The 57,461-nt window shown below is 45.7% G+C and carries 57 protein-coding genes and 2 pseudogenes (1 of these 59 cut by a window edge); 23 read left to right on the top strand and 36 right to left on the bottom strand.

Annotated elements, in window-relative coordinates:
- Positions 1–126: 126 nt before the first annotated feature.
- A complete protein-coding gene (gene typA / locus ACRRSW_RS01275; protein ID WP_432455006.1) occupies positions 127–1,950 on the bottom strand; it encodes a translational GTPase TypA in 1,824 nt (607 codons plus the stop codon).
- Positions 1,951–2,290: 340 nt separating this feature from the next.
- Here typA and glnA point away from each other — a divergent pair, with 340 nt between their 5' ends.
- The 4 genes from glnA to glnG all read left to right on the top strand — a co-directional run bounded on the left by glnA (position 2,291) and on the right by glnG (position 6,898).
- Positions 2,291–3,697, top strand: a complete 1,407-nt coding sequence (gene glnA, locus ACRRSW_RS01270) for a glutamate--ammonia ligase (protein ID WP_432455007.1) — start codon at positions 2,291–2,293, stop codon at positions 3,695–3,697.
- Between the two features lie 104 nt (positions 3,698–3,801).
- Positions 3,802–4,344 carry a DUF4124 domain-containing protein gene (locus tag ACRRSW_RS01265; protein WP_432455008.1) on the top strand — a complete coding sequence of 181 codons (543 nt, stop codon included), beginning with the start codon at positions 3,802–3,804 and terminating at the stop codon, positions 4,342–4,344.
- Positions 4,345–4,420: 76 nt separating this feature from the next.
- On the top strand, positions 4,421–5,476 hold the full coding sequence (gene glnL, locus ACRRSW_RS01260; RefSeq protein WP_432455009.1) for a nitrogen regulation protein NR(II): 1,056 nt from the start codon (positions 4,421–4,423) through the stop codon (positions 5,474–5,476).
- 12 nt (positions 5,477–5,488) lie between these two features.
- Positions 5,489–6,898: a nitrogen regulation protein NR(I) gene (glnG, locus tag ACRRSW_RS01255; protein ID WP_432455010.1), complete on the top strand. Its 1,410-nt coding sequence runs from the start codon at positions 5,489–5,491 to the stop codon at positions 6,896–6,898.
- A 248-nt stretch (positions 6,899–7,146) separates the two neighbouring features.
- Here glnG and ACRRSW_RS01250 read toward each other — a convergent pair whose 3' ends face one another.
- The 4 genes from ACRRSW_RS01250 to ACRRSW_RS01235 all read right to left on the bottom strand — a co-directional run bounded on the left by ACRRSW_RS01250 (position 7,147) and on the right by ACRRSW_RS01235 (position 10,522).
- A complete protein-coding gene (locus ACRRSW_RS01250) occupies positions 7,147–7,725 on the bottom strand; it encodes a DNA topoisomerase family protein (RefSeq protein WP_432455011.1) in 579 nt (192 codons plus the stop codon).
- Positions 7,726–7,868: 143 nt separating this feature from the next.
- Positions 7,869–8,342, bottom strand: a complete 474-nt coding sequence (locus tag ACRRSW_RS01245; protein WP_432455012.1) for a DUF494 family protein — start codon at positions 8,340–8,342, stop codon at positions 7,869–7,871.
- Positions 8,343–8,344: 2 nt separating this feature from the next.
- Positions 8,345–9,448 carry a DNA-processing protein DprA gene (dprA, locus tag ACRRSW_RS01240; protein WP_432455013.1) on the bottom strand — a complete coding sequence of 368 codons (1,104 nt, stop codon included), beginning with the start codon at positions 9,446–9,448 and terminating at the stop codon, positions 8,345–8,347.
- Positions 9,449–10,522, bottom strand: coding sequence for a LysM peptidoglycan-binding domain-containing protein (locus ACRRSW_RS01235; protein ID WP_432455014.1), 1,074 nt, complete (start codon positions 10,520–10,522; stop codon positions 9,449–9,451).
- Between the two features lie 102 nt (positions 10,523–10,624).
- Between ACRRSW_RS01235 and def the strand changes: the two genes are divergently transcribed.
- From def to ACRRSW_RS01210, 5 genes and pseudogenes are all read left to right on the top strand, one after another.
- The gene (gene def, locus ACRRSW_RS01230; protein WP_432455015.1) at positions 10,625–11,122 is read left to right on the top strand and encodes a peptide deformylase; all 498 of its coding nucleotides are present in this window, start codon (positions 10,625–10,627) and stop codon (positions 11,120–11,122) included.
- Positions 11,123–11,150: 28 nt separating this feature from the next.
- The gene (fmt, locus tag ACRRSW_RS01225) at positions 11,151–12,107 is read left to right on the top strand and encodes a methionyl-tRNA formyltransferase (RefSeq protein WP_432455016.1); all 957 of its coding nucleotides are present in this window, start codon (positions 11,151–11,153) and stop codon (positions 12,105–12,107) included.
- Positions 12,100–13,421: pseudogene (gene rsmB / locus ACRRSW_RS01220) on the top strand (16S rRNA (cytosine(967)-C(5))-methyltransferase RsmB). The gene fmt and the pseudogene rsmB overlap by 8 nt, the downstream one beginning before the upstream one ends.
- Before the next feature lie 69 nt (positions 13,422–13,490).
- A complete protein-coding gene (trkA, locus tag ACRRSW_RS01215) occupies positions 13,491–14,873 on the top strand; it encodes a Trk system potassium transporter TrkA (protein ID WP_432455018.1) in 1,383 nt (460 codons plus the stop codon).
- Positions 14,874–14,895: 22 nt separating this feature from the next.
- A complete protein-coding gene (locus tag ACRRSW_RS01210; RefSeq protein WP_432456114.1) occupies positions 14,896–16,344 on the top strand; it encodes a TrkH family potassium uptake protein in 1,449 nt (482 codons plus the stop codon).
- A 231-nt stretch (positions 16,345–16,575) separates the two neighbouring features.
- On the opposite strand, the gene ACRRSW_RS01205 is transcribed toward ACRRSW_RS01210, so the two are convergent.
- Positions 16,576–16,806, bottom strand: a complete 231-nt coding sequence (locus ACRRSW_RS01205; RefSeq protein ID WP_432455019.1) for a hypothetical protein — start codon at positions 16,804–16,806, stop codon at positions 16,576–16,578.
- A gap of 4 nt (positions 16,807–16,810) precedes the next feature.
- Positions 16,811–17,200, bottom strand: coding sequence for a SirB2 family protein (locus ACRRSW_RS01200; protein ID WP_432455020.1), 390 nt, complete (start codon positions 17,198–17,200; stop codon positions 16,811–16,813).
- Positions 17,201–17,512: 312 nt separating this feature from the next.
- Here ACRRSW_RS01200 and ACRRSW_RS01195 point away from each other — a divergent pair, with 312 nt between their 5' ends.
- The 3 genes from ACRRSW_RS01195 to ACRRSW_RS01185 all read left to right on the top strand — a co-directional run bounded on the left by ACRRSW_RS01195 (position 17,513) and on the right by ACRRSW_RS01185 (position 18,532).
- Entirely contained in the window at positions 17,513–17,659 is a 147-nt protein-coding gene (locus ACRRSW_RS01195; RefSeq protein WP_432455021.1) for a hypothetical protein, read from the top strand.
- A gap of 244 nt (positions 17,660–17,903) precedes the next feature.
- Positions 17,904–18,215 carry a DUF1820 family protein gene (locus tag ACRRSW_RS01190; protein ID WP_432455022.1) on the top strand — a complete coding sequence of 104 codons (312 nt, stop codon included), beginning with the start codon at positions 17,904–17,906 and terminating at the stop codon, positions 18,213–18,215.
- Positions 18,212–18,532, top strand: coding sequence for a hypothetical protein (locus ACRRSW_RS01185; RefSeq protein WP_432460669.1), 321 nt, complete (start codon positions 18,212–18,214; stop codon positions 18,530–18,532). Before ACRRSW_RS01190 ends, ACRRSW_RS01185 begins: the two co-directional genes overlap by 4 nt.
- A 13-nt stretch (positions 18,533–18,545) precedes the next feature.
- Here ACRRSW_RS01185 and ACRRSW_RS01180 read toward each other — a convergent pair whose 3' ends face one another.
- The 3 genes from ACRRSW_RS01180 to ACRRSW_RS01170 are packed head-to-tail and all read right to left on the bottom strand — an operon-like array spanning position 18,546 to position 20,767.
- The gene (locus ACRRSW_RS01180) at positions 18,546–18,872 is read right to left on the bottom strand and encodes a YdbL family protein (protein ID WP_432455024.1); all 327 of its coding nucleotides are present in this window, start codon (positions 18,870–18,872) and stop codon (positions 18,546–18,548) included.
- Positions 18,873–18,878: 6 nt separating this feature from the next.
- Positions 18,879–19,019 carry a YnbE family lipoprotein gene (locus tag ACRRSW_RS01175; protein WP_432456115.1) on the bottom strand — a complete coding sequence of 47 codons (141 nt, stop codon included), beginning with the start codon at positions 19,017–19,019 and terminating at the stop codon, positions 18,879–18,881.
- A 17-nt stretch (positions 19,020–19,036) separates the two neighbouring features.
- Complete coding sequence (locus ACRRSW_RS01170; RefSeq protein WP_432460668.1) at positions 19,037–20,767, bottom strand: intermembrane phospholipid transport protein YdbH family protein; 1,731 nt, start codon at positions 20,765–20,767, stop codon at positions 19,037–19,039.
- Between the two features lie 310 nt (positions 20,768–21,077).
- Here ACRRSW_RS01170 and ACRRSW_RS01165 point away from each other — a divergent pair, with 310 nt between their 5' ends.
- On the top strand, positions 21,078–21,437 hold the full coding sequence (locus tag ACRRSW_RS01165; RefSeq protein ID WP_432455026.1) for a DUF2500 family protein: 360 nt from the start codon (positions 21,078–21,080) through the stop codon (positions 21,435–21,437).
- A gap of 5 nt (positions 21,438–21,442) precedes the next feature.
- Here the strand turns inward: ACRRSW_RS01165 and ACRRSW_RS01160 are convergent, their stop codons facing one another.
- Complete coding sequence (locus ACRRSW_RS01160) at positions 21,443–22,375, bottom strand: patatin-like phospholipase family protein (protein ID WP_432455027.1); 933 nt, start codon at positions 22,373–22,375, stop codon at positions 21,443–21,445.
- Between the two features lie 119 nt (positions 22,376–22,494).
- Entirely contained in the window at positions 22,495–23,445 is a 951-nt protein-coding gene (locus ACRRSW_RS01155; RefSeq protein WP_432455028.1) for a DMT family transporter, read from the bottom strand.
- A 134-nt stretch (positions 23,446–23,579) separates the two neighbouring features.
- On the opposite strand from ACRRSW_RS01155, the gene ACRRSW_RS01150 reads away from it, so the two are divergent.
- The 5 genes from ACRRSW_RS01150 (at position 23,580) to ACRRSW_RS01130 (ending at position 28,835) form a co-directional block, all read left to right on the top strand.
- Entirely contained in the window at positions 23,580–24,035 is a 456-nt protein-coding gene (locus ACRRSW_RS01150) for a DUF2214 family protein (protein WP_432455029.1), read from the top strand.
- Between the two features lie 129 nt (positions 24,036–24,164).
- Entirely contained in the window at positions 24,165–25,178 is a 1,014-nt protein-coding gene (locus ACRRSW_RS01145) for an alpha/beta fold hydrolase (RefSeq protein ID WP_432455030.1), read from the top strand.
- Between the two features lie 66 nt (positions 25,179–25,244).
- Entirely contained in the window at positions 25,245–26,039 is a 795-nt protein-coding gene (locus tag ACRRSW_RS01140; protein ID WP_432455031.1) for an HAD family hydrolase, read from the top strand.
- A gap of 16 nt (positions 26,040–26,055) precedes the next feature.
- Positions 26,056–27,579, top strand: a complete 1,524-nt coding sequence (locus ACRRSW_RS01135) for a copper resistance protein NlpE N-terminal domain-containing protein (RefSeq protein ID WP_432455032.1) — start codon at positions 26,056–26,058, stop codon at positions 27,577–27,579.
- Positions 27,580–27,647: 68 nt separating this feature from the next.
- On the top strand, positions 27,648–28,835 hold the full coding sequence (locus ACRRSW_RS01130) for an NAD(P)/FAD-dependent oxidoreductase (protein WP_432460667.1): 1,188 nt from the start codon (positions 27,648–27,650) through the stop codon (positions 28,833–28,835).
- A 348-nt stretch (positions 28,836–29,183) separates the two neighbouring features.
- Here the strand turns inward: ACRRSW_RS01130 and ACRRSW_RS01125 are convergent, their stop codons facing one another.
- The 5 genes from ACRRSW_RS01125 to ACRRSW_RS01105 form a co-directional block, all read right to left on the bottom strand.
- The gene (locus ACRRSW_RS01125; protein WP_432455034.1) at positions 29,184–30,239 is read right to left on the bottom strand and encodes a DUF6765 family protein; all 1,056 of its coding nucleotides are present in this window, start codon (positions 30,237–30,239) and stop codon (positions 29,184–29,186) included.
- Positions 30,240–30,247: 8 nt separating this feature from the next.
- Positions 30,248–30,517 (bottom strand): hypothetical protein, encoded by a 270-nt coding sequence (locus tag ACRRSW_RS01120; protein ID WP_432455035.1) that lies wholly within the window; start codon positions 30,515–30,517, stop codon positions 30,248–30,250.
- Complete coding sequence (locus ACRRSW_RS01115; RefSeq protein WP_432455036.1) at positions 30,514–31,179, bottom strand: hypothetical protein; 666 nt, start codon at positions 31,177–31,179, stop codon at positions 30,514–30,516. Before ACRRSW_RS01115 ends, ACRRSW_RS01120 begins: the two co-directional genes overlap by 4 nt.
- Positions 31,176–31,937, bottom strand: a complete 762-nt coding sequence (locus ACRRSW_RS01110) for a hypothetical protein (protein WP_432455037.1) — start codon at positions 31,935–31,937, stop codon at positions 31,176–31,178. Before ACRRSW_RS01110 ends, ACRRSW_RS01115 begins: the two co-directional genes overlap by 4 nt.
- A gap of 371 nt (positions 31,938–32,308) precedes the next feature.
- The gene (locus ACRRSW_RS01105; RefSeq protein WP_432455038.1) at positions 32,309–32,479 is read right to left on the bottom strand and encodes a hypothetical protein; all 171 of its coding nucleotides are present in this window, start codon (positions 32,477–32,479) and stop codon (positions 32,309–32,311) included.
- Positions 32,480–32,719: 240 nt separating this feature from the next.
- On the opposite strand from ACRRSW_RS01105, the gene ACRRSW_RS01100 reads away from it, so the two are divergent.
- The gene (locus tag ACRRSW_RS01100) at positions 32,720–33,643 is read left to right on the top strand and encodes a hypothetical protein (RefSeq protein WP_432460666.1); all 924 of its coding nucleotides are present in this window, start codon (positions 32,720–32,722) and stop codon (positions 33,641–33,643) included.
- A 298-nt stretch (positions 33,644–33,941) separates the two neighbouring features.
- On the opposite strand, the gene ACRRSW_RS01095 is transcribed toward ACRRSW_RS01100, so the two are convergent.
- Together ACRRSW_RS01095 and ACRRSW_RS01090 are read right to left on the bottom strand one after the other, a co-directional pair.
- A complete protein-coding gene (locus ACRRSW_RS01095) occupies positions 33,942–34,499 on the bottom strand; it encodes a zf-TFIIB domain-containing protein (protein WP_432455040.1) in 558 nt (185 codons plus the stop codon).
- 290 nt (positions 34,500–34,789) lie between these two features.
- On the bottom strand, positions 34,790–35,779 hold the full coding sequence (locus ACRRSW_RS01090; protein WP_432455041.1) for a transposase: 990 nt from the start codon (positions 35,777–35,779) through the stop codon (positions 34,790–34,792).
- Positions 35,780–36,122: 343 nt separating this feature from the next.
- Between ACRRSW_RS01090 and ACRRSW_RS01085 the strand changes: the two are divergent.
- Together ACRRSW_RS01085 and ACRRSW_RS01080 are read left to right on the top strand one after the other, a co-directional pair.
- A pseudogene (locus ACRRSW_RS01085) lies at positions 36,123–36,278 on the top strand (DUF2061 domain-containing protein); the annotation flags it as partial.
- Between the two features lie 90 nt (positions 36,279–36,368).
- Complete coding sequence (locus ACRRSW_RS01080; protein WP_432461087.1) at positions 36,369–36,584, top strand: DUF2061 domain-containing protein; 216 nt, start codon at positions 36,369–36,371, stop codon at positions 36,582–36,584.
- A 254-nt stretch (positions 36,585–36,838) separates the two neighbouring features.
- Here ACRRSW_RS01080 and ACRRSW_RS01075 read toward each other — a convergent pair whose 3' ends face one another.
- From ACRRSW_RS01075 to ACRRSW_RS01035, 9 genes are all read right to left on the bottom strand, one after another.
- Positions 36,839–37,783, bottom strand: a complete 945-nt coding sequence (locus tag ACRRSW_RS01075) for a sugar-binding transcriptional regulator (protein WP_432455042.1) — start codon at positions 37,781–37,783, stop codon at positions 36,839–36,841.
- Between the two features lie 168 nt (positions 37,784–37,951).
- Positions 37,952–39,370, bottom strand: a complete 1,419-nt coding sequence (locus ACRRSW_RS01070; RefSeq protein ID WP_432455043.1) for an L-fucose/L-arabinose isomerase family protein — start codon at positions 39,368–39,370, stop codon at positions 37,952–37,954.
- 1 nt (position 39,371) lies between these two features.
- On the bottom strand, positions 39,372–40,865 hold the full coding sequence (locus ACRRSW_RS01065; RefSeq protein ID WP_432460665.1) for an FGGY family carbohydrate kinase: 1,494 nt from the start codon (positions 40,863–40,865) through the stop codon (positions 39,372–39,374).
- Between the two features lies 1 nt (position 40,866).
- Positions 40,867–41,811, bottom strand: a complete 945-nt coding sequence (locus ACRRSW_RS01060) for a transketolase family protein (RefSeq protein ID WP_432460664.1) — start codon at positions 41,809–41,811, stop codon at positions 40,867–40,869.
- Positions 41,804–42,634 carry a transketolase gene (locus ACRRSW_RS01055; RefSeq protein ID WP_432455046.1) on the bottom strand — a complete coding sequence of 277 codons (831 nt, stop codon included), beginning with the start codon at positions 42,632–42,634 and terminating at the stop codon, positions 41,804–41,806. Before ACRRSW_RS01055 ends, ACRRSW_RS01060 begins: the two co-directional genes overlap by 8 nt.
- 111 nt (positions 42,635–42,745) lie before the next feature.
- Positions 42,746–43,822 carry an ABC transporter permease gene (locus ACRRSW_RS01050; RefSeq protein WP_432455047.1) on the bottom strand — a complete coding sequence of 359 codons (1,077 nt, stop codon included), beginning with the start codon at positions 43,820–43,822 and terminating at the stop codon, positions 42,746–42,748.
- Between the two features lie 2 nt (positions 43,823–43,824).
- Positions 43,825–45,342 (bottom strand): sugar ABC transporter ATP-binding protein, encoded by a 1,518-nt coding sequence (locus ACRRSW_RS01045; protein WP_432455048.1) that lies wholly within the window; start codon positions 45,340–45,342, stop codon positions 43,825–43,827.
- 5 nt (positions 45,343–45,347) lie between these two features.
- Positions 45,348–45,932: a DUF2291 family protein gene (locus ACRRSW_RS01040; protein ID WP_432455049.1), complete on the bottom strand. Its 585-nt coding sequence runs from the start codon at positions 45,930–45,932 to the stop codon at positions 45,348–45,350.
- A gap of 79 nt (positions 45,933–46,011) precedes the next feature.
- The gene (locus ACRRSW_RS01035) at positions 46,012–46,947 is read right to left on the bottom strand and encodes a D-ribose ABC transporter substrate-binding protein (RefSeq protein ID WP_432455050.1); all 936 of its coding nucleotides are present in this window, start codon (positions 46,945–46,947) and stop codon (positions 46,012–46,014) included.
- A gap of 383 nt (positions 46,948–47,330) precedes the next feature.
- On the opposite strand from ACRRSW_RS01035, the gene ribB reads away from it, so the two are divergent.
- Entirely contained in the window at positions 47,331–48,434 is a 1,104-nt protein-coding gene (gene ribB / locus ACRRSW_RS01030; protein ID WP_432460663.1) for a 3,4-dihydroxy-2-butanone-4-phosphate synthase, read from the top strand.
- Positions 48,435–49,015: 581 nt separating this feature from the next.
- Here the strand turns inward: ribB and ACRRSW_RS01025 are convergent.
- Positions 49,016–49,654: a glutathione S-transferase family protein gene (locus ACRRSW_RS01025; RefSeq protein ID WP_432460662.1), complete on the bottom strand. Its 639-nt coding sequence runs from the start codon at positions 49,652–49,654 to the stop codon at positions 49,016–49,018.
- A 499-nt stretch (positions 49,655–50,153) separates the two neighbouring features.
- Here ACRRSW_RS01025 and ACRRSW_RS01020 point away from each other — a divergent pair, with 499 nt between their 5' ends.
- A complete protein-coding gene (locus tag ACRRSW_RS01020; RefSeq protein ID WP_432460661.1) occupies positions 50,154–51,545 on the top strand; it encodes an NAD-dependent succinate-semialdehyde dehydrogenase in 1,392 nt (463 codons plus the stop codon).
- Between the two features lie 117 nt (positions 51,546–51,662).
- Here the strand turns inward: ACRRSW_RS01020 and ACRRSW_RS01015 are convergent, their stop codons facing one another.
- From ACRRSW_RS01015 to ACRRSW_RS00985, 7 genes are all read right to left on the bottom strand, one after another.
- The gene (locus ACRRSW_RS01015; RefSeq protein ID WP_432455054.1) at positions 51,663–52,169 is read right to left on the bottom strand and encodes a GNAT family N-acetyltransferase; all 507 of its coding nucleotides are present in this window, start codon (positions 52,167–52,169) and stop codon (positions 51,663–51,665) included.
- 94 nt (positions 52,170–52,263) lie between these two features.
- On the bottom strand, positions 52,264–52,737 hold the full coding sequence (locus ACRRSW_RS01010; protein ID WP_432460660.1) for a cupin domain-containing protein: 474 nt from the start codon (positions 52,735–52,737) through the stop codon (positions 52,264–52,266).
- Between the two features lie 283 nt (positions 52,738–53,020).
- Positions 53,021–53,428: a GtrA family protein gene (locus ACRRSW_RS01005; protein WP_432455056.1), complete on the bottom strand. Its 408-nt coding sequence runs from the start codon at positions 53,426–53,428 to the stop codon at positions 53,021–53,023.
- Positions 53,425–54,159: an SDR family oxidoreductase gene (locus ACRRSW_RS01000; protein ID WP_432460659.1), complete on the bottom strand. Its 735-nt coding sequence runs from the start codon at positions 54,157–54,159 to the stop codon at positions 53,425–53,427. The genes ACRRSW_RS01005 and ACRRSW_RS01000 overlap by 4 nt, the downstream gene beginning before the upstream one ends.
- A complete protein-coding gene (locus ACRRSW_RS00995) occupies positions 54,156–55,460 on the bottom strand; it encodes an FAD-binding protein (RefSeq protein ID WP_432460658.1) in 1,305 nt (434 codons plus the stop codon). Before ACRRSW_RS00995 ends, ACRRSW_RS01000 begins: the two co-directional genes overlap by 4 nt.
- 3 nt (positions 55,461–55,463) lie before the next feature.
- On the bottom strand, positions 55,464–56,882 hold the full coding sequence (locus ACRRSW_RS00990; RefSeq protein WP_432460657.1) for a UbiA family prenyltransferase: 1,419 nt from the start codon (positions 56,880–56,882) through the stop codon (positions 55,464–55,466).
- A 111-nt stretch (positions 56,883–56,993) separates the two neighbouring features.
- Positions 56,994–57,461: the end of an alpha-amylase family glycosyl hydrolase gene (locus ACRRSW_RS00985; RefSeq protein ID WP_432460656.1), read on the bottom strand. 3,132 nt of this gene lie beyond the right edge of the window; only the last 468 of its 3,600 coding nucleotides appear in the window; the start codon falls outside the window, past its right edge; it ends in the stop codon at positions 56,994–56,996.

The following is a 57,461-nucleotide window of genomic DNA, read 5'->3' as shown; positions in this document are numbered from 1 at the left end:
AGCCCAGTAAGAGTGAACAGATAATGAGTTAGATTGGTATACAACAGGTATTTGCATTTAATCGGCTCCAGAAACAACAAAGGCAGCTTGCGCTGCCTTTGTTAATTTTTAAGTCATAAGCACAGCTTATGGCGCTTTTGGTGGCCGAGCTGCACGCTTACGATCGTTTTCAGTAAGATGGCGCTTACGAATACGAATACTCTCTGGCGTTACTTCAACCAGTTCATCATCATCAATAAATTCTAAAGCTTGCTCTAGAGTTAACACGATCGGCGGCGTAAGGGTTTGAGCTTCATCGGTACCAGAAGAACGAACGTTGGTGAGCTGCTTACCTTTCAAACAGTTTACCGTTAGGTCGTTTTCACGGGTATGGATCCCAACAATCTGACCTTCGTATACTTCGTCAGCATGTTTAGCAAACAAACGACCTCGGTCTTGTAAGTTAAACAACGAGTAAGTCAGTGCTTTACCGGTAGCATTGGAGATTAATACGCCATTTTGACGTTGACCAATGGTGCCGCCTTTGTGTGGACCGTAACACTCGAAAGTATGATAAATCAAACCAGAACCCGAAGTGAGTGTCATGAATTCAGTTTGGAAACCCATCAAACCACGGCTTGGCATTAGGAAGTCCATGCGAACACGGCCTTTGCCGTCTGGTGCCATATCTGTAAGGTCACCCTTACGAATGCCCATTTGCTCCATAACACTGCCTTGATGCGCTTCTTCAACATCAATGGTCACTGTTTCATAGGGTTCTTCTAGTTGACCGTCAACGGTACGTAGAATTACTTCTGGACGTGATACTGCAAGTTCAAAGCCTTCACGACGCATGTTTTCAATCAAGATCCCCAGATGAAGCTCACCACGGCCTGATACGCGGAACTTATCTGGGTCATCCATTTCTTCAACACGTAATGCAACGTTATGCACCATTTCCTTTTGTAAACGCTCTAAAATATTTCGAGAGGTCACAAACTTACCTTCTTTACCAGCAAACGGAGAGTTGTTCACTTGGAAGGTCATATTCACCGTTGGTTCATCTACGCTTAAAGGAGTTAAAGCTTCTACATTATTGGTATCACAAATGGTGTCAGAGATTTTTAACTCGCCTAAACCAGTAATAGCAATAATGTTACCCGCTTCCGCGAGAGAAGTTTCTTTACGCTCAAGACCGAGGTAATTTAGCACGAGGCCTATTTTACCGTTACGTTTCTTACCATCAGCACCAATAATGGTCACTTGCTGGTTTGGCACAACACTGCCGCGGGTAATACGGCCAACACCAATCACACCGACATAAGAGTTGTAATCCAACTGAGAGATTTGCATTTGGAAATCGCCGTTTGGATCAGCGGCTGGAGGTGCAACGTTATCTACAATCGCTTGGAACAGTGGTTCCATATTGTCTGATGGATTATCTAAATCCATTGTCGCCCAACCATTGATAGCTGATGCGTAAACAACTTTAAAGTCTAATTGGTCATCAGTGGCACCGAGGTTATCGAATAAATCAAATACTTGATCCATCACCCAATCAGGACGAGCGCCAGGCTTATCGATTTTATTGATCACCAAAATTGGCTTCAGGCCTTGAGCAAAAGCTTTTTGAGTCACAAAGCGGGTTTGCGGCATTGGGCCTTCTTGTGCGTCAACCAACAGCAAGACCGAATCAGCCATTGACATCACACGTTCTACTTCGCCGCCAAAGTCGGCGTGTCCAGGAGTATCTACGATATTGATATGGTAATCATGCCATTCGATAGCAGTATTCTTTGCAAGAATCGTAATACCACGCTCTTTTTCAATATCGTTAGAGTCCATGACTCGCTCTTCAGCATCGCCACGGGTAGTTAGAGTTCCTGATTGCTGCAATAGCTTGTCTACCAGGGTAGTTTTCCCATGGTCGACGTGAGCAATAATGGCGATGTTTCTTAACTTATCTAGCACGGCGTTTAGCCCTTTATATAATGAGGTAAAATCAAAAAGTGGGCTATTGTACATATAAACGACAAATTCTCATAGTTTTAAGTTGATCACGGTTTTTCTAACTAGCAATTAGGGTATGATTGATCTGCTCAAAAGCTCATGCACCAATATGGACAAAGATAGCACCAATAAGGTGCGTTAGTTTGCACTAATTTGATGCCTAGTCGTAGTACCACCATATATATCAAGGCCTTATGTGTTGGCACAATTTTAGCTTGAAGCAACACAACAACGTTAATTCGTCATAAATACTACTAAATCGTTTGAACCATCAATTTTGATGACACCGGAGGTTAAAAACATGTCTGCAGAAGTTTTAGCTTTGCTTAAAGAGCAAGAAGTTAAATTCGTTGACTTACGCTTTACTGATACTAAAGGTAAAGAGCAACACGTATCTATCCCATCTCACCAGGTTGACGAAGATTTCTTCACCGACGGTAAAATGTTTGATGGTTCTTCTATTTCTGGCTGGAAAGGCATTAACGAATCTGACATGGTTTTGATGCCAGATGCATCTACTGCCGTATTAGACCCTTTCACTGAAGAAAACACTCTGAACCTTCGTTGTGATATTCTTGAACCCGCAACGATGCAAGGTTACGACCGTGACCCACGTTCAGTTGCTAAGCGCGCTGAAGCTTACATGCGCTCTACTGGCGTTGCAGATGCAGCTTATTTTGGTCCAGAACCAGAGTTCTTCCTGTTTGATGATGTTAAATACAAAACTGACATGTCAGGTTCTATGTACAAAATTGATGCTGATGAAGCATCTTGGAACTCAGACAAGCACTTCGAAGATGGTAACACTGGTCACCGTCCTGGAGTGAAAGGTGGTTACTTCCCAGTTGCCCCTGTCGATTCTTCACAAGACCTACGTTCTGCAATGTGTTTAGTACTTGAAGAAATGGGCCAAACGGTTGAAGCGCATCACCACGAAGTAGCAACCGCTGGTCAAAACGAAATCGCAACTTTATTCAACTCAATTGTTGAAAAAGCCGATGAAACTCAAGTTCTTAAATATGTTGTCCACAACGTTGCTCACGCTTACGGTAAAACAGCAACCTTTATGCCTAAGCCTGTTGTTGGTGATAACGGTAGCGGTATGCACGTTCACCAATCTATTTGGAAAGACGGCGAAAACTTGTTTGCTGGTGACCTATACGGTGGCCTATCTGAAACTGCATTGTTCTACATTGGCGGTATCATCAAACACGCGAAAGCAATCAATGCTTTTGCGAACGCTTCGACTAACTCGTACAAACGTTTGGTCCCTGGTTTTGAAGCCCCGGTAATGCTAGCTTACTCAGCACGTAACCGTTCTGCGTCAATTCGTATCCCAGTGGTTCCATCTCCAAAAGCACGTCGTATCGAAGTTCGCTTCCCTGACCCATCAGCCAACCCATACTTAGCATTCTCTGCCATGTTGATGGCTGGCCTTGACGGGATCAAGAACAAGATCCACCCTGGCGATGCTATGGATAAAGATTTGTACGACCTACCAGCAGAAGAAGCTGCAGCCATTCCACAAGTTGCAACTTCGTTAGAAGACGCACTGAAGAATCTAGATGCTGACCGCGAATTCTTAACTGCCGGTGGCGTATTCAGTGATGATTACATCGATTCTTACATCGCATTGAAAGCTGCAGACGTTGAACGCATTAACATGACAACTCACCCAGTTGAGTTCGAATTGTACTACAGCGTATAAACAAAACGTTAAATCGCTTCAAAAACCCGCTTTTAAGCGGGTTTTTTTATTGCTTTTCATGTAAATCTTGCCCACCTTAATTAATTAGCTCAGAGGAAATAAAGATGGGTAAATATTTAACGATCTTTTTAGCGATGCACTGCATATTGTTCAGCGCCCAAGCAAACAACACCGTCTACCAATGGGTGGATGCACAAGGTGTCACTCACTTCTCCGATCAGCCGCAAGCGGGTGCCACTCAATTAGAGGTCAACCCCGTCCCTCCAGCAACTCAAGGGCCACTGGTAAGCCCTCGGGCAGCAGTCAAGAAAGCTGAAAAAACCATCAAATATCAATTAAATATCAGCCAGCCACTGAATGAACAAACAATCAGGGATAATCAAGGTAAAATAACCATCAAAGCCGCTACCTCCCCCGCACCAAATAACAGCATGAGCTACAAATTAGTGCTCGATCAGCTGCCTCAAGGCCAGTTATCTAAACAAGCTCATTTTCAACTCACCAACATTGATCGAGGCGCCCACACAATTCAAGTGCAGCTAGTCGATAGTTCGGGCAAGCTTATTGCATCATCCGAAACAATAACCATATTTTTGCACCGTGCTAAAACATCAGGCAGCGTAAGCACTACAGCAGGGGGAAGCTAAGTTCTCATTCTCTGCTTTTTAGCGTTAAAATTAGTGCAGAGGCACCAAAGTGGTGCTACCCATTCAGGAGAGAGTTGTGTTGAAGATTTCTGGGCTAGAGCGCTTGGTACTTGAAAATCAGGTAACAGCGATTGTGTTGCTCGATGCTGAACTCAATATCCAATATGTGAATGCTTCGGCCGAGCAATTACTCGGGCAAAGTGCGAAACGGCTGATCAACGAACCACTGACTTTACAAATTAAACACAGCTCACTAGACCTAAGTAAGTTAGGCAGCATCTGCGGGGTTGGTCAAAGCTTTACCGACAACGAAGTCACCTTGGTGTTTGATAACCATCATGCCTTGGTCGAGCTCTCGGCGACCCGATTACAAGAGCAACATTCCTATCGCTTAATGTTAGAAATGCGTGCCATTGGCCAACAAAAGAAAATCTCACAGGAACTTTATCAACACGCTCAGCAACAAGCGGCCAAGGAATTGGTGCGCGGTTTAGCTCACGAGATAAAAAATCCACTAGGTGGATTACGGGGCGCAGCACAGCTATTGGAAAAAGAACTGGTAAATCCAGAACTGAAAGAGTTCACTGGCATTATCATCGAGCAAGCGGATCGATTACGAAAACTGGTTGATCGTTTACTCGGGCCACAGCGTCCCGGTCAACACGAATTACACAATGTGCATTCGGTATTAGAAAAAGTACGCCAATTAGTTGGCTTCGAACTCCCCGAGGGGATCACCATCGATCGTGATTACGACCCAAGTATTCCCGATTTTGAAATGGACCACGAACAATTACTGCAGGCTTTTCTCAATATTGTACAGAATGCAATTCAAGCGCTTGGCTCTGCAGGCGGAACCATCAATATCATCACCAGAACCGCGCACCAAGCCACCATTGCGGGCCGGCGCTTCAGATTAGCAGCAGAAATTAAAATCATCGATAACGGCCCAGGCATACCAACCGAACTTCTCGACACCCTATTTTACCCTATGGTCACGGGACGAGAAGGCGGTACTGGTTTGGGCTTATCAATCGCACAAAATTTAATCAATCAACATAAAGGCAAGATTGAATGCGCAAGTTGGCCGGGTCACACCGAGTTTACCATTCATCTTCCCCTAAGACGTTAAGGATGTACTAAGATGGCAGCAACAGTATGGGTAGTTGATGACGACAGCTCTATCAGATGGGTGTTGGAAAAAGCATTAAAAACTGCGGGCTACGACTGCTTAAGCTTTGCCGATGGAGAATTGATGCTACAGCAGCTCGATTACGAGCAGCCCGATGTGGTTATTTCTGATATTAGAATGCCAGGCATGGATGGTTTAAGTTTACTCGAAAAAACCCAGACCCATTTTCCAGAAATGCCGGTGATTATTATGACCGCCCACTCCGATCTCGATAGTGCGGTAAATGCCTATCAACGGGGCGCATTCGAATACTTACCCAAACCCTTCGACATTGATGAAGCAGTCGCCTTAACCGAACGGGCCGTTGCCGTTTCCCGCGAGCAAAAAGGTAATAAAGTCAGTAGCAAACCCAGTTCTCCCGCACCAGAAATTATTGGTGAAGCACCTGCGATGCAAGAAGTGTTTCGGGCGATTGGACGCCTATCCCGCTCTAGCATTTCAGTTTTGATTAACGGTCAATCGGGGACCGGTAAAGAGCTGGTTGCCCATGCACTGCACAAACACAGCCCCCGCGCAAATGGCAGCTTTATTGCCTTAAACATGGCCGCGATCCCTAAAGATTTAATCGAATCTGAACTATTTGGCCACGAAAAAGGGGCATTTACGGGTGCTAACAATATTCGTCATGGACGCTTCGAACAAGCCAACGGCGGTACCCTATTTCTAGATGAAATTGGTGACATGCCTCTCGATATTCAGACTCGTTTATTACGGGTATTAGCGGATGGACAGTTTTATCGGGTCGGAGGCCATTCACCTGTTCAAGTGGATGTACGGATCATTGCGGCAACCCACCAGAACCTAGAGAAGAAAGTGACCGAAGGCGACTTCCGTGAAGATTTATTCCATCGCCTCAACGTGATTCGAATTCACTTACCATCTCTGGGTGAACGTCGTGAAGACATTCCATCACTCGCCAAACACTTCTTAAGCCAGGCCGCCAAAGAACTAAATGTAGAGAGTAAATCCTTACACAAAGATACCCAAAGGTTCATGATGCAACTCGCTTGGCCAGGTAATGTAAGACAACTCGAGAATGTTTGCCGCTGGCTTACGGTGATGGCCAGTGGTCAAGAAGTATTACCGGCGGATCTTCCGACTGAGTTAAGCAAACCGGTCGTCACCGAACACGAGGAGAATAGTGAAGGAAACTGGAGAACCCTGCTAAAAATTTGGGTGTCGCAACAGTTAGTCTCGGGACAAATTGATATTTTGGGTGAAGCCATGCCCGACTTTGAACGGATCATGCTCACCACCGCCTTAGAACATACCCATGGGCATAAACAAGAAGCCGCTCGCTTATTAGGCTGGGGGAGAAACACGCTCACCCGTAAACTCAAAGAGCTGAACGTCGAAGACTAATATCAATCTGATTCATTATATGATCAACTTATTGCGCAGCATAAATCTGCCGATAACCCAGCGTGAAGTTCAGTAACTAGTGGCCTAATGACAAGATACATCACGCCGTTAGCAGTGATTTAGGCCAGCAGGATTGAACCGATCATGAGTTAGATTGGTATAACTGTTTATCTCACATGCAGTGCGATATAAAGCCAGCAAAAAGGGAAGCGAGCTTCCCTTTCTATTTCCTTAATGTTTGCGCCAGTTTAATTCTGCTCGATTGGTGCACTCTTATACTGACAGTTTTTTTGCGGACAAACTTCGCGTATTCCTGCTGCGGTTTTTTTCAGTACTAATAGTTTCCAGCCACAATCAGGGCAAGCTTTCGCGACTGGCTTATCATTGACCGCATACGAACATTTCGGGTAACAATCACAAGCATAGAACGTTTTACCATAACGAGATTGACGTTTCGCCAGTTGCCCTTTACCGCAGGCAGGGCACTGGATATCGGGCGAGTCTTCGGCTTGCGGCTGAGCCGATTCGATGTGTTGACATTGGGGGAAAGCACTGCAACCGATAAACATGCCATAGCGGCCTTGTCGCAACATCAAGGGCTCCCCACAATCGGGACAAATAGTACCGGGTAAAACTTTCTCCAAGGAGTGGTCTTGCTGGTGTAGGGCGCGGCTATAATCACAGCTGGGATATTGGCTGCATCCCAAGAAAGCTCCCGATTTACTACTGCGATGCTGCAGCTCACCACCACACTTGGGACAAACCTCGTATTCTTTCTCTAAGGCATGTTCATGCGCAGAAAACAATTTAGGATCAATTTTGGACATGGCTACACCTCATTCAACTTGGCTAAGCATAACAAAATTGCAGGTTGAGGCGTATTAATTCGACAGCGGCGTGTCTGATTGAGCAATAAGCAGCCTGAAACACCGCCAGTTAGCGGTGTATCATCGCTTCAAACCTAAGCACTTTAATGCAGAGGCCCGTCACCAAGATCAAATAACAATTCTTCCATTTGCTGATAGGCCGACTCACTACCGGGAACATTGAATAGCACCATCAAAATGATCCATTTCAAATCTTCCAGCTCAAGTTCTGGTCCGTCAAGCTCCATCACCCGGTCAATTACCATTTCACGTGTTTCAGCATTCAAGACTTTCATCTGTTCTAAGAACAGTAGGAAACCTCGACAAGCAACATCTAACTTGGCAATTTCTGGCGCAGTATAAATGCGTAATGATGGTATATCTGAAGGATTCAAATAAGGTTGTTTGTCACTATCTTGCAAGGCTGCAAGTTGTTCCAACCAATCTAAGGCCTTATAGATCTCTTCTTTATGAAATCCCGCACGGCTAAGCTCTTCTGTAAGCTCATCGTGATCCATCAGCAGCTCTACATCACTATGAATGTAAGTTTCGAATAGATACATGAGGATATCAAACATAACTAGTTCCTCCTCAGCTTCACATAACCACCTGGCACGACGGCCACAACACCCAATATCTCAAGCTCAGTTAACTGAGCCAGTACAGCATCAACAGGTTGTTGAGTGCTTAAGACCAAATCATCAATTGAAGTGCTCTCATATGCTAAGTTATCCAACAATTGCCGATAAGGCAAATCTTGTTCTTGCATATTTTGCTCCAGCGACGCTAAATGCTGTTCTGGCTGAGCAACAAAACCAACTAACTCTTCTGTTATATCGGCCGCAGAGGTGACTAATTTAGCGCCTTGCTGAATTAAGTGATGGCAACCTACATGCAAAGGGTCATCAATAGCTCCAGGGACAGCGAATACATCACGGCCCTGTTCAGCGGCATAATTTGCGGTGAGTAAAGAGCCACTAGGCAGCCCGGCTTCGACCACCAAGACCGCTAAACTTAAACCACTGATAATACGATTTCGCCGAGGAAAGTGATTAGCCTTCGCAGCGGTACCGGGCCAAAACTCACTTACCATCGCGCCTTGTTCCGCAATCTCATGCGCCAAAGCCTGATGCCGTTTTGGATAAACGCGATCAAGCCCCGTCGCCACGACTGCAATCGTGCCGTCGCCCCTTGCCTGCAAAGCACCCTTATGGGCTGCAGCGTCAACGCCTAAAGCCAAGCCACTGGTAATAGTTAGTCCTTGTTGTGTTAACTGACGAGCAAAGTCTTGAGCTTGCTGTAGGCCCCGCCAACTCGCATGACGACTGCCCACAACTGCAAGTTGCTGGCTGCTGAGTAAGGTTGGATGGCCTCGCACAAATAACAGCAAAGGGGGCCGCTGTATTTGTCTTAAACATTCGGGATAAAGCGGGTCGAAGCAACCCAATAAATGACATCGCTCCTGCTCTAACCAACGCAGGGCAAGCGACATACGCACTTGTTCTGGGTGCAACAGCGCCTTAATTTGCGCCTCACTAAACTGCCAGGCAGCAAGTTGCTTGGCATCTGCAGCAAATAATTGTTCTACACTACAACGAGTTAAGACCGCCAACAGGCGGCTGGGAGAAAAGCGGGGCACTCCGGCCAGCCGCAGGTACTGTTCAAGCGTTAAGCTCGGCAGCAACTATAAACTCTCGACCAAATAATTAGCCCGCACCATCACTCTACTGTCGGTAATAATGGCATAGCTGACCTTATCATAAGATTTAAATACCATTAATTCGCCCACTTTTTCATTCGGCAAGGTCACCCGCTGATCTTCCTTATTAAACAATCTATCGTAATGATTAGCCGTCTCTTCGTAGGACTTGCGTTGTACCTTATCAATCATCACCTGGCCGGGTTGAGTAATCGCAAACATATCCCCCGGCGCAACATGGTCACGAATACCTTTATTAATCACCACTACATCGTTACGACTCATTACAGAGGTATCTGTGGCAGCAGAAAGAATCACCCCGGGCGAAGCAAGTTGCTTATTATTTGGCACAAAATAGGCGGGTAAGCGGTCTTGGTCAGGCAACGCCAGTATGATGTCACCTTGATTAATTTCTTTTAGTACCTGAACAACCTTAAACTGGATCATATTATTTGGGTGTAAGCGCTCCGCCAAACCAACTCCAATAAAATTCAGTTTTTGCCCTAAATTTTCTTTAGTCTCGGGATCTGTATATTTATCACCGACTCGATAGATCCCGTAATATTTACCCGGTTCGGCCTCACCTCGAACATAAATAGCCCGCCCTAAAGCAATCCGCGACTCAGCATCGTTATCACCGAGTACATAAGGGATATCTTGTAGCGACTGCTGGTCAATCACATGATCATGCGACAAGAAACTGCCAATCGCCGCCAGAGGAATGGTTGGAATAGGCTGCTTTTTTTCTTCAATGTGCACCTGTGGTGATTTCTTAACGATCCGCTTGCGCACTAAGCGTGGCTCGCCATTTTCATAAATTAGCGATAAGCGATCACCAGGATAAATCAGATGCGGATTTTCAATATGTGGGTTAAATTGCCATAAGCGTGGCCATAACCAGGGAGAGTGTAAATAAAGCGCCGAGATGTCCCATAAGGTATCGCCTTTCTTCACCACATACACTTCGGGGAAGTCATCTTTTAAACGCAAAGTGTCGGCCATTAGGTTACCCGCAAGTAGTAACGCAGCCACTAACCAAGCCCATTTAATCCCTTTCATAGTGTCTCCCGACGACATCCCTATTATGCAAAGCTGTTTTTTAGTCAGATAAATGACTAGAATTACCTTCAATCTACCAAAACCTGAATAAAGACTAAAGTTATGGCTGCACTCGAAGTATTGCGTTTTCCCGACGAGCGTCTGAGGACTATAGCGCAACCCGTTAAGAATATTGATGATAGTATTAGAATTATAATCAAAAATATGTTTGAAACCATGTATCTAGAAGAAGGAGTTGGCCTAGCTGCGACTCAGGTCAACATTCATCAACAGATCGTGGTTATCGACGTATCGGAAGAACGCAATCAACCCTTGGTGTTAATTAATGCCAAAATCATCGAAAGTGAAGGTGAACAGCTGAACGAAGAAGGTTGTTTATCAGTGCCTGAATATCGCGCTGATGTACCAAGAGCTGAAAAGATTAAAGTACAAACACTAGATACCGATGGCAACCAGCAAATTTTTGAAGCTGAAGGCTTATTGGCGATTTGTGTACAACACGAGTTAGATCACCTGAAAGGGAAATTGTTTATCGATTACCTCTCCCCGCTGAAACGCCAACGGCTAAAAACCAAGCTCCAAAAGCTTGCAAAACGCTAAACGTAAAACATCAAATTTGGAGAACAGCGTGAAGCCATTGCGGATCATCTTTGCAGGCACGCCCGATTTCGCGGCGCGCCATTTAGCAGCACTCATCAATAGCGAACATCAGATTGTCGCAACTTACACTCAGCCCGACCGCCCAGCAGGGCGCGGAAAAAAGCTGCAAACTAGTCCGGTAAAACAACTGGCCGAACAACACCAAATTCCCGTTTATCAGCCGGAGAATTTTAAAGCTGAAACCGCACAACAACAGTTAGCGGGATTAAATGCCGATTTAATGGTGGTGGTGGCTTACGGCTTGCTATTGCCACAGGTGATCCTCGACACGCCACGCTTAGGTTGTATCAACGTGCATGGATCTCTATTGCCACGCTGGCGTGGGGCAGCGCCGATCCAACGCGCTATTTGGGCCGGTGACAGCCATTCCGGGGTCACCATCATGCAGATGGATATCGGCTTAGATACCGGCGATATGTTATTACTTGAAAAAGTCGCCCTCACCGAGGATGAAACCAGCGCATCCCTGTATCAGCGACTGGCCGAAGTTGGCCCTCTATCGCTCATCCAGGCGGTTGATGGCATGGCCCTAGGCAAGTTAACCGCTACTCCGCAAGATGATACGCAGGCGAATTACGCGAAAAAGTTAACCAAAGCCGAAGCTTGTATCGACTGGCAACAAGACGCCGAATTTATCGAACGCTGTATTCGCGCCTTTAATCCATGGCCGGTCAGCTATTTTCCGGTCGCCGAGCAAAATGTGAAAGTCTGGCAAGCCAGTGTTGTGGCCATGCCAAACACCGCCCCCCCGGGAACCATACTCAGCGCCGATAAGGGCGGAATAGTGGTTGCAACCGGCAAAGACGCCTTACGCTTAGAACAAATTCAACTGCCGGGCAAAAAAGCCTTAGCCGCCGCCGATGTACTCAATGCCCGAAAGGACTGGTTTAGCCCCGGTCTGGTGCTGGAGAATAAACATGGCTGAACAGCCAAAGCTCAAACAAATTAACGCCCGTGCGGCTGCCGCCAATATTTTGTTTCAAGTGGTCGACCAGGGCAATCCTTAAGCCAAATGCTGCCTCGCGTATTACCGCAAGTCGTGGCGCGAGATCATGCGCTAGTTAAAGAGCTGTGTTTTGGGGTATTGCGCTGGTTGCCGCGCTTCGAAGCGGTGTTACAGCAATTGATGGATAAACCCCTCAAAGGCAAAATCCGTAACGGCCACTTTTTATTAATGGTGGGGCTCTATCAGCTATTTTATATGCGGGTACCTGCGCATGCCGCAGTCTCTGAGACCGTCTCAGCCACCCAGCAACTCAAGCTGCATAGCTTAAAGAAATTGGTCAATGGGGTACTGCGAAATGCCGAGCGCCAACGCGAGCAACTTGAACCGCAGTTAACCGCCAACGATAGTCTGCAATTTTGTCATCCAAGCTGGATCACCAAACGACTCAAGGCTGCTTATCCGCAGCGTTGGCAGGATATTTTATCCGCCAATAACCAACATGCGCCGATGTGGTTGCGGGTCAACGCCCTTCAAGGAACGACTCTAGACTATCAACAACAGTTAAACCAGCTGGAAATTGGCAGCCAGCATAGCGAGCTAGCCCCCCAAGCCTTATGCCTGGAGAAAGCCCAAGCAGTCAATAAGTTACCTGATTTTGCTCAAGGAGCGGCTTCGGTGCAAGACGGCGCAGCCCAAATGGCAGCTGCGCTACTCGATGCCCAGGCGGGAGAACGAGTCTTAGATGCCTGTGCCGCACCGGGCGGAAAAACTTGTCATATCTTGGAATTGCAGCCACAACTGGCCGAACTCGTCGCGGTCGATACCGAGCAAACTCGACTCAATCGTGTTAGTGAAAATCTACAACGTTTGCAGCTAAAAGCCACCTTACATTGTGCCGATGCCAGCCAACCTGAGCGTTGGAATCAGCAGCCCTTTGATAGAATTCTACTGGATGCGCCCTGTTCCGCTACTGGTGTAATCCGTCGCCATCCCGATATAAAATGGCTCCGCAGAGAAGCCGATATCGCCGAGTTAGTAAAACTACAGCAACAAATATTAACCGCGCTGTGGCAACATCTTAAGCCCGGAGGCGTATTGCTATATGCTACCTGTTCGGTGCTTCCAGAAGAAAATTACCAACAAATCGCGGCATTTTTGCAACAAACTGCTGATGCTGAGTTGCTCCCAATTAACCAAAACGAAACGGCTCAGCAACCCGGCTGGCAACTTTTACCCGGTGACAATAACATGGATGGCTTTTATTATGCGCGTCTGCGTAAAAGCAACGGTTAAGCTTGCCTTTAGCTGCAGCAAAGGTAACACTAAAAATTGGCAATGAATGCTTGAGGTATTGTTAGGATAATGAAAATAATCATTCTTGGCGCGGGTCAGGTTGGCGGCACGCTAGCAGAGAACCTAGTCGGCGAAAAATCAGACATCACTATTGTTGATAATGATCAGGATCGCCTTAGAGAACTGCAAGACAAGTTTGATTTACAAGTCGTATTGGGACATGCAGCCCACCCCAGTGTACTGCGTGAAGCTGGCGCGCATGACGCCGACATGTTAGTAGCCGTTACCAACAGCGATGAAACCAATATGGCAGCTTGCCAAATCGCCTATACCCTCTTTAATACCCCAAATAAAGTCGCGCGGATCCGCTCAGAAGAATTACTCGCGGAAAAAGAGGCTTTGTTTTGTGACGAAGCCATCCCCGTCGATCATCTGATCGCACCTGAGCAGTTAGTCACCGATTATATCAGCCGCCTCATCGACTACCCTGGCGCCCTGCAAGTGATGCAGTTTGCCCGTGGCCGAGTGGGTTTGGTTGCCATTAAAGCCTATTATGGAGGGCCTTTAGTCGGAAACGCTTTATCAGTATTGCGGGACCACATGCCTGACATTGAAACCCGAGTCGCTGCGATTTTCCGCCAAGGACGCGCGATTCGGCCACAAGGCACTACGGTGATTGAAGCCGATGACGAAGTGTTCTTTATCGCCGCGAGCGATCACATCCGTAAGGTCATGGCAGAACTGCAAAAACTCGAAAAACCTTACCGCCGGATCATGATCGTGGGAGGGGGAAATATTGGTGCCGCATTAGCCAAACGCCTCGACAGTCAATACAGCGTGAAACTGATAGAGCATAATCAACGACGAGCCGAACAACTCGCCGAAATGCTCAATAACACAATTGTGTTTTGTGGTGATGCTTCCGACCAAGAACTATTGAGCGAAGAAAATATTGAGCAGGTCGATGTCTTTATTGCCGTCACCAATGACGATGAAGCGAACATTATGTCGGCGATGCTCGCCAAGCGAATGGGCGCTAAGAAAGTCATGGTGTTGATCCAACGCGGTGCTTATGTTGAATTAGTACAAGGCGGTGGGAGTGCCATCGACATTGCAATTTCACCGCAGCAAGCGACGATCTCAGCGCTGTTAACTCATGTAAGGCGTGCAGACATTGTTAATGTTTATTCTTTACGTCATGGCGCTGCTGAGGCGATAGAAGCGATTGCTCATGGTGATAATAATACCTCCAAGGTTGTCGGCCGCAGTGTTGGCGAACTTAAGCTTCCTCCGGGCACCACCATCGGCGCGATCATGCGCAATAACCAAGTGATTATCGCGCATGATGATACGGTGATCGAGCAAGACGACCACGTAGTGATGTTCTTAGTGGATAAGAAGTTTATTCCTGAGGTTGAGCGTTTATTCCAACCTAGCCCCTTCTTCCTGTAATTTAAGGTAACCGCTGGTGATTATCCCAAATCTACGGCCGATTATGTTTATCGTCGGGCTAGTGTTATCGAAACTCAGTTTACTCATGTTAGCACCACTCGCTTTAGGTATGGCTTACGATGAGCCCGACTACATTGAGTTTTTTTACACCATTGTACTGACTCAAACCACCTCCTTTGCGCTAATTCGTTGGGGCAGTAAGGCCACATTCAAGCTATCGGTTCGAGAAATGTTTTTGCTCACCACCACGGTCTGGCTGGTTGCCTGTCTATTTGGCGCGCTGCCGCTCTATCGTATCGACCACATTAGTTTTACCGATGCCTTTTTTGAAACCATGTCTGGCCTAACCACAACTGGCTCAACGGTATTGGCCGGATTAGATGACATGCCCAAGAGTGCTTTGCTGTGGCGTTCGATGTTGCAATGGTTAGGTGGCATTGGTTTTATCGTACTCAGCGTAGCCATCTTACCGTTTTTAAATGTTGGCGGAATGCGGCTGTTCCAAACTGAATCTTCCGACTGGTCAGATAAAAACACGCCCAAAACTAAAAACGTCGCCAGTAATATGCTAAAGGTTTATTTATTACTGTCGTTACTTTGTGCTGTTGCCTACCATATTACGGGTATGGACTGGTTTGAAGCGATCAATCACTCCATGACCACTATTTCCACTGGCGGTTACTCCACCTCCGATGAATCGATGGCACACTTTAGTAACGCCAGTCATTGGGTGAGTAGTATGTTTATGCTGCTAGGTGGCCTGCCGTTCTTATTATTGGTGCAAACCCTACGCCACCGCGATTTACGCTATATCTGGCGAGATGCTCAAGTCCGAGGGTTTATTACCGTCATCTTAGTATTAGGCGGCATGATGAGCCTATGGCTATGGCTGCATGGAACTTTCTCATTGCTCGATGCAATGCGAATTAGCACCTTCAATATTATTTCAATCATCACCACCACTGGCTATGGCCTCACCGATTTCAGCCATTGGGGGAATTTCACCACCGTGTTATTTATCTTTTTAATGTTGGTGGGTGCTTGTTCGGGGTCGACTTCGGGGGGTATTAAAATTTTCCGCTTTCAATTAGCCAGTGGTTTATTTTCACGACAACTCAAACAATTACTACACCCCAACGGTATCTACCCACATCGCTATAACGGCCGGGTTGTGAGTGAGCAGCATATTCGCTCCTTGGTCGCCTTTATTTTTGCGTTCTTCTTTACCCTGATCATACTCGCTAGCGGCCTCGCTTTACTCGGTTTAGATCCGGTCACCGCTTTATCTGGCGCGATGACCGCCTTAGCCAATGTGGGCCCCGGTCTCGGTCGAGTGATCGGCCCTGATCATAACTTTCACCTACTACCAGATTCCGCAAAGTGGTTACTCTCGATCGGCATGTTGTTGGGACGCCTAGAAGTACTAACAGTATTGGTTTTATTCTTACCCAGTTATTGGCGTTATAACTAAGCGGCAATTGAGCTTGCTCGCTTAGCTGCCCATTCAACAAGACGCTTTGTTAAGCGCCTAGTGTTTGCTTCACCCAAATACCTCGTAAGCCAGTACAGCAGACTTTGACTCGAACTTTTTAAGAGGTATTTGAGCTTAGTATGGCCAGAAAAATCCGAGCGAATCAAACCCATATGACCAAGCAACAGGGAACCCTTTTAACCGCACTCACAACAAGTAAAGCGCCCTGATTTAGTAGGAGCGTCGTAAGCGGGTAAAGTAAGGATTAAGCCACCACCAGAAGGTCAAATACAGAAAATATAGGCCAATAATGCTCCATTTGTGTCGATTAATCCCCTGATCCACCACTTCAAAATCCAGCTGCATTACCTCACAATAACCAATACTAATCAGCACCACACTATAAACGATAGAGAAATGCCATAGATTAAGCAGCAGTGAACGCAGTGATAATCGAAACATACACTTAAGCCAATAGCCCGAGCGGCGACTTGGTTATTGCCACAACCAACAGCTGAGCAAACACCGCAATGGCGGCCAGGCCAGCCAATATTCGAATCAACTGGTTAGGCGCACGCTTCAAGGCAAACACTCCCAGTAAGATATAGACCACTAATAATACAACCTTAACCGTCAACCAATTTTCAACCAAGGGATATTGTTGCGAAGCAATGCACAAGAAAATAGCTGCGACCAATAGTAAGGTATCAACCAAGTGAGGGAAAACTTTCAACCATCTGCGATTGAGCATCGCTGAGCCTTTCAAGGCTAACAACCAGCGGAAAACAAAACCAATAATACTCAGCATCGCCAGCGTCATATGGAGATGTTTGGCCATTGAATAGTATTCAAGCATGGTAATTCCTTGTTATGAATAGCGAACCGCCGCGAATTCAGCCGCTGCGGATCATCGGGTGTCACAATAATGCCTCAGTGTATGAGCTTAGCTAAGCGATAACAATTATTTTCAGCTCACCACAAACGCTTAACATAAAGTCAGCAAGCTCATTAAAAAACCGCCTATCGCCGCCAAGCAACAACAGCCACGACTTAAATCATCCGTAGAGTAAATGTATTTTTGTGATCGAGATCTCTAGGGCTTGTCGTGAAACTATGGGACAGTGCTTAACATTATTATCTTTTTATTAACAACATAATGAGGCCAAACATGTCAGAAGCACCTAATTTACTGCCCGCAATTGATATTTTAATGTGTCACACTGGCGCTTCATTTTTAGATGCTTGCCAAGAATTAGGCGTTGACCCTAATGAGATGGCAGAGCTTGCTGCCTCTACATCCGATGACAACAATTAAACACCATCGAACAGGAATCGTGTTGTTCAATACAGCATAGTTGAATAGACTAGCGGATAAAGTCCACTCAGATGAATTAACTAAGAATTAGCCGCAAAGGCAGTTTTTTGTTGATAAATGTCAGCGAACTAGCCTTAGATCCGCTATCTAGTTAGAATCAGCCTCAGCTTGAAACCTTATCAAATAGTCTTATATTACAGATTCTTGAATCCATGTAATTAGTTACATCATACGAGTAGTAAGCATGTCGCAACTTTATCGCGTTAATTTTATTTCTAATGGCAAAAATTATGAGCTCTATGCCAGAGATGTCTCCCAAGGTTCAATGTTCGGCTTCGTTGAGTTAGCCGACTTAGTCTTCGATACTCAAACCAAGCTCGTGGTCGATCCTAATGAAGAAAAATTAAAAACTGAGTTCTCCGGAGTGAGCCGCACCTACGTACCGATGCATAATATTTTGCGCATCGATGCTGTCGATGATATCGGCACCGCAAAAATCCATGAAGTCACCAACATAACCCAGTTTCCTTCGCCCATTTACACACCAAAACCATGAGTCGGCTTAGTGCTATCGACTGGCCTAAACTGAAGGCTCAGTTTGGCGATGAAGCGCTGGTTCGACATTGGTTGCAAGATTTTCTGCAGAGTAGCAAACAAGACCTGCTCTTAATTGCTCAAGCGCAACAACAACAGTGTTGTTCAAAGGGTTTACTGCAACAGTTGCAAGGCCTTGCGTCTTTACTGTGTAGCACTCCACTAAACCGCTGTGTACAGCAACTCAAGCACAGTGAGACATTGGAACAAGATCTAAGTGCCTGCTTAGACTGCTATCAACAAGTGTGCCACGAAGTAAGACGCTATTTAGCGTCTTAAGACGTATAAACGGTCAGGGTTTTATTAACCAAGTTCCAGCGGGCGATTGTATGTAATGACCACTTTGACTACGTTCAATCGCTTTTTTTCCCGCGAGGATAGCGACCTGCTGCTCACTTAAGCCATTTTCCTTGGCAATTTGTTGGTACTTGGCAAGTCGTTGTTGATTGATATTATTCACCAAATCACTGACTTCTGCGCGATGGCTTACAATTCCTAATAGACCATTAGTTTGTTCACCGACCCAACCTTTGGCCTTGGCATCATCTAAGTCCATCGCCGATACCGATAAGCTAAAACACAATAATAGGCTTAAAATCCAGCTATTCCACTTCATCATACTCTCCTAAAATAGCCCGCTTTCATCGTTAAACAAATCATCGAGCTGCTTATCAACTCGCACTCGAATTTCATGGTCAATTTTGACATTTAAATTCACCGTAATTGGCTTATCTACGGCCACCTCCACCCTTGGGGTACAAGCCATAAGCCCAAAAGTTACCGCTAAGGCAAAGGGGATACTTCTGAAGCGCTGTCGTCTATCCATTGCTGTAGTTGTCCTGACAATTGTTGGCCAATACGTAAACTACGTAATAACTGGTAAATATTTTCTTGATGACGATAGTTCAAAGTCACCAAACGAGGACTCAGTTGTTGATTGCGTCCAATCAGTTGCACTTGCATATCGAGCAGCCCATCTTCGGCAAAATCTAGCTCAGCTGCAAGCTTTTCATAATCAAAATCTTCCAATAAGCTTAGAGCAAAATCTAAAGAAGGGTGCTGCGCTTTTACCGCCAGTAAGGATTGGTGAGTGAGAGCGATATGCCCATGCGGCTCAACAACCGCCAGCGAGCCGCCTTTGATTGCCAAACCCTGTCTGCTCAGTTGCAGGGGAAGCGTCCCTGATACCGAGCCCTGCATGCTTAAAGCTAATTCGGGATAAAGTGTCGCCAACTGAGATAACTGGACCTTGCTCAACTGCAAAGATGTTTGGCTCGGTAGCTTCAATCTCAATTGAGCAAGCCTGCCCCGTCCACCTAAAGACCCAAAAGAGATATCGTCTAACAGTAGCGAGTGCCATTGTACCAAGGGGGCATAGTTAGGCTGCTGCCAATGCAGTTGAATATCGCTCACCGGAAAACCGATATCCCATTGCTTAATTTGCAACTCTCCCGCGTGTTTCCAACCAAGATGTGGCTGATAATCGAGCTGCCCCGCGAGCTGTGCATCGGCCAATGCCAACTCTCCCCACAAAGCATTTAGGCCACTGAGTTTAAACTGGCTACTCAGTTGCTCCGCTTGCCAAGTGAAGTGTGATTCCAAAGCTCCCGACAGTAATTTTGCTGGTTCAGCTAAAGGCAAAAGAGCCTGCTGCAAGGGTAATACATTATCGCTATGCAGCAGCCCCGACAGCTGCATCGTTGGCGTCCACTGCCACAGGCCTTCACCTTTAAGTTGCCAATCGGCAACCTCAACTTGCCAACCTTTTGCTTGGATTTTGCTCTCAACACTCGGCCAATCTTTTCCCTGCCAACGAAAACTAGAACTCTCCAGCCTTAACCGCCAATCTTGCCACCCTTGTAGCCAAGCCTTCCCCTCCATCGCCAAAGTAGGTAACTTAAATTGAGCATTTAATTGTAAGTGCTGGCCCGCTTTTCCCCGCAAGGAAAAATCTGCATCGGCAAATATTGGCCCATCCAATTGCGGCTGCTGAATCAGACCAGCCAATGCACGCAAGCTATGCTTCCCTAAATGGCCTTCTAAGATGAGGGTCTCAGCTTTTGGCAACAGCTGCAGCTTAATTGCCAAACCATCATCTTGTTGGTAGCTGGCAAGCCATTGCTGGCCTCGTTGTGAGAGTTGTAGTTGGCCATCAAATAGCGACTGCGCTCCCGCTTTAACTTGCAGGCGATCGACCGCGACCGAGCTCGCAACCACCGAGCTCGGTAAGTCCAATAAACCTTGAAACAACTGCAGAGCAAGAGGCTTTAGCGAAACCAAGCGAAACGGCTGAGCATGCTGGCCTTGCGCCAACAGACAAGCAAGGTCGATTTCAATACTTTCCACCTTAACACGCAGGGGGATCGCTTGCAGACGAAGACCGCTAGTGCGGACTTGTGGGCACCCTCCAAACTGAGCCTGAAGCATATCCGCGCTCAGCTCAGTGGCGTATAGCTTGCCCGCCAACAAGCAAATAAAACTCGCCATCAGCATCCAACGGTGGCGCCAGCGCATGACGCTACAGCATCTTATTCGCAGCCCACTTAAGCTCAGCAAACACTCATCCTTCCATCCACCATCGACATCACTTTATACTAAGCGCTTTTATCGCCAATAACGAGTCGCTAAACAAATCAATGCTGGCGTATTAACACTCAAATACAACGGAAAAAGTATAAACTTGACTCCATAGCAAGCTATGATGATAACTGGTTAAGGCCTCAGATAAAGGCCAAAACCAATAAATGATCACTTCAAACCCCAGGAGCCAAGGACCCATGCATACCATTCATCACTTCATTCAGTCCCATCGGAGCAAGCGCTAATGCCTTGGTGGTGGGCGGCAGGGATGGCGATAATTGTTGGCCTTGGTTTATACCAAGCTTGGCGCCATATTCAACAACGTCGCTGGGATAAGCAACAACCCCTACATCGCTTAGACGTTCGGGTCACTTCGCATCAACGACAAACCATCAAGCCAGTTGGCAAATCACGTGACAGCATGCCCGACAGCTATCGTTACTTTGTTGAATTCACCCCCTTAACCGGCGGTGAATCTCGGCGCTTTCAACTAAAGAAAAACCAGTTTGAGCAATTTAGCGAGGGCCTCGAAGGTCAACTTACGGTTCAAGGCAGCCGATTAGTTAGTTTCGAAACTAAACCTTCAGAGCTCAGCGATCCATAATAAGCTTAAGCCAACGGAGTTCCCAACGGGGTCGTCTGCTCGAACTGTTCTACAAAGCGAAGCCCGGCCTCAAGTCCTAGTTGATAGTCTTGCTCTAGGGCAGAGGTTTTACTACCGAGTAACTTACTCGATAAAGCCTGACTGGGATGAATTTGAAACACTTGCGCATCTTCTGGAGGTTGATGCATAAAATCCAAAGACTGTTGGTAAGCCTGTTCATGTATCAACTGATAATCGAGCGCTTTCGGACATTCTCCCGATTGGCAGACCCAGGTTTTTAAACGTTGGCTCCAAGGGGATTCAGCCACATAATCCTGTTGCTTGGTTCGAATCACCACAATCGTTTTTGCCCCCCGCCGATAAGCTTCTTCCACAGGGAGCGGAGCAGCCAAGCCACCATCAACGTAGTGCTCCCCCTCAATCTCAACGCCCCCCTTATATAAATATGGTAAGGCACTTGAGGCTTTTAGCAGATGCAACCAATTGTCCCGACTAGGGCTAAAATAATGAGCCGCCTTGTTGCGGGTATTGGTCGTGGCAAACAATAAACGGCGATACCGTAACAAAGACGCCGCACTGTTCACATTTAAGGGATCGGCTGGCCGATTCACCTGTTCAAAGTACCAATCCAAATCGATGATGCTTCGCCCGGTAAGCGAACGACTTAACTTGAAAAATCGTGCATGGCGAGAGGTCTCGGTAATTGATTTTTGGGCGAAGCCATGCTGACAACTCATATAACTAGATAAGTTTTGTGCACCGGCAGAGGTGCCAATCAGTAACTGAAACGGGTTGAACCCCAAGCTCATCCAGCTATCGAGCACACCGGCAGTAAAAATACCGCGTTGTCCGCCCCCTTCGGCGACTAAAGCTGTGTTTTCAACAATTGGGGTCTGCTGGCATGGGCCGAAACAAGTAGTCGCTGGGTACATCATCATGCTCTCAAGAAAATCATAAGACTAGCTTAAGTCGAATTAGCCCATACTTAAATTCGATTGCATTGATTTATTTGATAGGAAAAAACTATTGAATAAACCAAACAGCTTAGCGCGAGTATTCAGCCAACATGCTTCGACTCCGCGCCCTCCGCCTCAATAGACGAACCAACAAAACGTCGGCGCAGCAAACCCACGGGAAGCAGGGCCACCAATAAGCCAGCAGCAATAAACGAGGCACCAATCAGATGATAAACCGCTAATTGCTCACCTAACAATGAAACGCTGAGGATCGCGCCAAACAAAGGCATCAAATGAATGTATTGACCAGCAACACTTGCGCCAACAACTTTCACGCCATAATTCCAACTTTGATAAGCCAATAACGATGGGAAAACCGCCACATAGGCCAAGGCGACCATACTATCGTGATTCAAAGAAAAAGCCGCTTGCGGCAAATTAAGCCAATAAAATGGGCTTAATACCAGTGATCCTATCACCAAGGTTGAACCAAGAAAGGCGGAACCGCTTAGCTGGGACGGTTTAAAACGTAAACCAATGGAGTACAACGCCCAAATAACTGCCGATAACAGGATCCAACTGTCGCCGCGATTGATGCTTAGGCTTGCCAGTGACTGCCATTGCCCTTTTACCAACAAGGCCAATACCCCGCAAAACGACAATATAATACCGAGGATCTGTTTCATTCCCATTCGCTGACCGAAGCCTAAGCAGCTCACCAGCAAAATAAAGATCGGGATCATCGAATTAATAATCAAAGCATTGGTCGCGGTTGTACTCTGCAAACCAATGTAAACACAGGAATTAAAGCCAGCTACGCCTAAACAAGCGAGTAAGCTAATGCGCAACCAATAGCGTTGAATCACTCGCCGCTGTTGCCACAGACTCCGATAAAGAAAAGGCAAGACCAACAGCGAGGCTATCGTCCAACGCCAATAAGATAATGACATTGGCGGTATTTGCCCCGCAATATAGCGACCGGTGACAAAATTACCGGCCCAAAATAATGGCGGTAACAACAACAAACCATATGCCGATAGCTTTGCTTTCATTAATGCGTCCTTATATACCCTAGACCTCAAGTACTTAGGCCTGTTAGGGTATAGCATCAAGGATGGTTTTGCAGTACTATCCTGCTGCGCTGATAGCGTTTTCTAGAACAACAAATTTTCTTGGATACTGAACGATGAGTTTAATTGAGGCCATAAATGCAGGGTTGCATGTCACGGCAATTGTGTTGCTGGCGGGCGCATTGTACTCAGAAGCCTTTCTTTTTCGCCGAGGCATGACTCAGGACGATGTCAAGAAGCTACTGTTGGCCGATGCCACCCATGCCATCGCCACCGTATTAATCTTCATTACCGGTGCATTACGATTATCTGTATTTCAAAGCACCGACAAAAGTTATCTCGACAATCCTTTTTTTGCACTAAAAATGCTGCTATTTTTCGTTGTCGTTCTACTCTCGCTGTATCCATCGGCTACCTTTTATCGCTGGCGACGAGCCTTAAAACAAGGCAAACCGTCCATGATTAGCTATCGCCAACACGCTTCGGTGATTTGGTTAATTCGTTTAGAGCTCGGCGTATTACTGCTTATTCCAATGTTAGTCACCCTCGCCCGGGCCGGTTTCGGCGATTAAATAAAGCACCTGTAAGCAAAATTCTCGACTCGACCAAGCAAACGCCTTAATTTGCCAATTGTGACTATGTTCATTCGCTGAGATAATGCGCAACTCCATAGCTATTCATAGCGACACATTCGAGGTTGAATGATGCGTACACCGCCTTATCTGCTCGGTCAGGAAAATCAACTCGAGAGGCAATATCAGCAGCTCATCCTGCCCTACTGGCAACAATATGCCGAACTATCCAGCTTTTCTGGGGTGAATGACCTGCGTATTCACTTCGCCAAATTAAACGCCGCTCAGCCTAAACATCAAGCCATTGTGATCTCTCCGGGTCGTACCGAAGGCTACCTCAAGTATTACGAATTAGGCTACGATCTCGCTCAGCAAGGTTACGATATTTTCATCATTGACCATCGCGGCCAAGGCTTATCAGATCGAGAAAGCCCTCGCAGGCAACTTGGGGATGTCGAAAATTTTCAATACTTTGTTGATGATCTCCAGCAACTGGTGCAGCAGTTTGTCTTGCCCTGCCAATACCAACAGCATTTTTTATTAGCCCATTCGATGGGTGGCACCATCGCCGCTCGCTACCTACAGCAGCATCCAAATCACTTTCAGGCCGTGGCGCTGTCGGCCCCCATGTTCGGGATTAATTTGGGGCTGCTCCCTAAACCTATCGTGAAGACGCTAGCCGCAGGTCTAGCGCACTTAGAGCGGCAGTTCGGCTATGGACCTCATTATGCTTTGGGTCAAGGCGACTATCGGCCAAGTGAGTTTAGTCGCAATCATCTGAGCCATAGCCCGGCTCGCTATCAACAAATCCTGCAAACTTATGTCGAGCACCCAGCGATCCAACTCGGCGGCCCAAGTAACCGCTGGTTACAACAAAGTTTTCAAGCCATGCAACTGAGCATTGAAGACGCTGCTCACATCAATATTCCGCTATTATTATTACAAGCGGAGCAAGATCCTATTGTCACAGCAGAAGGGCAAAATGCCTTTTTCCATAGGTTGACTGCCTCAGCAGGTAAATCAAGTAACGCTCAATTGATGCCCGTGATAGGGGCCAAACATGAGATTTTTTTCGAGAGTGATGAGATCCGCAACCCAGCCTTGGCGAGCATTCTCATTTTTTTTGAACAACACCGAGCTTAAGCTCATCAAACCAGTCTCAGCAGAGGCTAAAGCCACCGGTCGCAGTTTCACCGAGGAGTAATCGATATGTACCAATTAATCGCAACCGATCTTGACGGCACTTTGCTCAATGCAGAGCATCAAATTTCAGAACATACCCAACAAACCATTGCTCGCCTCTATGAGCAAAATATTAAGTTTTTAATTGCCACCGGACGCCACTACAACGATGTGCGACCAATCGCCGATCAATTCGACTTTCCAATGTATTTAATTACCTCCAATGGTGCCCGCGTCCACAATAAAGCCGGCGAAGTTCTGTATCGTGCCGATCTGAGTTCCGCTGAAATCACTCGTATTCTGGAGCTATCGGCAAAATACCCACTTCATCGAAATATTTACCACGAAGATAACTGGTACGTTGAAGAAAACAATGAATACGTCCGCTCCTTCAACAAGCACTCTGGTTTTAACTATCAGTTGACCGACTTCGATCGGATAGATCATCAGCATATCTGTAAGCTATTTTTTGTTGCAGAACATGAATTACTACAACAGCTCGAAAAGGAACTGGTCGATGAATTTGGTGACAGCCTCAATATTACCTTCTCACTACCCGACTGCCTTGAGGTAATGACAGCCAAGGCCAACAAAGGCGCAGCCTTACAAGCGGTATTAGAGCAAAAATCCATCGCACCAGAGCACTGTATTGCCTTTGGTGATGGCCTTAACGACAAAGAAATGCTCTCTTTGGTCGGCAAAGGGGTAATCATGGCCAACGCACACGACCGTTTAAAGTTGACATTACCTCACTTAGAACAAACACTTAGCAATAAAGAAAATGGTGTGGCGGAATTTTTAATCGGTACATTTAAGCTATAAATAAAAGGAAATCACGATGAGGCTAATCAAACGACTTTGCATCGCGTCCCTCGCGAGTATCGGCTTGGTAGCCTGCGCCCCAACACCGCCCCCCACTCAGCCAAGCAAACCATCCGAGGCACCACCGAGTCCTCATCAACCAAACACCCGATTAAAGGGCTGGTTAGTCAACTCACCCGAGGCCACAATATTCACTCCCTGCCAAGGAGAGCAAGCTTATTGGCTCGATTTATCCAGCGATGACCGGCAACTGCTCAGCCGTTTTGCCAACCACAGCCAAGTCTACGTAGAATTTGACGGTCGTTTCAACAACGTGGGTATGCAGGCGCCTGAAGCGGATTATCGGGCCAAGATCAGCCCACAACGCTGGCAGTATCTGGCCAGCGAAGGCCCCGGCTGTGAAGCCAAAACCCCAGCGCTGCACGCTATGGGAAACGAACCCAGCTGGCGAATCGACATCAACGAAGGCAAACTGCAACTGAGTACTCTCGCCGGTACGAGCAGCCACCCAATTTACCGTAGCGGTGTGGATCAAGGCACTCAGTTTTGGCAATCTGCTGACCAGCTGCGACTCGCGGTAAAGGCCGAACAGTGTTTCGACAGCATGGCCGATACCGTTTATGCCTATCACGCCGAGCTACTCTACCAAGGGCTTCGCTATCAGGGCTGCGCCCGTCGCCCCTTTCAACAAGATATTGAACCACTTAGCGGCAACTACCAAGCCAAACTCGCCACCGCATCAGGCAGTGGCCGAATGGTCAATCTCACTCTCAACCAAGATTTAAGTGCTGAATTACAAAATAACTATCTCGCTCAAGACAAAAGCTTTATTGAAAAAGGCTACTGGCAACCGCTTGATCAAACCAGCCTGCTACTTACCCTGAGCCAAAGCCAGAACCAACCAGTAAACAGCCAGATGTATTTTGATTGGGACGGTATGTTGCTGCGACTGCGTGACCCCGAGCAACAGCAGCAGGGCAAACTGGGTTTAAATATGATGAAAATGAATGGCCCGGCACCGGCGCCAGGCCCCAGTGAGCCAAGCCATATCCAACGTCGCTTCGAGCCAGCCAGCCTGCTCGCCAGCAGCGACTACGATCCACAAGTTGAAGGCGCGCTCAAACAATACTTCAAGCTACACCGCACCGCGCTAAATGGCACCCGCTACCAATGGTGGAAATTTGATCTCAACGGGGATGGTCAAGATGAAATAATCACTTATCTGGACTGGTGTGGCAGCGGCGGCTGCAGCTTATTAATTTTTGAAGCTAAAGACAGCGGCTATCGCTTCCTTAGTAAAACCACGCTGGTGCGCCCCCCCTTCTATCTTGCTTCCAGCAGTAACGCCCGCTGGCAAGATCTACTGCTGGAAGTTTCTGGCGGCGGCGCGATCCCGGGGCTTCGGCTGCTGCGTTTCGACGGTTTAAGTTATCCGGTCAATCCGAGCATTCAGCCCGATGCGCCAAACCCGGCACCCTTAGCGGGCATCACCTTCCTTGCTGAGCCGTTTAGCCAAGACGTTGGGCGCGCCTTAAAATAAGCGCAACATCCCCGCTAGCGCCGGAGCAGCGCTAGCGGTACAATGCCGCTGATTTTTTGGGGGCAGGCATGACACAAACATTCGATGTAATTATTATTGGCGCCGGCGCCGCGGGTTTAATGTGCGCCGCCACCGCAGGTTATCGCGGGCGCTCCGTGCTGGTGCTGGATAACGCCAAAAAAGCTGGCCGCAAAATACTCATCAGTGGCGGGGGACGCTGTAACTTCACCAATATCAATGTGGCCCCCAACAACTATCTGTGTAGTAATCCGCATTTTGTAAAATCAGCTCTGGCCCGCTATCCCTCAAGCAACTTCATCGAATTGGTCGAGCGCCACGGCATCGAATACCACCAGCGCGACCACGGGCAGCTGTTTTGCAACGACAACGCCAAACAGATCGTCGACATGCTGCTCACCGAATGTGACTGGGCAGCTGTGAACATCCGCTTGCGCAGCGAAATCAGCAGTATTCAACAGCTCGATGAACAAAGCTTCGAAGTCCAAGCCGCTGGCCAATCTTATCAAGCCAGCTCGCTGGTCATCGCAACTGGTGGTTTATCCATGCCCAAACTTGGCGCCAGCCCCTTTGGTTACCAAATTGCCGAACAATTTGGCCTCAAACTATTGCCAACCCGCGCAGGCCTAGTGCCATTCACCTGGCATAGCGAACAAAAACAACGTTTTGAAGCGCTCTCCGGGATCGCCGTCCCCTGCTGTATCACCGCCGCCTGCGGCAACCAATTTAGCGAAGCGCTGTTATTTACCCATCGCGGCTTATCTGGCCCCGCGATTCTGCAAATCTCTAACTACTGGCAAGCCGGCGAAGCGATCCACATTAACCTGCTCCCAAAGCAAGATGCGCTAGCCCTGCTGGAACAGGTGCTGTTACAACACCCCAAACAAAACCTCAAAAACACCCTCAGCCAATGGCTTCCCAAACGTTTAGTCGAAGCCTTGTTTGACCAAGCGCAGCTTGCCAAAGCGCTTAATCAATTGGGACATGGCGAGCGCGACAGCATTGCCAAACAACTCAATGATTGGCAAATCACCATGAACGGCACCGAAGGCTATCGCACCGCAGAAGTGACCCTCGGCGGCGTCGACACCAATGAACTCAGCTCAAAAACCATGCAAGCAACGAAAGTAAAAGGCTTGTATTTTATTGGAGAAGTGATGGACGTAAGCGGCTGGTTAGGCGGCTACAACTTTCAATGGGCCTGGGCCTCCGGCGTCGCCTGCGGGCTGGATTGTTAGTTGTATTGATGAAATTAAAACGAAGATAATTTGAATAGAACGAAGACAATCTTTTTAGTAAAAGCCTCTAACACATTGAAATTATAGAAAATAGATTGTCTTCGTTTTGAAAAATAATTGTTCTAACCGGAAGCGCTAATTTTCCTTCATCAAAAAAACTAGCCACAATACGTGTTATCAGTTGGCTTAGTTTTGTAACTCACTTTTGGACATAAATGAGTTACACAATTTCCTAAAATGGCATTAAATGGATTACTTAATGTATTGCAAAATACTCTAACCTATTAGCCAAGTTTACTCTTCCACTACACTTGTATGATTGGCCCACACCTGCGGGCCAATCATAATCTATCTCACCATCAAACCATGTTGTGGCAAAAGCTCTCGCAATACATACCAACGATGATAAGAAGCCGCTTGATAGTAACGATAGATAGGATGTTCCATCGCCTCAGAGCTACTGCGATGGCTAAGAGCTCCAAAACCATCATTCCAATCTCTATACTCTGGAATATCTTCCGCGATATTGAGTAATTCACCGTACTGAGCTTCGTGTTTCCACTTATCAATGCGAGCCCCCCCTGCACCTTGGAAAGCGAGAACTTCCGTTATCTTGTTTTTCAGCGCCGTCCAGTCCTGTCTTTGCTCGGGTTCAGTATACTCTTCTGGTAATGCTGCCAGCATAGAGTGAAGTTTGTGACAATACTCAAGGAAAGTCGCAGGGTTATCCCTCCAACCAGAATCGTGGCCACTGTCGTATTCAAAACGCCACTTCAAGTACGGCCTGTCAGGAAATGTCACCACGCCCCCATGACCTAACGCCCCAGACAGTTCCTCAGCGAGATGAGACTTAATGTTGCGAACAATTGGGTTAAATCGTGCAAAAAAACTGTCTTTTTTACCAACAATATATGCTTCCATTTTTTCATCTAACTCTCTGAACTCAAAAGAGTCATTACCTACCCGATTGTGTCGAGAGCTCACTCCTGAGAAACCGTAGTGCGCGAATGTGTCAGCGTATACGTGAGCCATTACCCCTAGCAACTCCAGAAAGTAAGGTTTTGCAGCTTGCTCTAGGTGGTTTTGACACATTTGCTGGGCAATCACGCTATCTTTGCGACATACCAACCGCTCAGTGAATGAATTACCTTCATTTCCCGGTAAGAAATGGTAAGGCACCCAAACTTGTCTTTGGTCATCAGGGTCAATGTTGCTTACATCCGCAGTGTGATGCGCTGTTGCTTCGACTCGACAAGCCGAAGCATCCGCTAAATCAATGCCGTTTTGCTGTGCATTGTCATCTACAAACTGAGCTGCGGTCGCTATAATACGTGCCGATTCTCGGTTTAGACCTGCGGCGCGAGCAACGCAGAATGTACCGTAATAGTGCATATCAATTTGCATAGTTCCTCCTATCGAACGGCTTTCACGATGTCTTGTGCCAGCAGCCAAGTCTCTTCACCAAGCTGTCGGATATTATTTTCAAGTTCTGCCACACTTAAATTTCGATTCGTAGCTACTTGAATCACCTCCATCAACGCTTGATATTGGGCATGCCCTTTAATTGCAGGACTTAACGTCGCCAACTCAAAACTAGTGTTTAACAATAACTGAAGCTCTCGCTCTGCCAATTGACTGTTCGCGTGAGCAACAGACTTCTTAATTCGATTTCTCATACTCATTTGACTTTCTCCATATAAGGTTGTGCTTTCTGTTCGAGTTCACGAACCTTATCTAAGCCTTGAGAAGCCTGATCCGATAACTCACTAAGTTGTTGATTGATATTATTTCTTAATTGCTCTAAATCGACACTTTCAAGTAGGTCATTCTGCACATCTTGCACCTCTCTGATGCTATTCAGGTGAGCAGTAATGGTTTGATTCCCCTGCTTCATTAATGTGAAACTCTGGCGAATATCAGCTAACATCACATACTCAGCTTCTTCCAATGGCACTATGAGCTCAAGGCGCTTCGCCTCAATTTCTTCGGTAGCAACTAGAGCCCATTCCTTCACCCCATTTAACTGAGCCAGCCTATTAGGCTTATCCACGGCGACAAAGTCTTCCACTTGGTTGTCATAAACCACTTTCCCCTGCGCCATTTCAATCAGCATTCCTTCGACTATCCAGTCTTCCAACAAGGCTGGCACCCACTCTTTGTACAAATAGTCTTCTCGTTGCTTTTTAAGAACACTGATGTGCTGACGAACCAAGTCCATGTATGCTTGTTCGACATGCGTCATGTCCTTATCCATTTTGTAGGACAGCTCAACGACTTCTTTAGGGATCGAAGCAGAACAAGCTGAAAGAAGTACAGAAAGTATGAGTATCCATAATGACTTCATATTACTTCTCCTATAAAAGTTATGATCAGGGCGTTAACTGCCTCAACATGAAGTAGATATAACGGCATTGCTAAAACAATGACCATCACACCTATCTTTTGAAGGTTTTTCGCGAACCCTCGATCTGCATGTGTTGTTCGAATTGCATGAGATGCAAACACAGTGAGGAACAGAGCCCCCGCTTGGCTTATCGCAGTTAAAATGATTTGAAAAGGGAGGTTATCCAAGCGAATAGCCTCGATATAGGCTTTTAACCCTTGACCTTTTAACGCTTGGACGATACTGACGTAGTAAGGGTCTATGGGCGATCGATAGATGGAATAAAGAATGTAAAACAGAACACCATAGGCTAAGGTCTTAATAACTTTAGTGTTCTTGGACTCAAAATAACTGAGCGTAAAAGCGGTATTGAAAAGAAGGAAAAGTAGACTAAAACCTAGAGCCCATTCTCGATGGCGAATATAGAGAATCGCGGCGATGACACCTAGCACTCCAAAGATGAACACCTCACCATCACCTTGCGATTTCGGTGATTGGCCGCCGTTGTAGTTGTGATTGGTAACGTTGTTGCCATGACCAATCTGGATGTTACTGTCATCACTCGCGGTTATTGTGCCGCTATTCGAGACTCTAAAATGGCCCTTTGACAGCCCCTCACCGTTGCGAGAGTCTGCATTAAGTATTTTAGTCCAAACAATGCCAGCGATCGGACCAATTAGAACCGCGAGCACTAAGGGATCTGTCAGTAGATCTAACATAGATGTAGTACCTTTCTGCAAGGCGGGTACCCCCGCCAAACTAAATTAATGTTACTTAAAGTGGATATGAACGTTTATGCTTACAAACGTATTCGAGTCGGCCGAAACGGCGACGCACATACGCGCATACATCAACGAGTTTTGGTCGAATACTCATGAGAGATTCCTCCATACTTTTTAATAAAGAGGGAACTCAACGATTGAAGTGAATGCTATAGAAAGGTAATATCGCAATTGTCACCGAGCGATTGGGTTTCTATAGAGACCTGAGACCTCTTAGTGTTGGGTCTTGTAATCGATCACTGCAATGACGACTACATTTCACTTCGCTAGTAAAAAGGCACTTTTAGTATTTTACTGAAAGTGCCTTTTTATTTTTCTTTCCGGATGCCTTTAAAAGGCGCGCCATCTTGCTTCACATCCATAAAACGCCCAGTATTCGCGTCACGCTTCACCCAATGCCCTGAAGGTGTTTGAGTTTGTGAACGTTCGCGAACCATACCATGACGACGGTTATCGCCTGTTTTTCCGTTAGTTGCCATTTGGCCCCTCCTACAAATTCAAATAAAATTTCATGGAACAAAGCTATCTAGCATTGACCACACTAATATTGTGCCATAAAAACCGATCAAAGATCAACCAATATATAAAAATTTAATTGACGCAGGTTAATATTTTAACACTGCACACTGAAAAATATTCAAAAAAAGTGGGGTAAAAAATCTTTTTTTGCTATGCTATGGTTAAATTTAGTTAACAAAAAACTGAAAGAGACATACAGAATGTACACTATCAATGGCTTAATGGAAGAAACCGGTAACCAATCAAGAGCGGTACGACTCGCGTTTATCGATTTTAAGGTTAGATTTAGTGGAAAAATATTTAGAACAGAAATAGTAGACGAATTTGGTGTATCTGAGCCTTTAGCAACTAAAGATCTCAATGAGTACAAGCAACTTACTCAACAAAATAATATTCACCCGAAGTCTCACCAGATCAAACTCGATACTTATTCCCCTCTGGTTGATATAGATGCCCGTAAGGCTCTCGAAATGCATTTTGAAGGTTTCTGTCGCCATAAGCTAAATACTAATGAATCCCCTTATTATAAACGAGCTTGTGATTTGAAAACCGATCTAGATCCAGGTTCAGTAGCTGTCATTACAAGGGCTATTACAGACAACAAACAAGTTGTCGGAGAATACATATCTGCTAATAGTCTTAATCGTAACATTCGCAGATTAGAACCCTCTACAGTTTTCTTTGATGGTTTAAACTGGGTTTTTCGAGCAAAAGATATTAAAGAAGACTCTAATCACTCCATATTCAAAAGTTTCCATTTTTCACGCTTTAAAAGTATAACGTCTACGAATGAAAACTCACTATCATCAGTTAATGATGATAGTGAGTGGAATACACTTATTCCGATCCAATTAAGCCTACATCCCAACCTCGATGATAAAGGGAAAGAAGCTATTCGCATCGAGTTTGGCATGGGTAACAATGACGACCTAGTAGTCGTTGAAAAAGCCGTATTTGCTTGGTCATTACTAGAAAGGTGGTCCGTTGACTCAGGGACAACTCCTTGCAATGTCCCTACGGAAGCGAACAGGTTCAATTTTTACTTGAAGAATGCTGATATGTTAAAACACGTGAATAGTGTCGAACGAATGATGCATGACTATGTGATAATAACTGAAATGTAAATGAATAATAAACTAGACACCCATTCTAAAAACAAAACCAACAATAACACCTTTTTGCGACACTTACCTAGGCTATAGCTCAAAAAAACTAAGCAATTTAATGAGATAAGTTTAAGTCGAGGATTAACTTAGCCCTAAAAGAATTATATAAGACACCCATGATTAAATGAAAACAAGACAGCCATCTTGGATGCAACGCCCCATTCAGGGACTTTTTATTGTTGGCTAAGACCCGAACGCAGTGAGAGAATCCAACTGTAAAAATCCCAGCACTGCAATGGCTTGTTATGTTGTTTTACTACTTATCTGCGGAATAAGGGTCTTCTGCCAAAAGGTAAGCTCTTAAATCTGATTTATGTTCTTGTGACATTAACCAAGCACGCATTTCTTTTAATTTAGAGTAAGTTTCAACACCAAATTTAGATTCATAAATATCTGCAAGATTTTGCTTTGCGCTATCTTGACGAATATTACGCTGCCAAGTTTGTGTTACTACTGAATTTAAACAACCAGCTAATCCCTCGCTTTTTAATAATTCCCATTCACCTTTATCTAACCATAATCCACCAACAACAGAGCTATAATCGACTTTATGTTCATTTTGAGAAGATATTCTAAATTTTCTCATTATTGTCCCAGATGACGGACACAACATAGCTTTTTTGTTATCCATTACTTCAGATTCTTCAATCGAAATATCTTCAGAAAATTTGTAGTCTTGATTTCTTTCTTTCCATGAAACGTAGTCTTCGATTAAAATCCAGTTACCACCGCAATTTGAGCACGTATGTGCACGAAATTGGCCGTCAATAAAACTCGGAAATAACGCTCCATTTTTACAACTTGTACAATTCATAATTTCCCTCGTGAAAACTGAATAAACTAGACACCCATTCTAAAAACAAAACCAACAATAACACCTTTTCGCAAAATTATTCAAGACAGCCATCTTAAGGCTTCAATTGAACCACCAACATCATGCGATGAGTATCAACTCCTCATACACAGAAAGCGACCTGAATGTAAAAGTTGTAGCATTAATAGACGTTTTTATGGCGAGATAGCGCAATAAACAAGCTCGTGGACGCAGTGTTTCTAGGTTTGCTAAAGACCTACTCGGTCGACAAAAATCAGACCATAAATTACTTAGCCAACATCGAGCCAGCGCTTGGCAGCTGCCATACCTTTGATGCGAAGTTGATTGTGCTCACGCTTGTAGCGTTCTAGTGAATGCCCAGCCCCAACCACACTGGCGAAGTGATGCTCTAAACCCGTGCTCAAGGCTAACCAGCTTTCCTCATCGATTTGTAAGCGCTGTAAAATGGGCGCTTGTGCATCATCGATATAACCACGTTTATCTTCTCTGATAACGCGACCGGTAAGTTCCACCAGTTGCAGGTAGTCTTGTAACTCGAAAGGCAAGCCTTTAGGCATGGTTTCTCTGGGATTACCGACAAAAGGCATTAGCGGCTTGGGTTGCTGACCTTGTTTGGCTTGCTGAATGCGCTGTTTGATACTGGTGTGGTCCGAGGTTTCAGGCGTGCTCGCTATATTTGAGCGAATGGGGTTTAAATCCACATAAGCCATACAAGCTGCTAGGGCTGCTTCATCTAATAGGGCTTGAGATTTAAAACGCCCCTCCCAAAAACGACCGGTACATTGGTCTTCTTTATTGGCAGCTCGAGCAATGTATTCATTCAAATGGCGCATAAACCAGCTTAAATCAAAAAGGCGAGTCCGATAGACTTCAGCTGTGGCGTGAATGGCCTGTAGTTGCACCTCACTTAACTTCGGACCTAACTCAGAATTGAGATACATCTGAGTCAGTAAGGTGCCCTGATGCAGACTATGCCAGCGTTCTAACACTTCATCCATGGACCAAGCTTTAGCTTTGGCCTTATCGATGTGCAATACCACATGAGTATGATTACTCATCACTGCATAAGCACAAACATCAATGGCAAACACCGACGTCAATTTGAGCAAATAATCTTCCACCCACTGGCGACGGTGCTCATAGCTTTTACCTGTGTGTTGGTCTTTACCGCACAAAAAAGCCCGCCGAACACAGCGGGAAATACAATGATAGTAAGATGTATCCGATAAGCTCACTTGCGACTGTCTTGACCGAGGCATGGCAATAACTCCCAAAAATCAACTATTGATAGTTTAGATTATTACTGGCATTTGGCTAGTTGGGGTGGATGTCTAGTTATCTCTCTAGATTATTACTGGCATTTGGCTAGTTGGGGTGGATGTCTAGTTATCTCTCTTTTGAGTTCAATCCAGCACTCAGAACTGCCTTCAGCATCGATGTGTTCATCATGCAGCTCTTCTACTCGAACGATGACACATGTCTTCAGCATTTGGCGGCACCAGATTTAGCTTGAGTTTTGCCTACCTCACTTGAAAAACAATCAATTATTTAATTTCGATAGCCCAAAACTATCATACTCATCGAAACTATCCATTTCAAGTAATGCGAATAATTCTCAATAATATCCACATCGACATAGAGAAAATTCTTAGGGGCAACACGATGATCAAGACAATAACTTTTGCAGCAATTCACTTTACCATTGCAACCTTGGTCGCTTTTACTTTAACCGGTGACTTCTTGCTCGGCAGCTTAATTGCCATGATTGAACCTTCAATTAATACCTGCGCTTTTTATGCTCACGAAAAAGCTTGGCAGAACATCTCATTTCTAAAACGTCATGAATCGATGACACAAGTGAAAACGATAAGCTTTGCGGTGATTCACTTCAGTGTGGCATTTATGGTCACCTATGCATTAACCGGCGATTCTTTCATTGGTGGTCTGATGGCGACGATTGAACCAACAATTAACTCGGTGGCTTACTTCTTCCACGAAAAAGTATGGCTACGCAGAACTCAGCAGACTGATTTTGCTAAGGGAAGTATGCACTACGCATCATAAAGATGCTGGCATCCTCTTTTTTAATCAAAGCCTTGATGACTGCTTATTGATGCAACAGGCAACATTAGCAGTCGATTTAAGTATTGCTGGTGTTTTAGCATGTTAGCCAGCATTCAGCTGGCTTGAAGCGATATCATTCTGCGTATTTTGTAAGCCAAAGATGATTTATGTGCTGAGTAGAAACAGCATGTTTATGTTTTTCAATAACTCAAAACTCTGGGTGTGAAACCAGCAAAGCTGCCAGCCTAAAAGGATTAAATCAATTTCTTTGCGGTATGAACATCTACAAATAAAATATCTAAATAACCACCGGTAAGTGCGCCTTTAATCGCCGCCAATTTATCTAAACCACCAGCTAAGGCAACCACCCGAGGACAGTCTCTAAGTAACTTAAGATCCATACCTATCACCGGATCTTCATCTTCGGCTAACACGGCGTTCCCGTCAGCATCAAAATAATGCAAGCAAATATCACCAACCGCACCGCGTTTAGAGAGCTCTTCCAACATGTCAGGGTTATAGTAGTTACCAGAAGACTTTAATAAATGAGATGGCTCCAGCATGCCAATCCCAACCAAGGCATAATCCACTTGATTAAAGAGGCTGACCACTGAGCTGACTTCTTCGGTATTGAGTAGCATTTTTTTATAATTAACTGTTCTTTCGATACTCTGAGACGGCAATAAATGAGGCTGACAATTGAGTAGTTCGGCTAATGAATGAGTAAGCATAGAAGCCTGAGCGTTGCCATTTACTCCAACCCCTCCCAATAGTTGAACAACACCATTTGCTTTCACATTAAGCGGATGTAACTGTTCAACCATTTCTCGAATGGTGCCACTCCAAGCGGAAACGCCTACTAAGGAGCTAGCTGGTAAAGAGGTTTGCATATAGTGCGCGGCAGCCGAGCCGATTGCCCGTTTAATCATATACTCATCGGCATTTTCTGCCACATCCACCACAATCGCCTGCATCAAAGAATATTTATTTTGCAATTCAGCTTCTAGATTTAGGTACACGTTGGCAGGTTGAACCACACTAATTTTAACGATGCCTTCTTTGGTACAACGTGAAAGCGCCCGAGAAACAAATGATTGAGAAAGGTCGAGCTTCTTCGCGATCTCAGACTGTTTTTTACCTTCGTTGTAATAAAGTGTGGCAATCTTGACTAATAATCGCTGTTCGTCTCTCTTCAACATAATCATCCTTACAACAAAAATACGGGACATACTTGCCCGCAATTATATTCAATTTTGCATATAAATTCACGAAAAGCTTATGTTTAAAAAAGACCAACTTGCGAGGCAAGTTGGTCAAGGCCCTCAACAAGCTTTCAAAAACTTATCTTGGATGGAAATCTCAAACCACTAACTATGTTGGTAGCATTCAACCCCCAAGTACTTGGTGAATGCTTCATAAAGCACATCCCCAGTTGACGAGTGATTCATTGCAACATGGTGCTCAAAACCATTATTACAAATATGCGAGAGTAGGGTTTCCAGCTCTTTAACCTGAACCACCGCGCGGCAGCCAACAGTATCTAAGTCATCATCAACGAATTTTCCTTCGCCAACGTAAGATTTTACTTTCCCGGTAAAGTCATCGGTAGAAAGGCGGAAATAAGTAAGCGGACCTGGTTTCATCCGGCCATTTATCGCGCCACAAGTATTCCCACAACCCACCGTGGTGCCAATAATATCGGCGGTGCTCATAAAAGGATTGTCTAATTCTGAGGTCGCGAAGTTACCACAGTGGAATAACACACACTTATCGCGATCTTCACCAAAGTTATTGTTCCAATCAGCTATCGATGCTGGTTTTTGCGAAGCCATGGACAGCGCGTACATCGACAACGCTCCCATCACGTCAACTTCACAGGCACTTGGGATCAGCTGGCCAGACATCACGCTCATAATCGAACAAACATTTACCCCCAGTGTTTTCTGCAACGAGGTCCAACACTGAATAGCGGTGGTATGAATGTCGTTTTCGGCAATCCACTGGCTAATCACCACAAACAATTTAGCCATTGTTAGCAACTTGTCTTCGGCGATCTCTTGGGTATCTGCATTCGACTTCAATAAGCTCAGCTTCTCGGCAATCCGCAAATCGTTATCTTGCACATTGTCTACGCTTGCGAAAATTTCCGACAAATCAATCGTTTCAACGGTAACGCCCAAACGCTCAAGAATTTTTTCACTATAACGAACAGTATTAAAGCTGGCAGGTCTGGCACCAATCGCCCCCACACGGCAACCTTTCATTTTGCTAACAACCCGGCAAACATTTTCAAATTGAGTTAAATCTTTTAGAAATACATCGCTTTTCAACTCACATACGTGCTGAGTTGTCAGTGAAAAAGGAATGCCATATTGGCGAAGATTATTGCACAGTGAAATCTTGCCACAGAAACTGTCACGACGGGTGGCTAAGCCCATTTTATCTAGCGAATCGGATTCCGCTTGAATTAGTACCGGAACATTCACACCCGATATACGGATGGCATCGGCAATTGCTTTTTCATCACCAAAGTTTGGCAAGCAAACTAAGATCCCTTGAATGTCATCTTTATGCTGTTTGAGCATTTCGGCGGCAATTTTTGCATGTTGATAGGTCTCCACCCCTCCATAGGGCGTTTCGGTATCTGACAACATAATGGTTTTAATACCTAAGCTTTCACACACCGTTTGAGTATCTTTGCGGGCATCATCCAGCAGGTAACTTGGGAAGAAATTACGGTTACCAAATAAAACCGCTAAGGTAGTTTGTTGTTGGGTATCTTTCATTCTAGACCTCTCCGTCATTAGCTTGAAAACGAGTTCGCTGAACCGCTCGCTTCCACGACTTATAATTATTGTGAATATGGATCATATTTGGATTTGGAGTGATGACTTCACTCGCTGGTAAAAGCTTCGATAGACTGGCGGCGTCTGGCCACCAGCCTAAAGCTTTACCCGCAAGAAAAGCCGCGCCAAGAGCTGAAACTTCAACAACATCGCGTTTCACAATCCGTTTTTGTAGTAAATCTGCTTGAAATTGCATCAATTGACGATTTTGGGTAGGTCCACCGTCAACCGAAAGCTCATATAGTGAGATTTCGGCAGAAGCTTCCATCGCAAACAATAAATCAGCCACTTGGTATGCGACCGATTCGAAAGCTGCTCTGGCAATATGTGCGGGTGTGACGGCATCGGTTAAGCCAGTAATTAAACCTCGCGCCTTCACGTCCCAATGCGGCGCTCCCAAACCCGCCAACGCGGGCACAAAAAAGACACCATTTGCATCCTCGACCGACCAGGCAAGCTGGCTGAGCGTGTCGATATCCAAGATCCCCAATATTTTGGAGATGAACTTAATCGCCGAGCCGGTATGGGTAATATTGCCTTCCATCGCCAAACTGGGTTTACCATCATCCCAAGCCACCGTAGTCGACACGCCAAAATCGTGTTTAGGTGCCTGTTCGATGCGCACCATCAACGAACTACCAGTACCATAAGTCGCCTTCACAACTCCGGGATTAAACCCACCCTGACCATACAGAGCCGCATGAGAATCCCCCGCTTGCGCCAAAATAGGCACACCATCGGCAACAAAGGATAAACCTTGTGTTAGGCCACGCTCACCGCTAGAGGCAACCACTTTTGGCAAGCATTGCACAGGGATCTGGTACAAATCTAACAATAAGGGATCCCATGCAAAGCGATTAATATTGAACAATTGGTAACGCGAAGCGTTAGAAGCATCGGTAACAAATTGCTTACCGTTACTCAATTTCCAAACCAACCAACTGTCGACCGTTCCGGCACATAACTCACCCCGAAATGCCCGTTCCGTTCCGTTGTCGATATGATTTAACAACCAACGGATCTTTGATGCAGGAAAAAGCGGATCGATCACCGATCCGGTTAAGGCTTTGACTTGTTGGGCTTCCGGCTTTTGGCCGATCTGCTCACAAATTGCTTCCGAGCGACGGCACTGCCAACTCACCAACGGTGTTAAGGCCGCTCCAGTTTTACGATCCCAAACTAACACCGACTCGCGTTGATTACTGATCGCGATACCAGCGAGCAAATCAGGCTCAAGCGCCACCACGCATTGCTCGATGGCTGCAACAGTTGCCCGCCAAATTTGTTCTGGATCTTGCTCCGCCCAGCCCGGATGAGGGTGAGTCAATTCAAGGCCCACACTGCCCTTCGCCAATACCTCGCCACTTTGGTTCACGGCAATCGCTTTGGCATTGGTGGTCCCCTCATCAATGGCGAGGATAAACGGCTGAGACATATTAGTTCTCCTTGAGCATCTCAAGCGCATGGCTCACGATGCCCTTAGCATCAATCCCGTGATGTGCGCGTAATGATTTACGATCGGCCGCTAAGGCATAGCCACCATCTGGGATCCCAAGCCGTTTCAAACGACTTGCCGTACCAAATTCAGCAATCACCTCCGCAACCAAAGCACCGACGCCCCCATTGACATTATGTTCTTCCACGCTAATCACATGTTTTATACCTGCCAAAAGCTTGGCTAACTGCTCAACATCGCACGGTCGGATCGAAGAGATACACAGCACTTTCGGCGAAACTCCCTGCTCACGAAGTCGCTCGGCCGCCGCGACAACTTCATGCATGGCTGAGCCCATACCCACGAATACCAGATCAGAGCCTGTTGCTAATACATCAATCTGTCCCGGTTTAAACTGATAGTCTTGCTCAAATAACTCAGGGAGTTCTTTACCATCCATCCGGATATAAACAGGGCCTTGTTTTTCAATCGCATAATCGATAATTTGACGACATTGTAAGGGCGATGCCGGCGCAAAAATCTCAATATTGCCAAAACCCCGCATCACCGAAATATCATCGATACTATGGTGAGTACTGGCCAAGGGGCCATAACTAGCGCCCGAATTAAGACCAAATAACTTCACATTAGTATTGTTATAACAAACGTCCACCTTGACCTGTTCATTCGCACGTGAGATCAGAAATGGCGCCGCATTACAGGTTGCCGCGACCTTTCCGCCAAGCGCTAAACCGGCCGCCGTTCCCACCAAGGCTTGCTCGGCGATCCCAACATTGACGAGGCGATCAGGAAAAGCCTGAATAAACGGTGCAATCTTCGCGGTAGAGGTTGAATCGGCAACCACCGGCACAAGATCGACCCCTCGATTCACAGCTGCGATAAAACGTTCAACCATAATATTTGCAAAATGCTCTGCGTTAGCCATGATTCAACTCCTCCAACGCTAAAGTGACTTCTTCCCCTTTCGGAACTCGGTGATGCCATTCTGGACGCCCTTCAATAAACGAGATCCCCGCACCTTTAATGGTATTGGCGATCACCACATGCGGTTTTCCCTCGGGCTTCAAACTTTCCAGAGCCGAGACGACCGACGCAATGTTATTGCCTTCACATTCACTCACCTGCATTCCAAAGGCTTGCCATTTCTTATCCAAGGGATCGGTTTGCAGAATGTCTTTGGTAAAGCCCGCTAACTGCAGCTTATTTTTATCATTGATAATAATTAAATTATCCAATCCATAATGGGCTGCCACTAAAGCCGCTTCCCAATTACTTCCTTCGGCCAATTCACCATCCCCAGTCAATACATAAATCTTTCGCTGGCTACCCGACTTTTTGGCCGCTAATGCAAGCCCAACGGCGACTGGTAAACCATGACCAAGCGCTCCAGTGTTAAGTTCCACGCCCGGCGTCTTGTGTTTCACCGGGTGGCCCGGCAATTTGGAATCAGGGTGCTGGTAGCTCGCTAACCAATCACTTGGAAAGTAACCCGCCTCAGATAAACAGCAGTAGTAGCCACCTGCAGCATGGCCTTTCGATTGAATGTAAATATCACGCTCTGGATCATCGAGACGATCAGGAGAGCAATTTAAAATTCGAAAATATAAAGATGTGACGAGCTCGACTTGCGATAAGTCAGCACCAGTGTGTCCACCAGCGGGACTTTCCGCATTTAGCACCACAATTCGTTTGCGAATATCGGTGGCTTTCTTAGCAAGTTCATCAATTGATAAACGATAAGGATTCATAACAAACCTCCAATATATTCAATACTGAATATATATTCATAGGGAGAAAAAAAATAGCGTCAAAAGATCAAAATGTGAACAAGACGATATTTTGCTTCTCCAACAATAAACCTAGTCAACAGACTTCTGAGACGTAATCGCAGCTTTGTACTGCATCTTGCTTTGCATCTGATCAATAATAACCGCAACAATGATGACGATGCCTTTGATCACCATTTGCCAGAATTCACTCACCCCCATCATGACTAGGCCATCAGCCAAAATACCAATAACAAAGGCACCAATAAGCGTCCCTGTAATCGTCCCACGTCCCCCGGCTAAAGAAGTTCCACCGAGAACCACCGCAGCAATCGCATTCATCTCAAAGGCAGTACCGGTTGCAGGATGACTTGCAACTAATTGAGATGTCACCACAATACCTGCAATCGCCGCACACAAACCGGATATGGTGTAAACCCAAATCTTGACGTTTTTCACTTTCACTCCGGAAAGCTCAGCCGCCCGCTCATTGTCACCAATCGCATATACGTGTCGACCAAAGGGCAGTTTTTTAGCCACATATGCAATAATTGCCGCAACCACAAACATCATCCAGATGGCATACGGAATACCAAACAAATAACCCGCACCAATCTGGTCAAAGCCCGTATTACCCAGTAACGCGTTCCCCTGTAGCCCTGGAAATGTCTCTCCCCCAGACAACAACATGGCAGCTCCCCGAATCACATACATCGTGCCCAAAGTACAGATAAAGGGCGCAACGTTGTAACGCGTGATAAGAACTCCATTCAATGCACCAATCAGCCCCCCAACGACCATTACAGTTGGCACAATCACCCACACACTGGGAAATATAGCAATGCCAAACATGGGTAACACGATCCCCTTAGAAATCATGAAGCCTGCAACCATGCCACAAAACCCAAGGGTTGCACCGATCGATAGATCGATACCTGCGGTGATGATGACAAATGTAATTCCCAAGGCGAGAAAAGCATTGATCGAGATATGTTTAACCATGATGATTAAACTACCCGGAGCAAGGAATCCATCCACGGTAAATGAGAAAAATCCTAAGATAATGAATAATGCTATAAAAGTTCTTAACTTCAATAACATCAAACCGATGTTTGCTGAATTAAACTGAGATGTTGGCATCGCCATGCCCTCGATTACTTTGGCTTTCATAATTAAAATCCCTGCGCACTTGCTAGTACTAATTCTTCTTCGGTGGTCTCTCTACGCAAAACATTTGCTGATAGCTTGCCGTTAGACATCACCAATATCCTGTCCGAAACCGCCATGATTTCCTTCAGATCGGTGGTGGAAAACAACACGCCTATCCCTTGCTCGGAAAGTTTAACCATCATTTCAAACACATCTGCTTTCGCCCCAACATCAATACCTCGAGTGGGCTCATCCAGCAGCAGCACTTTCGGCTCAGTGAGCAATGAACGACCGATCACTACTTTTTGTTGATTCCCGCCACTTAAAGCCTGAATTTCCACTTTCGGTGAAGAAACTTTAATCGACAATTTATCGATCGCTTCCGCAACCGCCTTGTCTTCTTCTTGCTCAGAGATAGCGAGCCCCTTTAAACGCTTCCAAAGGCTTGAAATTGTCAAGTTACTGGCCACCGAACTAACCGGGAAAATACCCGATTGTTTGCGATCTTCCGGGACCAATCCAATGCCCATTTTGACTCGGTCGGGAGTGGTGGTGGTGGCTCGAATAATTTTTCCATTTAAAGAAAAACGGCCAGCGTAAGTCGCTTTCCCAACCAAACACTCAAACAACTCGGTTCGCCCTGCCCCCATCAAGCCATAAATACCAACAATTTCCCCTTCTCGAACATAAAAGGTCACATCGTTGACCACTTTCGCTTCAGACTCATTAATATAAGTAATGCCCTCCGCTTCGAGAACTTTGACTCCAAACTCTCTATCTTCCGGAAGAAAATCGACCACCGGATCACTGCCTAACATTTGACGCACAATCCAGGGAACACTGATATCTTCAACCGCGGCTTCGGCTTGGAATTTGCCATCTCTTAAGATCGTGATGTAAGTGCCAATTTCCATCAGCTCTTCTAAACGGTGAGAAATATAAATTATCGAAACGCCTTGCGCGGTAAGGTCACGGATCACCTCAAACAGAATGTCGACTTCTTTTTTACTCAAGGCCGAAGTCGGCTCATCGAGGATCAAGATGTCCACTTCAGTTGAGAGTGCCTTAGCTATTTCAACCAGCTGCTTTTGACCCACTTTAAGGTTGGCAACCAGGTCATTCGGATTAATATCTTGTTTCAGACGTGTCATGAGTTTTGCTGCAAGCTCACATTGACTCGCATTATCGATGGGAGAAATACCCTTCTGTTTCTCACGCCCAAGAAAAATATTCTCTGCAACCGTAAGATTTTCTGAAAGGTTCAACTCTTGATGAACCATACCAATGCCATGTTCAGCCGCACCACGAGTACTATCGAAAGCGATCGGCTGATCTGCGATAAACATTTGCCCTTCGGTTTGCTTCTGTACCCCTGCGAGTATCTTCATTAAGGTGGACTTACCAGCACCATTCTCACCGATAATCACGTTCACCGCGCCACGGTATACATTGTACGAAACACGGTCTAAGGCCTTGGTGCCAGGAAATACCATCGAGATATTTTCTGCTCTCATGATGATGTCTTTATTCATCGAATTCATGCCGACTACCTCTTCATAACTTCAAGAGGAATCACTTGTGTGACACCCATATTTTTATAAGTCACGGCCGCTAATACTTCGACCGGACTCCCTGCCCAAGAGCTATCAGGACGAGCAAAATTTTGGATTGCTTTTTTATTCAGCTCTTTTGATAAACGAGCAAACTGAACTTGGTTCTTAAAGTCGTCAAAATTAATAAAACTGGTCGCATCTCTAATGGAGTTACCACGTACGATCGGGCCAATCTGTAACACCACATGTTGGTCACCGGTCACTACCGTCATTGTCGCGGCTTTTTTACTATCATCAACCTGGTCAACCACTCCACTAATGCGAACAAACTGGCTTTTGAGGCCGCCACTATTCCCCTGTTCAAGCGGTTTAGATTTGACCTTTGCTTCTTTTAAAATGTCCCCCCAAAATTTTTCTGCGAGCACCTCTGGTGTTAAATTTTGAAGAGATGCAGCCTCTTTTGCAGTCATCGGAATAATTGGTTTGCCATTTTGGTCCAACTTAACGACATCACATCCCAATAGCGCCACACAAAACAATGGAACTAAAGAAAACTTGCTTAAATTCATCACGCTCATGTTCTAACTATCCTTTACATACCACTGGATATTGCTGAGTAGAAAAAGGAGCTAAAGCAAGCCTTAGCTCCTATTGGATTTACTTCATTGCAAAGGTATCTAAGTTTTTCGCATTGCTTTCATCGATCAATAAACAATCCATTAATTGTTTTTCATCTAAGCCTGTGCTGCCAGTTTTAATATATTTGTCGGCCTGCACCATCGCCATTTGCGCTTGGTCCCAGGCTGGTTGTAAGACCGTTGCCTTAATATTTGCGCCCGCAATAATGGAATCTCGAACATAATCACTGCCGTCAAAACCCACCACAATCACATCGCTCCGGCCAGCCGCTTTAAGCGCAGCTTCGGCACCAAGAGCCATGGTATCGTTCCCCGAAATCACACCTTTAATATTTGGGTTGGCTTGTAAAATAGACTCCATGCGATTAAACGCTTCTGGCTGGCTCCAGTTTGCAGTTTGTTGAGCCACCATTTTCATGTCGGTGTAATCGTCGATTACATCATGGTAACCCTGAGAGCGAACATGGGCGTTGGTATCAGATTCACGACCTAAGAGTTCAACGAAATTCCCCTCTCCTCCCATCAATTCCACAAACTTCTCTGCGCCAAGCTGAGCACCTTGATAGTTGTTGGATACGATTTGAGAAACCGCAATACCTGTTTTATTAATTTCACGGTCAATCAAGAAGGCTGGAACCCCGGCTTTTTTAGCTTTTTCGAGAGCCCCGATAGTCACATCAGAACCCGCATTGTCGAGGATAATGGCCTTGGCATTTCTCGCGATTGCAGTTGAAATGAGCTGGTCTTGCTTGTTGGCATCATCATCGTGAGACGCTACCAAGGTTGTGTAGCCCAGCTCTTCTGCTTTCGCTTTTGCCCCCATCGCTTCCGCCTTAAAGAAAGGGTTATCGTGGGACGGCGTAATAATTGCTATTAAACCGTTATCAGCCATAGACAAGCTAGAGAAGGTAGTCGCTAACGCTAATGCGCTGATAGTTAGTATTTTATTTATCATTATAATCACCCCTTGAATATATATTCACGTAACGTTATTTATTCAAAATCAGCTTAGTGAATGATCCAAAATCTGTCCACATCGAGATGTACAAAACCTGAGCAGCATCACAGTCATTGAATATAAATTGCTCGTAAACCGCACATCAAACGGTCCAAAAACAATACTGATAACGATCCATACGCCAGCCTGTTGGAAAGGATGAAACCAAGCCTGAATAATACTAATTAACTGATTTAAAAGGATTTACATATCGTAATAAAGTTGTATCCAGATAACGAAACATGCACAAATGAACTCATGAAAATCGCACCTGAAAGTGCTAAACTGCAACGATAGCATATATATTCACCGGTAATTTTAAATTCAAGTGGGCACGAAATATGACTTTAAGTAGCATTGAAGACATCATTGAAGATATTCGACTCGGGAAGATGGTCATCCTGATGGACGATGAAGATAGAGAAAATGAGGGTGACATATTAGTTGCTGCCGAGAACATCACTGCAGAGATGATTAATTTCATGGTGACTGAAGGTCGCGGACTACTATGTTTAACTATTACCGAACAACGCGCCCAGCAGCTTAAACTGCCCATTATGGTAAAAAATAATACCGAACAATATGGCACCAATTTTACCGTTTCCATTGAAGCCGCCACTGGAATTAGCACAGGGATCTCCGCTCAAGATAGAGCTCATACCATTAAGATGGCCAGCCGTGACGCTGCGCAGCCTTCAGACATCGTCTCTCCTGGACACGTTTTTCCTATCGTCGCCAAACCTGGTGGCGTATTAATCCGTGCGGGCCATACTGAAGCGGGATGTGATTTGGCAAAACTTGCAGGTCTTGAACCATCTTGTGCCATTATCGAAGTTCTGAATCCGGATGGCAGTATGGCCCGCCGGCCGCAGCTAGAAGAATTCGCAGCAAAACATGATATCAAGTTGGGAACCATTGCTGACTTAATCAAATTTCGATTAAAAACCGAAACAGTCGTGAAGTGTATTTTAGAGCAACATCTGAATACTCAACATGGCAGATTCAAACTCATGACCTATCAAGATACCATCGATCAACAGTTACATTACGCGCTAGTAAGCGAGCACTTTCAAAGTGACCAAGCCTGCGCCCCGCTGGTGCGAGTGCATGCGCTTAATTATCCACTCGATCTATTTAAGATCGATAGCAAGAAGTGGAATATTCAAGACGCCTTGGAGCAAATCCAAAGCAGTCTCACTGGTGGCATATTGGTACTCATTGGTCGACAACTCAGTGCCCAAGCTATTTTGAATCAGCTGAATCAAGGTAGCAACAACAGTCCATATGCAAGCAGTGAAATAGGCATCGGCTCGCAAATATTGCAACATTTAGGAGTGCATAAAATGCGTTTGTTGACTTCAAGCACGGTTAAGTATGGCGCGCTCTCTGGATTTGACCTCAGCATTGAAGATACCTTTCACAAATATGAAATCAGCCAAGATTAGCCCGCAACTACCGAACAACAATATAATTTGACCACCTTTGAAGCGTTTTTTTGACAGAAATGAGCTGGGGCAGTCACTCATGCAATAGCATCTTAAGATGGCTGTCTCGATAATTTCCTCTTGACAGAAATGAGCAGGGGCAGTCACTCATGCAATCGTATCTTAAGATGGCTGTCTCGATAATTTCCTCGATAATTTTATCATTAGCAGGGCAGAGTGTTTTCAGCAATGGAGCATCATGTAGAACTGAACCCTGCGCAACATATAAAACCATTTGTTCGTGGTAACAAAATGAGCTTAAGGACACCTTGGCAGCTTTTGAGGCCAGTAATAGACGAAATACCCGAGCAGCTTCCGTAAAAACAAAAGTTCAACAAGAGATGTTGATCTTACACAGACTTCGAGAGTGTCTACTGACAGCCAAAACCGCAGCATCAGATCAAGCCAGAGCTTGCTTGTCGATTTTGGGATTGTGATTATAGTTAGGCATAAAGCCTTTGGAGAGACGATGATTGCGCTCGGCAAGGCCTACCAAGGTCGTGCCGAGGAGAATTCAATCACGGCTCATCTTGAGCCCACCGTTATTCAAAAGGAGTCAAATCAATCCCTTCTAACTGGCAAACCGCTCGAATTGTTGGATGCGCCGACAGACGTTTTAAATAGGCAGCCAAATCTTCAAAATCTAAAGGCGAGGTCTTACTCGGTAATGACCATTCGGCCAACATAAACAAGAAGAAATCACATGCACTGATCTGCTCACCCAACAAGTATTGTTTACCCACTAACTGAGCATTAATCACTGCTAACGCTTCCGCGATCCGCTCATCTTGTGCCGCTACAATATTCGGAATGGCGCATGCATCGTCGGTGTGTCGGTGCGGATAGTAACGAACCATCAATTCCGCTTGAAGGGTATTATTTAAATAAGCTAACCACTGAAAAAACAAGGGGCGCAGCCTGCTCCCCAAGTCAGGAATAAGCTGGTGCTCGGGATGCTGTTCGCACAAATGTATGCAAATGGCAGTGCTTTCAAAAATTGCCCCCCCCTCATCAATCAGTGTCGGTATTCGCCCCACTGGATTTAGCTTTAGATACTCTGGCGATTTTTGAAAATTGGATTTCCGGTCAACCAGCAATAATTGATACTTGAGCTGCATATGAAACAACAAAAAATGCGGGGCTAAGCTTGCGTTATTTGGATAGTAGTAAAGTTGATACACGCTGATTTCCTATTCAATTTGTAAGCAATTCATATTGACCGATCCAAGCAAGGATTACACCTAGGCTTGATGACTTATGGCTGCATTTTTCACTAGCGCTGTATTTAAGCAAAGTTGAAAACGCTAGGTGTCGCCGCTGAAATAAATCCAGCGGTTACCCAGAGACCAACCACAAACCCTACCGGAAGGCCCCAGCTTAAATGAGGTCGGGGTCAAAAATGTGGTATCAACGTTGACTCATCAGGAAAAACTATCAATAAGATAGTTTGAAACAATTTCTTCTATCCACTCTTTATCATCATAATTACCTCATCGAAATCGCTTAAGGTTTTGTTTAAAGAAAAGAATTTATCTTATTCCTAAGCCATTTGAGTTGTTGTTTTTCTGCCAAATCGGCTTCATTCAAGCAATGCTAAGCGGCTGCGTCAGTCTATCCATACACGATGACCCGACAGCCATCTCTTCACCACCAAAGTCTATTTTTCTAGAGGTTTTATTTATGAGTTACGCAAGCGTGAATCCTTATACTGGCGACCTAATCAAAACATTTGCTGACGCGACCGACGACGAAGTCGAGCTGGCGCTAAACAATGCCAACCAAGCTTTTTTAAAGTGGCGTGAAACATCGTTTGCTCAGCGCGCAGAAATTTTACAACGCGCGGCCGATATACTAAGAGAGAACAAAACTAAATATGCCAAGATCCTAACCTTGGAAATGGGCAAACTGTTGCTTGAAGCTGAAGCCGAAGTCGAGCTATCCGCTCAGATCATGGAATACTATGTTAAACACTCAGAAACACTGCTCGCCCCAGAAACATTGCCAGTAGCAGACTCCAGTGAAGGTAAAGCAACCTTACACCATGAACCACTCGGCGTACTGCTAGCGATCGAACCCTGGAATTTTCCTTTCTATCAAATTGCCCGCATTTTGGCGCCACAACTATCTGCTGGCAATACTTTACTACTCAAACATGCTTCTAATGTTCCTCAAGCCGCAGCTGCATTTGCTAAATTGATGTCTGAAGCGGGTTTACCCAATGGCGCATTCCAACAGCTATATGCCACTCGCTCTCAAGTTGAAAAAATCATTAGCAGTCCACTTGTTCGCGGCGTAGCCTTGACGGGCTCAGAAGGTGCTGGGGCAGTTGTGGCCGCTCAAGCAGGTAAAGCAATGAAGAAATCAACCCTTGAACTTGGCGGCGCCGATGCTTTTGTAGTACTGCAAGATGCAGAACTCGAAAAAACCGTGAAATGGGCTGTATTTGGCCGTCACTGGAACGGTGGTCAAGTCTGCGTATCCTCGAAACGCATGATTATTGTCAAATCTGTCTATGATGAATTTCTAAGCCTGTATAGCCAAGGGGTTGCCGCATTAAAGGCTGGCGATCCGATGGATGTGGAAACAACATTAGCGCCTTTATCATCGCAAGCCGCCGCAGATGAAGTGAAACAGAAGATCCGAGAAGCGGTGGCTTATGGTGCTACGGCAACTGAAGTCGGCCCTAAAGTCCCAGAGCAGGGAGCTTTTGTACAGCCAACTATTTTAACCAACCTTACGGCCGATAATCCGGCTTACTATTGGGAATTCTTTGGACCAGTATCAATGATTTTACCCGCTAAAGATGAAGATGATGCGGTAAATATTGCCAACGATTCGCCATTTGGTTTAGGTGGCTCAGTATTCACTGCGGATGAAAAACGTGGCGAACAAATTGCCCACCGCATTTCTACTGGAATGGTTTTCGTGAACCATCCAACCATGGTAAAAGCAGATCTCCCCTTCGGAGGAATACGCAACTCCGGTTATGGTCGCGAACTGATTGGTTTAGGGATCAAGGAGTTCGTCAACCATAAACTGGTGAATGTGGTTGATATCGACGCCCCTTTCTAGGATGAGCAGGAATTAAAAAACTGGGTGGTTACCACCCAGTTTTATTTGCAATGAATAAAGTCCACTGACTTTATAAAATTAAATGCTCGCTATCACCCATAACAGGCTGATGAATGCTTAAGCGGGATGATTAGAAAACACCTTTTCTAGCCACATCGCGCTGAGATACTGGCCATTTTTCTTCGCATACTGATCAAACACTCCCACTTGGCTAAATCCAAATTGTTGATGCAATCCAATCGATGCTGCATTTGGTAACGCGATACCAGAAAGCGCTCGATGAACATTCTGAGTAGCCAGTTCGCTAAAAAGACGCTGGTACAATAATGATCCCACGCGTTGCCCTTTTGCCCGTTCAAGTAAATAAATGGTCACCTCGACAGTATCGTCAAATGCTTCAATCGCCCGGTATTGTTGAGAACAAGCAAAACCCAAAATGTCATTCTCATGGCAGGCAACATAAAGCTGATATTTTGAGTCGGCCCGAAATTGCTCAAACCATTGCTGGCGATCCTCCAGCGTGAATATGCGCTCTTCAAAACGAGCGTAACTGTTCAATATATAAAAGTTAAATATATCGGTAATTGCAGCGATATCTGACTGCCGTCCAAACCTAATTTCCACGCACAATCCTTCTCTATAGCCAAGCTAAACAGACGCCAGCATCTTACAATGCGACAACTTAACTAGCGACTGTTTTGATGAACACATGAGCGGGCTAATAGGCTGAGCCGTCTTTATGTAATACCGACCAGGAACCATCCTTTTCATGAATCAAAGCGAGGTCATCATCAGGATATGCAACGGCATCGTCCAGCGTTCGATCCCCCACTTCTAGATAACTCACCTCAAACGCAGTCCGATTGATGAGTTGGTGGGCGATGCCTGTATTCGCCTTAAAACCCATACAGTCTCCGGCAGACATGAGAATTTCTTTTTCACCGTAAATCAAGGTTGGTGTTCCGCAAACAATGTATATAAATTCATCCTGTTTAGAATGATGATGCTTGAGTGCAGAGATCGAATGAGGTGCTAAAGTCGTCAGATTTACACCAAAATTCATCAATCCAAAGTAGTCACCTAACTTTCTTTTACGCCGGCTCTTAACCATCGACGCAAATGGCTCAGGATAGAGTGCTTTTGCGCTATTTTCTGGTATTAATTCGACATTGATCGGCTGAATATCCATCATTTAGTTACTCCATTTGCTGCTCGAATCCAGCCAAAAGTGTACTTGCAATAGCAGCCAAGTGCACTGAATTCGGCCTAAAATGAATGAACGCCCCACTCATCCGATTAGCCAACACAGCTAAAAACGCGTATACCCACGGTCACTCAAGCCAGTCACGCAAATTTCAAAATCCATTGGTCCGTCAATAGTACCCGCCCAGAGAGCTGGCTTTTCATTCCACTCAAAATAGAAAGGCCTAACTCATTGTCAGGCCCCCAAGCAGTCGTCAAGTCGTACCCTATGACTAATTTGCAGTAACAAACACATAGCGTTTATCTAAGTAAAACTTTAGTAGGTAGCCCATCGCCAAGCCAACGATACCTCCCACATACTTGGCCCCCTCTAGATCGACGAAACACAATGCAAAAAGCAATTCGGTCCCCCAAAATAGTACGGTGGTGATAACTCCCATAAAACTATATAAGATGAACTTTTGTATATCATCACCACGACTTTCGGTTTGAAAATAAAAAATGTAAGACTTATCTAACCAATATTTAAGCAATAACCCAACAAAAGTTCCCGTAAACAACGAAATATAAAACTGCCCCGGCCCTTTATAAATCTGATCACTCAACCACTGAGTGGTCAAATTCCCCCAAGTCGCGGCGATGGCGAATAAAATATACAGAACGATTAAACGAGAACTCAAAGCGACATCCTCTTAAATAGTATTTCTGGGATGAGCCGAATAATACTCATAATAAAGAACCAGAATCCAGGTAAGTAAGCCACGGAACGTCGCCGAGTAACCGCTTTTTTAATCCCTAGCCCAACTTGATCTGCCGATGCCCATAACAACCCCTTTTTAAAGTCTGCCGTCATGGGCGTATCAACGAAGCCAGGCTTAATGGTTAACACATCAACATTGTTGCGGTATAGCCGATTACGCAAGCCCTGTACAAAAATACTCAAAGCGCCTTTCGCCGCACCATACACATAATTGGATTGACGTCCCCGATCGCCAGCAACCGAGCTAATCACGGCAATGGTGCCAGCTTGCCAAGTCACAAAGCGGTTCGCAAGTTCAGTGAGTAGCGCGGCGGTACTCGTGAAGTTTGTTTCAATGGCGGCAAGAGTTGCATTCACCGACTGGCTGCAGTCTTGTTGATTTGGGAGCGTACCATGTGCAATCAGAGCCAGATCGAAACGTTGTAACTGAACTTGAGCATCATCAAGCGCTTTGATTTGAAATGCTAAATTATTGAGATCGCCACAACAGCTATGCACTCGCGATGCGCCCAATACTTCTGCGTTAGCACACACCGTTGATAACTTTTCTGCATCTCGAGCAATCAAGTAAATTTCGGCCTTTTCGACAGCGTACAAACGAATGACCGATTGAGCAATTGCCGAGGTTGCGCCAATGACTAATATTTTCATAATTCTGTTACCCGTCTCCAAAAACTGGAGCTATGTCTAGGATCCCTCAAGGCTTCCAGTTGACGCCACTGTGGATAATAATGTTGGAAATGCTCCGCTGACATGCGTGCATCTTTCGCTGGATACACCCGTCCACCATGATTGAAGGTGATATCGTCGAGCTTTTGCATTAATTGACGCGTTTTATCGCCTTGATTAGGAAAGTCTAAGGCTAGGGTGACTCCTTCTTGAGGGAACGACAGCAATCCTGGGGAGGCGACGGCACCAAACATTTTTAATACCGCCAAAAATGAGCCTGAGCCAGAAGCAGAGATTTCCGTTAGGATCGCTTTCATCCCTGCTTTCGCATCAGCCAGAGGGATCACACACTGATATTGGTAAAATCCCTTAGGTCCGTAGATCCGATTCCATTCACCCACAGCATCCAGAGGATAGAAAAACGGTTGATAATGAGTACGTTGTTGGTGAACCTTCTCCATCTGCTTATGGTAATAAGCAAAATTGAAGGCCTTCAGACTGAGTTTATTGATCAGTGAAATTGGCGGGGTCAACGGCACCGATAAGGAAAGACGAGGCGCTGACTTGACCCCTTGCGAGGCATGATTACCACGCATGAAAATACCTCGGCCAAGTGATGCGCCACTGGCCAAACAATCTATCCAAGCCACTGTGTAGTCATACTGTTGATCAGAGTCTTCGGCCAAAGAGAAAAACTCATCAAGATTACGGCATTTCACGTTCTCTGAATCAATCATATTCGAGCCGATCGCTTTAAGCCGAAACTCCACCCAAGTAATCACTCCAGTGAGACCTAGGCCACCAATCGTGGCACGAAACAATTCGCTATTTTGTTGCAGTGAACAAAGTAAACGTTCACCGTTAGAACGTAGTAATTCAAAACATTCAACATGTACCCCAAAGGTACCATCAACATGGTGATTTTTGCCGTGCACATCATTCGCAATCGCCCCGCCAACCGTGACAAATTGGGTACCGGGCGTCACCGGTAAAAACCAACCATGAGGAACAATACATGCTAAAACTTCACTCAGCAAAACCCCCGCTTCGCAAGTTAAACGCCCTTGCACTCGGTCAAATGACAGTAAACGTTTCAGCGGTCGAATGTTTAACAGACTTCCAGTGTGATTCAAACAACTGTCACCGTAACTACGGCCATTGCCATAGGGTAAAATATTGGTCTGCGCATCAACTTCCGGATATGGATTGTGATGACGCCAAAGAAAGGGAGACACATGCTGCTCAGCGTATGGCACCTGCCCCCAAGACTGAAATTCACTCATAATTTAAATCGCCATTAATATAATTGAAACTATACCCGAGCCTAAAACCAGGCTAGTTGGATCTTTGAGCGCAAACATAATCGGATCATCATGCATGTTGCCTCGGTGGGCGATCACCCATACTCGACTAATCCAATACAGCAGTACCGGACAAACCAGCCAAATTAATTGCGGATGAGTATAAAGAGCAGTAATTGTGGGGCTGTTAATATATAGCGCTAATACCAGCACCGATAAATAACCGCTCGCCGACCCTAAGGAAGCAATCAGCGTAATGTCGTCGGTTTCATAGCCTCTTCCGCGCAACTCCTGCTTCTGGGTTCGTTTCGCAACCATGAGTTCGGTATAGCGTTTCGCAATCGCCAAACTTAAGAAGAAAAAGACCGAAAACGACAACAGCCAGAAAGACAACGCAATGCCAACTGCAAAACCGCCCGCGATAATCCGAAAGGTGTACAGCATGGCCAGTGCCAGCACATCCAGCAGCACCACCCGTTTCAAGTAAAAGCTATATAACATTGTCAGCAGATAATAACCCGCTAAGACCTTGCCAAACATCGGCGGGAGCCAGCTCACAATAACCGCTGTAACCATTAACAGCAGCGGGATCATAAGCAAACCCAAAGGGATCGGCGTTTGCCCTGCGGCAAAAGGGCGTCGGCGTTTACTATGATGATGGCGGTCGTCGGTCAAATCGAGTAAATCGTTGAGTAAATATACGCTAGACGCACATAAACCACAGGCAACAAAAGCCGCTAAGGCTTTCAACCAAATACTTGGATCGGCAAACTGATGAGCAAAAAATAAAGGAACCATAACCAAACTGTTCTTTGCCCATTGATGCAAACGCATCGCTCGAATAGCACCACGCCAAACCCCTCGTTCTGGCAAAAAAACCCGCTCGATTGGGGCTAAAACACCAGCTTTTTTAAGCACCCCTTGCTTCGCATTCACCACTAATGCACGACGCGCAGATCCCCATATCGACAAATCACTCTCGGAATTTCCGGCGTAATCATAACGCCCGGCACCATAAAGTTTATCGAGCAATACACGTTTGTTATTACCCACTAAATTTAGATGCAAGCTACTGCCAAAGGTGCTATCAAAACACCCTAAATGCTCTGAGACCTGAGTGGCTAAACCAAAATCCGACCCCGTTGCTAGGATCAATTTGCGCCCTAAGTTTTGTTGTTCCTTGAGATAATCTAACAATTCTAGGTGGTAGGGCATCACGGTCACATCCAACTCAACCCAGTTAGCCAACTGATGTTTAAAATAGGCCTTCCCCCGAATTACCCACCAAAATAAACGTAAAACTTGCAGTGGATGGCGGCGTAAAAATGCCATCAAAGATTCAAATAACAAATCAGTTTTTAACAGCGTTCCATCGAGATCGACCACCAAAGGACAAACACTCATCGTTGGATTTCCTTGTTGCTTATACCGCGATTCATTCTCAACATTTCCTTATTTCTTGTATGCTAACCGATGTTTAAAAGACGCCGGTAAGCAAATTAGAACTATCGAGGCTTAACTTTCTTCGCTCGCGTCCAAGGCCGCGAGAGCTTCTTGCTCGCTGGCGAATGTCGTCCCGAGCGATTCGATATACCAAGTCTCAAAGCCTGCTTGTTGTGGTTCTAAATCCACGAATTCAGTTTCCCAGCGTTGTTCTGTTGGCAGGTAATAGTGAATAATCACTTGATGAAGTTCTTCTAAGGTGAGTAAAGGCTTACTCTTATTCGCAGCAAACAAAGTAAACTGGTACACCCCGTCATCCACCAGCGTCATACTTAAGTTACCGCTGTCTGCCGCCGTATCCAGCTCAATCTCTTGAGCGATGGCGACTGAAGCATCGCCGCCAATATTGCTGCTTGGGCCCCAACTTTCATCAGCCAACTTAAACTGATAAGTCCCTTTGCTGAGGTATACGACCAACGAATATCGTTTGGCCCCGCTGTACCCCATCGGTAAAGAAGTGCTCCAGCCATTCATCGAACC

The sequence above is a fragment of the Agarivorans sp. QJM3NY_25 genome (genome assembly GCF_050870875.2).
Taxonomy (GTDB): Bacteria; Pseudomonadota; Gammaproteobacteria; order Enterobacterales; family Celerinatantimonadaceae; genus Agarivorans.
Note: the sequence above shows the minus strand (reverse complement) of the source record. Positions and strands in the feature narration are given on the sequence as shown.

What these genes read in the sequence shown, in the direction of transcription:
- ACRRSW_RS01055 (WP_432455046.1), bottom strand. Translation starts at nt 42,634, where the DNA reads ATGAATCCTTATCGTTTATCAATTGATGAACTTGCTAAGAAAGCCACC.
- ACRRSW_RS01175 (WP_432456115.1), bottom strand. Translation starts at nt 19,019, where the DNA reads ATGGCTTGTACCCCAAGGGTGGAGGTGGCCGTAGATAAGCCAATTACG.
- ACRRSW_RS01140 (WP_432455031.1), top strand. Translation starts at nt 25,245, where the DNA reads ATGTACCAATTAATCGCAACCGATCTTGACGGCACTTTGCTCAATGCA.
- ACRRSW_RS01035 (WP_432455050.1), bottom strand. Translation starts at nt 46,947, where the DNA reads ATGATAAATAAAATACTAACTATCAGCGCATTAGCGTTAGCGACTACC.
- ACRRSW_RS01020 (WP_432460661.1), top strand. Translation starts at nt 50,154, where the DNA reads ATGAGTTACGCAAGCGTGAATCCTTATACTGGCGACCTAATCAAAACA.
- ACRRSW_RS01250 (WP_432455011.1), bottom strand. Translation starts at nt 7,725, where the DNA reads ATGTCCAAAATTGATCCTAAATTGTTTTCTGCGCATGAACATGCCTTA.
- ACRRSW_RS00990 (WP_432460657.1), bottom strand. Translation starts at nt 56,882, where the DNA reads ATGAGTGTTTGTCCTTTGGTGGTCGATCTCGATGGAACGCTGTTAAAA.
- ACRRSW_RS01200 (WP_432455020.1), bottom strand. Translation starts at nt 17,200, where the DNA reads ATGCTTGAATACTATTCAATGGCCAAACATCTCCATATGACGCTGGCG.
- ACRRSW_RS01185 (WP_432460669.1), top strand. Translation starts at nt 18,212, where the DNA reads ATGAGTCGGCTTAGTGCTATCGACTGGCCTAAACTGAAGGCTCAGTTT.
- ACRRSW_RS01170 (WP_432460668.1), bottom strand. Translation starts at nt 20,767, where the DNA reads ATGCGCTGGCGCCACCGTTGGATGCTGATGGCGAGTTTTATTTGCTTG.
- ACRRSW_RS01105 (WP_432455038.1), bottom strand. Translation starts at nt 32,479, where the DNA reads ATGGCAACTAACGGAAAAACAGGCGATAACCGTCGTCATGGTATGGTT.
- ACRRSW_RS01045 (WP_432455048.1), bottom strand. Translation starts at nt 45,342, where the DNA reads ATGAATTCGATGAATAAAGACATCATCATGAGAGCAGAAAATATCTCG.
- ACRRSW_RS01100 (WP_432460666.1), top strand. Translation starts at nt 32,720, where the DNA reads ATGTACACTATCAATGGCTTAATGGAAGAAACCGGTAACCAATCAAGA.
- ACRRSW_RS01205 (WP_432455019.1), bottom strand. Translation starts at nt 16,806, where the DNA reads ATGTTTCGATTATCACTGCGTTCACTGCTGCTTAATCTATGGCATTTC.
- ACRRSW_RS01010 (WP_432460660.1), bottom strand. Translation starts at nt 52,737, where the DNA reads ATGATGGATATTCAGCCGATCAATGTCGAATTAATACCAGAAAATAGC.
- ACRRSW_RS01095 (WP_432455040.1), bottom strand. Translation starts at nt 34,499, where the DNA reads ATGAATTGTACAAGTTGTAAAAATGGAGCGTTATTTCCGAGTTTTATT.
- ACRRSW_RS01125 (WP_432455034.1), bottom strand. Translation starts at nt 30,239, where the DNA reads ATGCAAATTGATATGCACTATTACGGTACATTCTGCGTTGCTCGCGCC.
- ACRRSW_RS01080 (WP_432461087.1), top strand. Translation starts at nt 36,369, where the DNA reads ATGACACAAGTGAAAACGATAAGCTTTGCGGTGATTCACTTCAGTGTG.
- ACRRSW_RS01065 (WP_432460665.1), bottom strand. Translation starts at nt 40,865, where the DNA reads ATGTCTCAGCCGTTTATCCTCGCCATTGATGAGGGGACCACCAATGCC.
- ACRRSW_RS01040 (WP_432455049.1), bottom strand. Translation starts at nt 45,932, where the DNA reads ATGAGCGTGATGAATTTAAGCAAGTTTTCTTTAGTTCCATTGTTTTGT.
- ACRRSW_RS01265 (WP_432455008.1), top strand. Translation starts at nt 3,802, where the DNA reads ATGGGTAAATATTTAACGATCTTTTTAGCGATGCACTGCATATTGTTC.
- ACRRSW_RS01070 (WP_432455043.1), bottom strand. Translation starts at nt 39,370, where the DNA reads ATGAAAGATACCCAACAACAAACTACCTTAGCGGTTTTATTTGGTAAC.
- ACRRSW_RS01135 (WP_432455032.1), top strand. Translation starts at nt 26,056, where the DNA reads ATGAGGCTAATCAAACGACTTTGCATCGCGTCCCTCGCGAGTATCGGC.
- ACRRSW_RS00995 (WP_432460658.1), bottom strand. Translation starts at nt 55,460, where the DNA reads ATGAGTGAATTTCAGTCTTGGGGGCAGGTGCCATACGCTGAGCAGCAT.
- ACRRSW_RS01160 (WP_432455027.1), bottom strand. Translation starts at nt 22,375, where the DNA reads ATGATGATGTACCCAGCGACTACTTGTTTCGGCCCATGCCAGCAGACC.
- ACRRSW_RS01245 (WP_432455012.1), bottom strand. Translation starts at nt 8,342, where the DNA reads ATGTTTGATATCCTCATGTATCTATTCGAAACTTACATTCATAGTGAT.
- ACRRSW_RS01115 (WP_432455036.1), bottom strand. Translation starts at nt 31,179, where the DNA reads ATGAAGTCATTATGGATACTCATACTTTCTGTACTTCTTTCAGCTTGT.
- def (WP_432455015.1), top strand. Translation starts at nt 10,625, where the DNA reads ATGGCTGCACTCGAAGTATTGCGTTTTCCCGACGAGCGTCTGAGGACT.
- ACRRSW_RS01120 (WP_432455035.1), bottom strand. Translation starts at nt 30,517, where the DNA reads ATGAGTATGAGAAATCGAATTAAGAAGTCTGTTGCTCACGCGAACAGT.
- ACRRSW_RS01075 (WP_432455042.1), bottom strand. Translation starts at nt 37,783, where the DNA reads ATGTTGAAGAGAGACGAACAGCGATTATTAGTCAAGATTGCCACACTT.
- ACRRSW_RS01060 (WP_432460664.1), bottom strand. Translation starts at nt 41,811, where the DNA reads ATGGCTAACGCAGAGCATTTTGCAAATATTATGGTTGAACGTTTTATC.
- ACRRSW_RS01130 (WP_432460667.1), top strand. Translation starts at nt 27,648, where the DNA reads ATGACACAAACATTCGATGTAATTATTATTGGCGCCGGCGCCGCGGGT.
- ACRRSW_RS01000 (WP_432460659.1), bottom strand. Translation starts at nt 54,159, where the DNA reads ATGAAAATATTAGTCATTGGCGCAACCTCGGCAATTGCTCAATCGGTC.
- ribB (WP_432460663.1), top strand. Translation starts at nt 47,331, where the DNA reads ATGACTTTAAGTAGCATTGAAGACATCATTGAAGATATTCGACTCGGG.
- ACRRSW_RS01090 (WP_432455041.1), bottom strand. Translation starts at nt 35,779, where the DNA reads ATGCCTCGGTCAAGACAGTCGCAAGTGAGCTTATCGGATACATCTTAC.
- trkA (WP_432455018.1), top strand. Translation starts at nt 13,491, where the DNA reads ATGAAAATAATCATTCTTGGCGCGGGTCAGGTTGGCGGCACGCTAGCA.
- ACRRSW_RS01155 (WP_432455028.1), bottom strand. Translation starts at nt 23,445, where the DNA reads ATGAAAGCAAAGCTATCGGCATATGGTTTGTTGTTGTTACCGCCATTA.
- ACRRSW_RS01235 (WP_432455014.1), bottom strand. Translation starts at nt 10,522, where the DNA reads ATGAAAGGGATTAAATGGGCTTGGTTAGTGGCTGCGTTACTACTTGCG.
- ACRRSW_RS01180 (WP_432455024.1), bottom strand. Translation starts at nt 18,872, where the DNA reads ATGATGAAGTGGAATAGCTGGATTTTAAGCCTATTATTGTGTTTTAGC.
- ACRRSW_RS01050 (WP_432455047.1), bottom strand. Translation starts at nt 43,822, where the DNA reads ATGAAAGCCAAAGTAATCGAGGGCATGGCGATGCCAACATCTCAGTTT.
- ACRRSW_RS01195 (WP_432455021.1), top strand. Translation starts at nt 17,513, where the DNA reads ATGTCAGAAGCACCTAATTTACTGCCCGCAATTGATATTTTAATGTGT.
- ACRRSW_RS01165 (WP_432455026.1), top strand. Translation starts at nt 21,078, where the DNA reads ATGCCTTGGTGGTGGGCGGCAGGGATGGCGATAATTGTTGGCCTTGGT.
- glnG (WP_432455010.1), top strand. Translation starts at nt 5,489, where the DNA reads ATGGCAGCAACAGTATGGGTAGTTGATGACGACAGCTCTATCAGATGG.
- glnA (WP_432455007.1), top strand. Translation starts at nt 2,291, where the DNA reads ATGTCTGCAGAAGTTTTAGCTTTGCTTAAAGAGCAAGAAGTTAAATTC.
- ACRRSW_RS01150 (WP_432455029.1), top strand. Translation starts at nt 23,580, where the DNA reads ATGAGTTTAATTGAGGCCATAAATGCAGGGTTGCATGTCACGGCAATT.
- ACRRSW_RS01145 (WP_432455030.1), top strand. Translation starts at nt 24,165, where the DNA reads ATGATGCGTACACCGCCTTATCTGCTCGGTCAGGAAAATCAACTCGAG.
- ACRRSW_RS01190 (WP_432455022.1), top strand. Translation starts at nt 17,904, where the DNA reads ATGTCGCAACTTTATCGCGTTAATTTTATTTCTAATGGCAAAAATTAT.
- ACRRSW_RS01110 (WP_432455037.1), bottom strand. Translation starts at nt 31,937, where the DNA reads ATGTTAGATCTACTGACAGATCCCTTAGTGCTCGCGGTTCTAATTGGT.